The organism is Streptomyces sp. CBMA152, assembly GCF_014596475.1.
Taxonomy (GTDB): domain Bacteria; phylum Actinomycetota; class Actinomycetes; order Streptomycetales; family Streptomycetaceae; genus Streptomyces.
Genome location: NZ_MECJ01000038.1, coordinates 115,344 through 165,540, shown reverse-complemented (window position 1 = coordinate 165,540; position 50,197 = coordinate 115,344). Strand labels below are relative to the sequence as shown.

General features: G+C 71.3%; 43 protein-coding genes and 1 riboswitch (1 of these 44 running past the window's edge). Of the genes, 10 read left to right on the top strand and 33 right to left on the bottom strand.

The window, feature by feature from the left end; genetic code table 11:
- The 4 genes from BG418_RS38080 to BG418_RS38065 all read right to left on the bottom strand — a co-directional run.
- Positions 1–1,540: ATP-binding protein (locus BG418_RS38080; RefSeq protein ID WP_223186015.1), on the bottom strand; the 1,540-nt coding region annotated here is incomplete at its 3' end.
- A 437-nt stretch (positions 1,541–1,977) separates the two neighbouring features.
- Positions 1,978–3,927, bottom strand: coding sequence for an SH3 domain-containing protein (locus tag BG418_RS41045; RefSeq protein WP_188278656.1), 1,950 nt, complete (start codon positions 3,925–3,927; stop codon positions 1,978–1,980).
- A gap of 353 nt (positions 3,928–4,280) precedes the next feature.
- Complete coding sequence (locus BG418_RS38070; protein ID WP_188278655.1) at positions 4,281–5,480, bottom strand: MBL fold metallo-hydrolase; 1,200 nt, start codon at positions 5,478–5,480, stop codon at positions 4,281–4,283.
- A 96-nt stretch (positions 5,481–5,576) separates the two neighbouring features.
- Entirely contained in the window at positions 5,577–6,017 is a 441-nt protein-coding gene (locus BG418_RS38065) for a PPOX class F420-dependent oxidoreductase (RefSeq protein ID WP_188278654.1), read from the bottom strand.
- A gap of 150 nt (positions 6,018–6,167) precedes the next feature.
- Here BG418_RS38065 and BG418_RS38060 point away from each other — a divergent pair, with 150 nt between their 5' ends.
- The 4 genes from BG418_RS38060 to BG418_RS38045 all read left to right on the top strand — a co-directional run bounded on the left by BG418_RS38060 (position 6,168) and on the right by BG418_RS38045 (position 9,411).
- On the top strand, positions 6,168–6,347 hold the full coding sequence (locus BG418_RS38060; protein ID WP_188278653.1) for a hypothetical protein: 180 nt from the start codon (positions 6,168–6,170) through the stop codon (positions 6,345–6,347).
- A 147-nt stretch (positions 6,348–6,494) separates the two neighbouring features.
- A complete protein-coding gene (locus BG418_RS38055; protein ID WP_223186013.1) occupies positions 6,495–7,424 on the top strand; it encodes a pentapeptide repeat-containing protein in 930 nt (309 codons plus the stop codon).
- Between the two features lie 131 nt (positions 7,425–7,555).
- Positions 7,556–8,353 carry a polysaccharide deacetylase family protein gene (locus BG418_RS38050; RefSeq protein WP_188278651.1) on the top strand — a complete coding sequence of 266 codons (798 nt, stop codon included), beginning with the start codon at positions 7,556–7,558 and terminating at the stop codon, positions 8,351–8,353.
- Positions 8,354–8,421: 68 nt separating this feature from the next.
- Complete coding sequence (locus tag BG418_RS38045; RefSeq protein WP_188278650.1) at positions 8,422–9,411, top strand: NAD-dependent epimerase/dehydratase family protein; 990 nt, start codon at positions 8,422–8,424, stop codon at positions 9,409–9,411.
- Between the two features lie 69 nt (positions 9,412–9,480).
- Here the strand turns inward: BG418_RS38045 and BG418_RS38040 are convergent, their stop codons facing one another.
- The 5 genes from BG418_RS38040 to BG418_RS38020 form a co-directional block, all read right to left on the bottom strand.
- Positions 9,481–10,272 (bottom strand): SGNH/GDSL hydrolase family protein, encoded by a 792-nt coding sequence (locus BG418_RS38040; RefSeq protein ID WP_188278649.1) that lies wholly within the window; start codon positions 10,270–10,272, stop codon positions 9,481–9,483.
- 169 nt (positions 10,273–10,441) lie between these two features.
- A complete protein-coding gene (locus BG418_RS38035) occupies positions 10,442–11,329 on the bottom strand; it encodes a LysM peptidoglycan-binding domain-containing M23 family metallopeptidase (RefSeq protein WP_188278648.1) in 888 nt (295 codons plus the stop codon).
- A 4-nt stretch (positions 11,330–11,333) separates the two neighbouring features.
- Positions 11,334–11,502: riboswitch (cyclic di-AMP (ydaO/yuaA leader) on the bottom strand.
- A 332-nt stretch (positions 11,503–11,834) separates the two neighbouring features.
- The gene (locus tag BG418_RS38030; protein ID WP_188278647.1) at positions 11,835–13,655 is read right to left on the bottom strand and encodes a peroxidase family protein; all 1,821 of its coding nucleotides are present in this window, start codon (positions 13,653–13,655) and stop codon (positions 11,835–11,837) included.
- Between the two features lie 82 nt (positions 13,656–13,737).
- Complete coding sequence (locus BG418_RS38025) at positions 13,738–14,775, bottom strand: hypothetical protein (protein WP_188278646.1); 1,038 nt, start codon at positions 14,773–14,775, stop codon at positions 13,738–13,740.
- Positions 14,776–15,005: 230 nt separating this feature from the next.
- Entirely contained in the window at positions 15,006–17,147 is a 2,142-nt protein-coding gene (locus tag BG418_RS38020; RefSeq protein ID WP_188278645.1) for an alpha-galactosidase, read from the bottom strand.
- A 199-nt stretch (positions 17,148–17,346) separates the two neighbouring features.
- On the opposite strand from BG418_RS38020, the gene BG418_RS38015 reads away from it, so the two are divergent.
- Positions 17,347–18,162 carry a tyrosine-protein phosphatase gene (locus BG418_RS38015; RefSeq protein ID WP_317453890.1) on the top strand — a complete coding sequence of 272 codons (816 nt, stop codon included), beginning with the start codon at positions 17,347–17,349 and terminating at the stop codon, positions 18,160–18,162.
- A 10-nt stretch (positions 18,163–18,172) separates the two neighbouring features.
- Here the strand turns inward: BG418_RS38015 and BG418_RS38010 are convergent, their stop codons facing one another.
- The 19 genes from BG418_RS38010 to BG418_RS37920 all read right to left on the bottom strand — a co-directional run bounded on the left by BG418_RS38010 (position 18,173) and on the right by BG418_RS37920 (position 39,306).
- Positions 18,173–18,313: a DUF6126 family protein gene (locus BG418_RS38010; RefSeq protein ID WP_188278643.1), complete on the bottom strand. Its 141-nt coding sequence runs from the start codon at positions 18,311–18,313 to the stop codon at positions 18,173–18,175.
- A 10-nt stretch (positions 18,314–18,323) separates the two neighbouring features.
- Positions 18,324–18,932 carry a helix-turn-helix domain-containing protein gene (locus BG418_RS38005; protein WP_188278642.1) on the bottom strand — a complete coding sequence of 203 codons (609 nt, stop codon included), beginning with the start codon at positions 18,930–18,932 and terminating at the stop codon, positions 18,324–18,326.
- Between the two features lie 65 nt (positions 18,933–18,997).
- Positions 18,998–20,389 carry an aspartate aminotransferase family protein gene (locus BG418_RS38000; RefSeq protein ID WP_188278641.1) on the bottom strand — a complete coding sequence of 464 codons (1,392 nt, stop codon included), beginning with the start codon at positions 20,387–20,389 and terminating at the stop codon, positions 18,998–19,000.
- On the bottom strand, positions 20,386–22,290 hold the full coding sequence (gene dxs / locus BG418_RS37995) for a 1-deoxy-D-xylulose-5-phosphate synthase (protein WP_188278640.1): 1,905 nt from the start codon (positions 22,288–22,290) through the stop codon (positions 20,386–20,388). Before dxs ends, BG418_RS38000 begins: the two co-directional genes overlap by 4 nt.
- 44 nt (positions 22,291–22,334) lie before the next feature.
- Positions 22,335–23,507 carry a flavodoxin-dependent (E)-4-hydroxy-3-methylbut-2-enyl-diphosphate synthase gene (gene ispG, locus BG418_RS37990; RefSeq protein WP_188278639.1) on the bottom strand — a complete coding sequence of 391 codons (1,173 nt, stop codon included), beginning with the start codon at positions 23,505–23,507 and terminating at the stop codon, positions 22,335–22,337.
- Positions 23,508–23,511: 4 nt separating this feature from the next.
- Positions 23,512–24,534 carry an adenosyl-hopene transferase HpnH gene (gene hpnH / locus BG418_RS37985; RefSeq protein ID WP_188278638.1) on the bottom strand — a complete coding sequence of 341 codons (1,023 nt, stop codon included), beginning with the start codon at positions 24,532–24,534 and terminating at the stop codon, positions 23,512–23,514.
- 5 nt (positions 24,535–24,539) lie between these two features.
- Entirely contained in the window at positions 24,540–25,193 is a 654-nt protein-coding gene (locus BG418_RS37980) for a 1-hydroxy-2-methyl-2-butenyl 4-diphosphate reductase (RefSeq protein WP_188278637.1), read from the bottom strand.
- Positions 25,193–27,187 carry a squalene--hopene cyclase gene (gene shc, locus BG418_RS37975; protein WP_188278636.1) on the bottom strand — a complete coding sequence of 665 codons (1,995 nt, stop codon included), beginning with the start codon at positions 27,185–27,187 and terminating at the stop codon, positions 25,193–25,195. The genes BG418_RS37980 and shc overlap by 1 nt, the downstream gene beginning before the upstream one ends.
- Positions 27,188–27,303: 116 nt before the next feature.
- A complete protein-coding gene (locus BG418_RS37970; protein ID WP_223186012.1) occupies positions 27,304–28,407 on the bottom strand; it encodes a polyprenyl synthetase family protein in 1,104 nt (367 codons plus the stop codon).
- Entirely contained in the window at positions 28,404–29,786 is a 1,383-nt protein-coding gene (gene hpnE / locus BG418_RS37965; RefSeq protein ID WP_188278634.1) for a hydroxysqualene dehydroxylase HpnE, read from the bottom strand. The genes BG418_RS37970 and hpnE overlap by 4 nt, the downstream gene beginning before the upstream one ends.
- A 136-nt stretch (positions 29,787–29,922) precedes the next feature.
- On the bottom strand, positions 29,923–30,873 hold the full coding sequence (gene hpnD, locus BG418_RS37960; RefSeq protein ID WP_188278633.1) for a presqualene diphosphate synthase HpnD: 951 nt from the start codon (positions 30,871–30,873) through the stop codon (positions 29,923–29,925).
- Positions 30,870–31,763 carry a squalene synthase HpnC gene (gene hpnC, locus BG418_RS37955; protein ID WP_188278632.1) on the bottom strand — a complete coding sequence of 298 codons (894 nt, stop codon included), beginning with the start codon at positions 31,761–31,763 and terminating at the stop codon, positions 30,870–30,872. The genes hpnD and hpnC overlap by 4 nt, the downstream gene beginning before the upstream one ends.
- 520 nt (positions 31,764–32,283) lie before the next feature.
- Complete coding sequence (locus tag BG418_RS37950) at positions 32,284–33,066, bottom strand: ABC transporter ATP-binding protein (RefSeq protein ID WP_188278666.1); 783 nt, start codon at positions 33,064–33,066, stop codon at positions 32,284–32,286.
- Positions 33,067–33,079: 13 nt separating this feature from the next.
- Positions 33,080–33,961 carry an ABC transporter permease gene (locus BG418_RS37945; RefSeq protein WP_188278631.1) on the bottom strand — a complete coding sequence of 294 codons (882 nt, stop codon included), beginning with the start codon at positions 33,959–33,961 and terminating at the stop codon, positions 33,080–33,082.
- A gap of 97 nt (positions 33,962–34,058) precedes the next feature.
- Positions 34,059–34,943, bottom strand: a complete 885-nt coding sequence (locus tag BG418_RS37940; protein WP_188278630.1) for a glycosyltransferase — start codon at positions 34,941–34,943, stop codon at positions 34,059–34,061.
- Positions 34,940–35,719, bottom strand: a complete 780-nt coding sequence (locus BG418_RS37935; RefSeq protein WP_188278629.1) for a CDP-alcohol phosphatidyltransferase family protein — start codon at positions 35,717–35,719, stop codon at positions 34,940–34,942. Before BG418_RS37935 ends, BG418_RS37940 begins: the two co-directional genes overlap by 4 nt.
- Positions 35,697–36,758, bottom strand: a complete 1,062-nt coding sequence (locus BG418_RS37930) for an iron-containing alcohol dehydrogenase family protein (protein WP_188278628.1) — start codon at positions 36,756–36,758, stop codon at positions 35,697–35,699. Before BG418_RS37930 ends, BG418_RS37935 begins: the two co-directional genes overlap by 23 nt.
- Complete coding sequence (locus BG418_RS37925; RefSeq protein WP_188278627.1) at positions 36,746–37,483, bottom strand: sugar phosphate nucleotidyltransferase; 738 nt, start codon at positions 37,481–37,483, stop codon at positions 36,746–36,748. The genes BG418_RS37930 and BG418_RS37925 overlap by 13 nt, the downstream gene beginning before the upstream one ends.
- The gene (locus tag BG418_RS37920) at positions 37,480–39,306 is read right to left on the bottom strand and encodes a DUF5941 domain-containing protein (protein WP_188278665.1); all 1,827 of its coding nucleotides are present in this window, start codon (positions 39,304–39,306) and stop codon (positions 37,480–37,482) included. The genes BG418_RS37925 and BG418_RS37920 overlap by 4 nt, the downstream gene beginning before the upstream one ends.
- A gap of 433 nt (positions 39,307–39,739) precedes the next feature.
- Between BG418_RS37920 and BG418_RS37915 the strand changes: the two genes are divergently transcribed.
- Both BG418_RS37915 and idi read left to right on the top strand, forming a co-directional pair.
- On the top strand, positions 39,740–40,681 hold the full coding sequence (locus tag BG418_RS37915) for a cation diffusion facilitator family transporter (protein WP_188278626.1): 942 nt from the start codon (positions 39,740–39,742) through the stop codon (positions 40,679–40,681).
- Between the two features lie 217 nt (positions 40,682–40,898).
- Positions 40,899–41,492, top strand: coding sequence for an isopentenyl-diphosphate Delta-isomerase (gene idi, locus BG418_RS37910; RefSeq protein ID WP_188278625.1), 594 nt, complete (start codon positions 40,899–40,901; stop codon positions 41,490–41,492).
- Here idi and BG418_RS37905 read toward each other — a convergent pair.
- Positions 41,467–41,967 carry an ATP-binding protein gene (locus BG418_RS37905; RefSeq protein ID WP_188278624.1) on the bottom strand — a complete coding sequence of 167 codons (501 nt, stop codon included), beginning with the start codon at positions 41,965–41,967 and terminating at the stop codon, positions 41,467–41,469. The genes idi and BG418_RS37905 overlap by 26 nt on opposite strands.
- Positions 41,968–42,099: 132 nt before the next feature.
- Positions 42,100–42,762 carry an HdeD family acid-resistance protein gene (locus BG418_RS37900; RefSeq protein ID WP_188278623.1) on the bottom strand — a complete coding sequence of 221 codons (663 nt, stop codon included), beginning with the start codon at positions 42,760–42,762 and terminating at the stop codon, positions 42,100–42,102.
- A 75-nt stretch (positions 42,763–42,837) separates the two neighbouring features.
- Between BG418_RS37900 and BG418_RS37895 the strand changes: the two genes are divergently transcribed.
- Positions 42,838–43,593, top strand: a complete 756-nt coding sequence (locus BG418_RS37895; RefSeq protein ID WP_188278622.1) for an enoyl-CoA hydratase/isomerase family protein — start codon at positions 42,838–42,840, stop codon at positions 43,591–43,593.
- Positions 43,594–43,601: 8 nt separating this feature from the next.
- On the opposite strand, the gene BG418_RS37890 is transcribed toward BG418_RS37895, so the two are convergent.
- Both BG418_RS37890 and BG418_RS37885 read right to left on the bottom strand, forming a co-directional pair.
- Entirely contained in the window at positions 43,602–44,237 is a 636-nt protein-coding gene (locus BG418_RS37890; RefSeq protein ID WP_188278621.1) for a DJ-1/PfpI family protein, read from the bottom strand.
- A gap of 82 nt (positions 44,238–44,319) precedes the next feature.
- A complete protein-coding gene (locus BG418_RS37885; RefSeq protein WP_188278620.1) occupies positions 44,320–45,285 on the bottom strand; it encodes a GlxA family transcriptional regulator in 966 nt (321 codons plus the stop codon).
- A gap of 146 nt (positions 45,286–45,431) precedes the next feature.
- Between BG418_RS37885 and BG418_RS37880 the strand changes: the two genes are divergently transcribed.
- Positions 45,432–46,295 (top strand): SCO6745 family protein, encoded by an 864-nt coding sequence (locus BG418_RS37880; RefSeq protein WP_188278619.1) that lies wholly within the window; start codon positions 45,432–45,434, stop codon positions 46,293–46,295.
- Between the two features lie 98 nt (positions 46,296–46,393).
- Positions 46,394–48,748 carry a Tex family protein gene (locus BG418_RS37875; RefSeq protein ID WP_188278618.1) on the top strand — a complete coding sequence of 785 codons (2,355 nt, stop codon included), beginning with the start codon at positions 46,394–46,396 and terminating at the stop codon, positions 48,746–48,748.
- Between the two features lie 372 nt (positions 48,749–49,120).
- Here the strand turns inward: BG418_RS37875 and BG418_RS37870 are convergent, their stop codons facing one another.
- A protein-coding gene (locus BG418_RS37870; protein WP_188278617.1) for a glycosyltransferase crosses the window boundary here: on the bottom strand, positions 49,121–50,197 show its 3' portion. Its footprint extends 252 nt past the window's final position; 1,077 of the gene's 1,329 nt are visible here — the last part of the coding sequence; the start codon falls outside the window, past its right edge; the stop codon is at positions 49,121–49,123.

Below are 50,197 nucleotides of genomic sequence, written 5' to 3'. Positions count from 1 at the left end.
AGACACCAGCAGCCGCGTCGACGGCCCGTACCGCGTGTCCAGTTTCTGGCCCGTCGGGGCCTGGAAGACCACGTCCAACTGGAGCTTGCCCGGGGCGACTTCCGTTGCCGCGCGCTGGGTGCGGTGGACGGCGGGAGGGGGGCGGTCCGCCGGGGGGGGCCGGGGGGGGGGCGGGCGCCGGGGCCGCGGGCTGCGGGTGGACCGGGAGCGGGGTGCGCGCGGGCTGCTGCGCGACCGGCGCGGCCGTGTCCCGCTGACCGTCCTTGGCGCTCTCGGTGTCGGCCCCCAACAGGCCCTGCGGCAGCACCAGTACGGCCTGTACGCCGCCGTAGATGTTGGTCTGGAGCCGCACCGCGATGCCATGTCTGCGGGCCAGCGCGGAGACCACGAAGAGGCCGATCCGACCGTCCTGGAGGAGGTGGGCGACATTCACCTGATCGGGGTCGGAGAGCAGCGCGTTCATCTTGTTCTGCTCGGTGACGGGCATACCCAGACCCCGGTCCTCGACCTCGACGGCGAGCCCGGCCGTGACCAGCTGGGCGCGGAGCAGCACCTGGGTGTGGGGGGCGGAGAACAGCGTCGCGTTCTCCACGAGTTCGGCGAGCAGGTGGATGACGTCGGCGACCGCGTGGCCGCGCAGTGTCCCGTCGATCGGGGGTACCAGCTTGACCCGGGGGTACTGCTCGACCTCGGCGATCGAGGAGCGCAGCACCTCGGTCATGGTGACCGGGTGGGACCACTGGCGGCGCGAGATGGCGCCGCCGAGGACGGCCAGGTTCTCCGCGTGCCGACGGATACGGGTGGCGAGGTGGTCGACGTGGAAGAGGCCCTTGAGCAGCTCGGGGTCCTCCACCTCGTTCTCCAGCTCGTCCAGGAGCTGGATCTCGCGGTGCACCAGGGACTGCAGACGGCGGGCGAGGTTGACGAAGACCTCGACCTTCTGCTCGTTGCCGACGCTGCTGGAGAGCTGGGACGCCTGCACCACGGCGGCCACGGCCGCCTCGTGGGAACGGGTCAGCTCATGCGCGAGCAGCTCGAACTCATCGGCGCCGGGCGAGAGTTGGGCCGGACCCCGACGGGTCGGCGGGCCCTCGCCCCGGCGCAGCCCCTCGACGACTGTACGCAGGTCGGCGGCCGAGCGGGCGCTGCCCCGGCGCAGGCTGTTGGCCCGGCCGAGCACGGTTTTCGCGGCCCGGTCGGCGCCCACGGCGGCGGCGGCCACGGACGCGAGCGCGAGCACCGCCACTCCCCCGAGGGCCGCCCAGAGCAGCGGTGAGGGGTGGGCGTGGGTGGAGTGGAGCGTGCCGACGACGGCCGCCGCGCCGCAGAGCACGGCGACCACGGCGGGCAGCACGGCCGTACGCAGCAGCTGCGGCCGTATCCGGGCCTCGGCCGACGGCCGCTGCCCGCTGGGCGGGCGGGCCGCCGGAGCCGGGGTGCCCGTGGGAGCGGCCGGGGGCTGCGGCCGGTGTGCCGTACGTCCGTGCCGCCCGCCCTCACGGCGGTCGGACCGCGCGGCGGGTGCGCGAAGATGAGACATCTGCGTCCTCGGTACGTGGGGTCCCAGAGATCGTGGAGTCGGGCCCAACTCAACCTATATGGACCCGCGTTGATCGTCGACCACTCACGGTAGTGGTCAACCCCTCGGCCTCGGTGCGCAGTTGGAAAACTTGCCCGCACCGCGTCCCGCTCTGGTATGACGCGTCGTACGGATGCGCGGATGCCGCGGAGCGGCAGGGGTTTGGCTGGAAGACGCCGCGTTTCGGCTGCGGACCGTGCGTGGTTGTTCGCGCAGTTCCCCGCGCCCCTTGATGGCGCGCGGAACCGCATCGGGCTGCCACAGCCCCGCTCAGGGCTCAACGGGCGCCGACGGCACGTTTTCCGAGGCGGGTTCGAAGGGCGTACCCGGGATCGGCGGGGCGACGGCGGCAGCCGGCCTGCGCAGGCCGGCTGCTTCGGGCCGTACGCAGGGCGGGGTCAGCAGTCGGGCTCGATCGCGCCGACGTTGTCGGCCCATCCGGCCGCGATCCAGCCACGGCCGTCGGAGAGCTTGTACCAGCGCGGGTTACCCCGGACGGGGTCGGAGTTGACCTTGCACTGGACGTTCACGATCTGTCCCTGCCGCAGGGAGCCGACCGTCTTGTTCGCGAAGCCGGGGCCGGTACGGATGTCGAGGCTGCGGGCGATGATCCGCACGCGGTACCGCCCGACGACCCCACCGCCTGCGTCGCCCTTGTCGCCCTTCTCTCCCTTGTCACCCTTGGGGCCGGTCGGACCGGTGGGGCCGAAGGGGCCGGTGTCGCCCTTCGAACCGACGGGGCCGGTGTCGCCCATCGGCCCGGCGGGGCCGGCGGGCCCGGGGTCGCCCTTCACCCCCGACGGACCGACGGGGCCTTCGGCCCCGGTCTCACCTCTCGGTCCGGCAGGTCCGGCAGGTCCGGCAGGTCCGGCAGGCCCAGTTGCCCCGAGGTCACCCTGCGGGCCGACCGGCCCGATGGGTCCGCCGGGTCCGGGCTCGCCTTGCGACCCGACAGGCCCGACAGGCCCGACAGGCCCGACAGGCCCGACAGGCCCGACAGGCCCAGTCGCCCCGGGGTCACCCTGCGGGCCCACCGGGCCGGGCTCACCGGCGGGACCGGTGTCTCCCGTTTCGCCCTTGGGGCCGCTCGACCCAACGGCTCCAGTCGGTCCGGTTTCACCCTGCGGGCCGACCGGCCCGATGGATCCGGCGGGTCCGGTGGCTCCAGGGTCACCCTTGGGGCCGGTAGATCCAGGGTCGCCCTTGGGCCCGGCGGGACCGGTGACGCCGGGGGCGCCTTGCGGCCCCATCGGGCCGGTCTCGCCCGCCGGGCCCGTGACGCCGTTCTCGCCCTGGGGCCCAGCCGGACCGGTGGCTCCGAGGTCTCCCTTGGGGCCGGTCGGCCCGGGGTCACCCTTCGGACCAGCTGCGCCCGTTTCACCCTTGTCGCCTTGCGGGCCGACGGGCCCGACCGCCCCGACAGGCCCGGCGACTCCGGCATCGCCCTGCGGGCCGACAGGGCCGCTTGCCCCGGTGTCGCCCTGGGGGCCCACCGGACCAACTGGCCCGGCGTCACCCTTGGGACCGGGAACACCAGTTGCTCCGTCATCGCCCTTCGGACCGGCTGCTCCCGTGTCCCCCTTGTCGCCCTTCGGACCGGCCGCGCCCGTGTCTCCCTTGTCGCCTTGCGGACCGGTGGCTCCCACGTCACCCTGCGGACCGGCTGCCCCCGTCTCACCCTTGTCGCCTTGCGGGCCGACGGGCCCGACCGCTCCGACAGGCCCGGTTGCCCCGGCATCGCCCTTCGGCCCGGCCGGGCCGGTGTCGCCCTTGGGTCCCGCGGCACCGGTGGCTCCGGTCTCCCCCTTGGCACCGGTCGGACCGGTGGCGCCGGTCGCCCCCGTCGCCCCCGTCGCCCCCGTTACCGGCGTGGACACCGCGAACAGGCCGGGACTGTTGGTGTAGCCGCCGTTGACCTGCCAGGATCCGCCGTCCAGCGTGACGCCCTCCGGTGCGTTGTCGTCGACCTTGACCATCAGGGAGACGTTCGTACGCGTGTTGGCGGGAAAGATGGGAGAACTGCTGCTGGTGCAGGTCAGACGCTGGTTCCCGTTCGAGAGGGTGCACGCGATGCTGCCCGGGCCGTTGTCCCAGTAATAGCGGGACTCGGTGAACGTCGTCGACTGCGGAGCGGTGAACACGAACGAGTCGATGACTGCGCTGCCGGTGCCGTTGGCCGCGACCACGGTGACCCGGCCGGTCTTGCCGGGCGCGATCGAAGGCACGTAGGGCTGGGCGAACGTGATGTTGCCCTTGTCCGCGTAGGCGAGGGCCACCGGCACCGTACACAGGGCGCCGGTGGCCAGAGCCACAGTGGTGATGGCCCGGCTGCGGGATGTGAGAGACACGGGCGGGGAACTCCTGTCGGAGGGGGGATCACACCCCGGCTGGGGACACCAGCATTTGGCCCCGGCCCACGCCGTACCGATGAGAGGACACGCCTTACATCACACAAAATCACTTACTCGGCAGCGGTCCTCTTGCGCACGCGTCACAACGAAGGCGGGGACGACCGCGCTCAGACATCGGTCCAGCCATCGCCCGACCGACGCGGAGAACGTGGTGCCCGCACCGGCGTACCGATTCACCGACGACCGCTGGTGCACCGGCCAACGCTTCGCCGCCTACCGGTCGTTGCCCGGCGACCGCTTCGACAGCCGAGTGCCGTCGGACGAGTTCGCCGACCCGGACCCTGCCCCGATCAGCGTTCCGCCGCGAGGTCCAGGTCGGTCGGGAGCGGCTTCGGCTCCACCAGCGCCGGCTTCGGGCGGCGCCAGTGGTGCGGGGTCGGCGCCGACACGGCGCGCCACCAGGGGTCGGTCGGGACGGCGCCAGCGGGCTCGAACGGCTCACCCGGGCGCGGGGTGGCGACCGCCTGTCCAGCCTCCTCGCCCGCGTCCACGCTCCACTCGCCCGGCTCCGCCCACGGATGCGGGGCGAGGTTGAACGTGCCCCAGTGGATCGGCAGCATGACGCCGTGCGGGCGGCCGCCCTGGAGGTCGAGATGGGCGCGTACGCCTTCGGCCGGAGTCATATGAATGTCCGGCCAGTACTCGGAGTACGCACCGATCTGGATCATCGTGGCGTCGAACGGGCCGTGCTCGGCGCCGATGTCCTTGAAGCCCTGGAAATAGCCGGTGTCACCGCTGTGGTAGATCCGGTGCTCCGGCCCGGCGACCGCCCAGGATGCCCACAGCGTGTGCTGCTGGTTGCGCAGGCCACGGCCGCAGAAGTGGCGCGCGGGAGTGGCGGTGAGGCTGATCCCGTTGACCTTCGTCGACTCGTTCCAGTCCAGCTCGTGGATACGGTCCGCCGGGACGCCCCACAGCTCCAGGTGGGCGCCGACGCCGAGCGGCACCGCGAAGACCGTCTCCGTACCGGCCAGGGCGCGGATGGTGGGGAGGTCCAAGTGGTCGTAGTGGTCGTGCGAGATGACGATCACGTCGACCGGGCCGAGCGAGGCCAGCGGGAACGGGACCGGGTGCAGGCGCTTGGGCCCGGCGAAGGCGAACGGGGAACAGCGCTCGCCCCAGACCGGGTCGAAGAGCACCCGGCGGCCGTCGATCTCGGCGAGCACGCTGGAGTGCCCCATCCAGGTGAGCCGCAGGCCCGTGGCGGGCGGCTTGGCGAGGTCGGCCAGCGTCGTCGCGTGCACCGGGATGTTGCCGGTCGGCGCACGCAGCGCGCGCTGCTCCTTCTCGAAGTAGATCTTGGCGAACTCCAGCATCGAGCCGGTCGGCCGCGTCCGCGCGCCCTCCGGGTTCTGGAACACCCCGTCCGCGAAGTTGGGCGAGCGGCGGATCCGCTCCAGCCGCTCCCCCGTCGGGTCGGCCCCAAAGGCGTCGGGCCGCAGCTCGCGCAGCCGGGCGCGGAGTGGAAGCAGAGAACCAGCGCCGGTCACGGCACCTCCTGGGGCTCGGGGTCGTTCCATTATGTGCGGCGGGTACGACAACGCGGGAACCGCGGTGTTACGCGGCAGCGACCCACCGGGGACGGCTCAGCCCGCGGGCTGCCCATAAGCGTGTTCGACATGCAGCCGCAGGACGAGACGGCGGTCGCGGACCATGGCCTGCCGGTACTCGTCCCAGTCGGGGTGTTCGCCGTTCAGGTCCCGGTAGAGCGAGACCAGCTCCTCCACCGTGGCGTCGTGCGGGTCGGCGGCCACCGGGGTGAGATCGGCGGTGCCCTCGGCCACGGTCCAGGCCCAGCGGTCGTCGCTGGTCACGTGGTAGCTGGCGCGCGGGTCGCGGCGCAGGTTCTTGGTCTTGGCCCGGTCGTCGGTGAGGGAGACCTTGATCACGCCCTCGTCGGCGTAGTACGCGTGCATCACATTGGAGAGCTGGGGGCGCCCGTCACGCTTGAGGGTGACCAGCACGCCGCCCTTGTACGCGGCGACCAGCTTGAGCAGTGCTTCCTGGTGTGCGTCGAATCCCGTCATGGCCAGGAGAACAGCGCGCGCGTGCCGCCGATTCCCGGAGCTCCTCCACGCGCGCGTGGAGGTGGTGTGAGGGATGACGGACGGTCGTGTGACGGACCTGGCAGTGAAAGTTCGGGGCAGATTGTCGGAGGGTGCGTTTAGGCTGGACGCATGTCCCATTCCGCCCACCACCCTGGTTCCGTACTGCCGGACGCCGACGCCGCGAACGAGGCGATCCGCGATCTGGTCGACAGCGCGGACGCGGACGGCGGCTGGCCCTCGGAGGAGTACGAGCGCCTTCTCACCCTGTGGGCCGCGGCCACCACCGCGGAGCTCGACGAAGCCGCGTAAGCGCGAGGCGACGGCGGCCGGGTCCGACCCGGGCCGCCGTACCGGACCGCCCCCTCCCCGGCGATAGTCTTGACCTGCCCGTACGAGGCCCACACGGGTCCGTCACGGGTTCCGTACCGGGGCCGACAGCGCAGGAGATCACCCACCTTGTCCGAGACATCCGAGCTGCGGGCCGACTGCGCGAACTGCTTCGGCCTGTGCTGCGTCGCGCTGGCGTTCTCCCGCTCGACGGACTTCGCGATCGACAAGGCCGTCGGGGACCCGTGTCCCAACCTCCAGCAGGACTTCCGCTGCGGCATCCACGACAAGCTGCGCCCCACGGGCTTCCAGGGCTGCACGGTGTACGACTGCTTCGGCGCGGGCCAGAAGATCTCGCAGGTCACCTTTGTCGGCCGGAACTGGCGCGAGAGCCCGGACGGCGCCCGGCAGATGTTCGCCGCGCTCCCGGTGATGCGGCAGTTCCACGAGCTGCTCTGGTACCTCTCCGAGGCACTGGCCCGCCCGGCCGCCCGCCCGGTGCACCGCCAGGTGCAGGCGCAGCTGGAGAAGATCGAGCGCCTGACCCTCAGCGACGTGGACACCCTGCTCAACCTCGACGTGGCAGCCCACCGCGCCGAGGTGAACACGCTGCTGCTGCGCACCAGCGAGCTGGTGCGCGCCGAGGTCCGGGGCAAGAAGAAGGACCGCCGGGGCGCCGACCTGTTCGGTGCCCGCCTCAAGGGCGCCGACCTGCACGGGGCCGATCTGCGCGGCGCGTATCTCATCGCCGCCGACCTCAGCGGCGCGGACCTGCGGCTCGCCGATGTCATCGGCGCGGACTTCCGCGACACCAACCTCGCGGGCGCCGACCTCACCGACTGCCTCTTCCTCACCCAGACGCAGGTCAACGCGGCACAGGGCGACGCCGCCACCCTCCTCCCCGACGGCCTCGACCGCCCGTCGCACTGGAGCAAGGACGCCCCGGCCCCGGCCGCCCGCAAGGAAGCCGCACGCGGTGACGCCCCGCGCAAGGGCTCCCAGGGACGCAAGCCCAGCACCCCCGGCCGCAAGCGCTCCTCCGGCTCCCGGAACAAGTAACCGTCACCCCCGGCCCGCAACCGACAGGCGGGCCACAGAGCCGCATAACCCCACCCCACTATGCACCGCGTGTATACACCTCGCGTATAGTCCGGATCATGATTTGGTCCAGTCCGAAGGGGAGTCGCGTCATGCTCAGCAGGGGTAGGGGTACCGGAGTCCGCCGCGCCCGGGGGCGGTCGGCCGCCGCGCTGCTCGCGGTCGCCTCGCTCGGCCTGGCGCTGACCGGCTGCGGCGACAACGCGGTCTCGCCGCGCTCCGCCCGTAACGACGCACTGGACACCAAGGCGATGGCGCAGAGCTCCGGCGCGGCCGGGGTCGACTGCCACAAGGCCAAGTGCATCGCCCTCACCTTCGACGCGGGGCCGGGCAAGCACACGCCCCAACTGCTCGACACGCTCAAGGAGAAGAAGGTGCCCGCCACCTTCTTCCTGCTCGGCAAGAACCATGTCGAGAAGTACCCGGACACCGTGCGCCGCATCGCCGCCGAGGGGCACGAGGTCGCCAACCACACCTGGTCGCACGAGCGGCTGGACAAGCTCAGCGCCGACGAGATACACACCGAGCTCAACAGCACCCAGGAGGCGGTCGCGAAGCTGACGGGCCGCAAGCCCGTGCTGATGCGTCCGCCGCAGGGGCGTACCAACAAGACGGTCACCGAGGTCAGCAAGGAGCTCGGGCTCTCGCAGATCCTGTGGAGCGCGACCGCCAAGGACTACTCCACCAACGACTCGGCCCTCATCGAGAAGCGCATCCTCGACCAGGCCGACCGCGACGGCATCATCCTGCTGCACGACATCTACGACGGGACCGTGCCCGCCGTGCCGGGGATCATCGACACGCTCAAGGAGCGCGGCTTCACCTTCGTGACCGTCCCGCAGCTCCTCGCGCCCGCGCCCCCGAAGCCCGGCCAGCTCTACCGTCCCTAGCGACCCCGGATTTCGCCCTCAGCATGCAACGGTTCTCAGGACCCGTCCGGGCAGGCAGAGTTGCGGACATGAAACTGCTGATTCTGGGTGGCACGGAGTTCGTCGGCCGCGCCGTCGCCGAGGCCGCGCTGGCGCGCGGGCACGAGGTGACGGTCTTTCACCGGGGACGCCACGAGGCGCCCGACGGCGTGAGCGCGCTGCATGGCGACCGCACCGCCGAGGGCGGGCTCGCCGCGCTGACCGACGGGCAGTGGGACGTGGTCGTGGACACCTGGTCCGGCGCGCCCTCGGCGGTCCGGGACGCGGCGCGGCTGCTGGCCGACGGGCGTGCGGCCCGGTATGTGTATGTCTCCAGCAGGTCCGTGTACCCGCATCCGTTGCCGGCCGGGTCCGACGAGACCGCGCCCCTGGTCGACGGCTCGCCGGACGCCGGCGAGGTGGCGTATCCGCAGGCCAAGCGCGGTGGCGAACTGGCCGTGGAGCAGGAGTTCGGCAAGGAGCGCTCGCTGCTCGTACGGGCGGGGCTGATCCTGGGCCCGTGGGAGAACATCGGGCGGCTGCCGTGGTGGCTGGGGCGCATGGCGCGCGGCGGCGAGGTGCTCGCGCCGGGGCCGCGCGATCTGCCGGTGCAGTACATCGACGTCCGGGACCTCGCGGAGTGGATCGTCAGCGCCGCGGACTTCGGGCTCTGCGGCCCGTACAACCTGGTCAGCCCGCCGGACCACACCACGATGGGCGCGCTGCTCGAAGCGTGCGCGCGGGTCACCGGTGGCAGGGCGGTGCTGCGCTGGACCGATCCCGAGCCGATCCTGGCCGCCGGGGTCGAGCCGTGGAGCGACCTGCCGGTGTGGATCCCGCCGGGCGAGCTGCACGCCACGATGCACGCCTCGACCGTATGGAAGGCGGTGCTCGCCGGGCTGCGCTGCCGTCCCGTCGAGGAGACGGTCGCGGACACCTGGGCGTGGCTGGAGTCCATCGGCGGCGAGGCGCCGCAGCGGCCGGACCGCCCCCGGGTCGGACTCGACCCGGAGACGGAGCGGAAGCTGCTGCACGGTTGAACCACCGTGCCGCACCACCGTCTTGACGGTCCGTCAGGACTTGCAAGAGGTACTACGTGAAGGGCGCCGTCAGAGCGGCAGCAGGTCCGGGCGCTTGGGCTCCACATGGTCGCCCGAGCTCTCGCCCCGCAGCCGTCGCCCGATCCACGGCACCAGGTGCTCGCGCGCCCAGTGGATGTCGTCGCGCCGCACCTCAAGGGTGCCGCGCGGCGGCAGCGGGGGCCACATCTGGTCGGGGTCGGCGGGCACCTCAAGGCCCAGCACCTGGGCGGCGCGCAGCGCGACCCGGGTGTGCCCCTCCGGTGACAGATGCAGCCGGTCCTCGTCCCACGCCCGCCGGTCCTGCACGGACTTGAGCGACCACAGGTCCAGCACCGGGCAGTCGTAGCGGTCCGCGATGGCCCGTACGTGCGCGGTGTACGTGGCGACCTTGCCCCGTAGATGCTTGAAGACCGGCACCCCGCGCGTGTCGAACCCGGTGGTCACCATGACCGTCGGGATCGCGCTCTTCAGGTCGGCCACCGCGCGCTCGAAGCGCTCGGCGACGTCGTCCGGGTCGGTGCCCGGCCGGATGATGTCGTTCCCGCCCCCGCAGAAGGTCACCAGGTCGGGCGCGAGCTCCTTGGCCCGCGGCACCTGCTCCTCGACGATCTGGTCGAGAAGCCTGCCCCGGACCGCGAGATTGGCATAGCGAAAGGCCCCCTCCGGTCGCTGATCAGCCAGTAGCACGGCGAACCTGTCCGCCCAGCCGACGAACACCCCGTCCGGGCCGGGATCGCCGACGCCTTCCGTGAAGCTGTCGCCGATCGCCGTGTACGACCCGAACGTACCGCTGTTGAATGATCTCGAATCGTCTGCCACGGGACCATATCTTTCCCTTACGGATGTGACCTACGCGACCGTAAGGAGGGGTTGACGGTGGGTGATATAGACCACCCGGTCAGTTTGGCCCCAACGGGAATACGCCAAAGAAGGCGCGGCCCGGCACGATTTCACGTACCGGGCCGCGCTATTGAGAGCCGTCGAACTGTCAGAGGCTCGCGCCCTGCTGGCGCAGATACGCGAGCGGGTCGACGTCCGAGCCGTAGTCCGGGGTCGTCCGGATCTCGAAGTGCAGATGCGGGCCGGTGACGTTGCCGGTCGCGCCGGAGAGGCCGATCTCCTGGCCCTCGGTCACGGTCTGCCCGGCCGAGACGGAGAGCTGCGAGAGATGGGCGTACTGGGAGTACATGCCGTCGGCGTGCCGGATGACGACCTGGTTGCCGTAGGCGCCGCCCCAGCCCGCCGTGACGACCGTGCCCGCGCCGACGGCCTTCACCGTGGTGCCGGTCTGCGCCTCGAAGTCGACACCGGTGTGGTAGCCGCTGGACCACATGGATCCGGCCATGCGGTACGGGGTGCCGATGCTCACGCTGTCCAGCGGCGCGCGGAAGCCGGAGGCGGAACCCTGGCTCACCTTGGCGGCCGAAGTCGTGGTGGCGGGGGCCGCGCTGGATGCATGCGAGGTGGCGGTCGACGTGTGCGAGGCCGTGGCGTGGGACTTCGCCCCGATCGTCAGCTTCATCCCGGGCCGGATCAGCGCCGGGTCGTCGCCGACAACCGAGCGGTTGTCCTGGTACAGCTTCTTCCAGCCGTCGAGCCGGTGGTCCTCGGCGATCTTCGAAAGGCAGTCGCCGGACTTCACCTTGTACGTGGTGGGCGCGGCCTGGGGCGCGGCGGTCGGGGCGGCGACGAACGCGGCGGCGGCCCGGGCCGCCTGCTGCGGCGCGACGGCCGGAGCGGCGCTCTTGACCGCCGCGTGCGCGCCGGTGGCGCCGAGCAGCGGGATGGCGAGCGCGGCGCCGCCGGTGCCGGCGGCGACCATGCCTCGCGATATCGGGCTGGACTTGGGGCGGCGGTGCTTACCCTTCGCGGGCATGGCGGATTCCTCTCCGGCGCCTGCGAGGTGAGCTGTCGGGTTCGGGTTGGAGCTGCCCGGCCGGGCGCACCGGAACTCGGTGCGTCGGCTTCACCCCGAGCCGTGCCGGAATTCCGGACGGCGCCTACCTGGGTCCCCCGCTCCTGCCACACGTGGATGGGTGCGGATTCCGAGCGGTGGCAGGATTCGGCGGTCCACCCGGATTGCGGTGACCGTAAACGAGCATTGCGGGCCGCGACAAGTACCCATTCGTCATTCGATTTCGCGGCCGGGAATTCAGCGGGGAATTGCGGTCACCCTGCGTCGACGGTGAATCCCAACAGGCCCCGGCGGCAGGGGGATTCGACGCGGCCCACCGCCACGGACCGTCACCGGTATGACGCTGCTCACGGACGACTCACGGAAAAACCCTCCCTTCCCGTGGGGGAAATGGAGGGTTTTCCGTATAGCGCCCAATTCGGACGAAAGTGCCTATCAATGCATCTTTACGTCCGAACGCCTCGCCTCAGTCCTGGCCCGCGATGTTCCACGGGGCGAACGCGTTCTTCTTGCCCGCGAGCGCGGTGCGCAGCTCCGGGTAGTGGCGCAGCAGCACGCTGATCATGCTGTTGCCGTCGATCCACTCAAGACCGGCCTTGGAGTACACCTCGGGGGTGTAGTACTCGGTGAAGAACCGGTCGCTGTTCAGTCGGCGCGAGGCCATGAGGATGAAGATCCGGAATGCCGTGTCGCTGAAGGCGAAGCCCTTCGGGAGTTTCTCGGCGAACATTCCGACCTCCAGGTCGACCTTCTCGATGTCACCGCCGTACACCCGCTTGATCTCTTTCGCCCACACCGGATTGTCCGTCAGGTCCTCGAATTCCTTGGCGGGCTTGAGGCGCAGCAGTCGGCGGAATTCGTTGTAGCGCGGGACGCCGAGTTCGCGGGTGCGCAGGATGTCGGTGGCGGCGAGGTCCTGGAGGTGGCCGTCGGGACGCTCGTACTCCTGGAGGAACTTCGGGAAGTTGTGCAGGGTGACGAGCCCGGGGTGCAGCGTGCCGAAGCTGTAGAGCAGGTCGATCGTGGGGATCGAGCCGAGCACCTTCAGCGCCTCCGGGCCCGCGATCTCCCGGAACGTGGCCTCGCGCAGTACGGAGTTGTCGCTGGCGGCCCGCAGCTCCCAGTCGTCGCGGATCAGCGGATGCATCCGGTAGACGGCGACGAACTCCTCGGTGAGCGCGTACGGAACGCCGTAGTGGTCGGTCTCGCCGCCCGGGATGCCGCTGATGACCTCGGACTTGCTGATCCGCCCGAACAGGTCGTGCACCCGCTCCCCCGCCAGGCCCCACCAGTTGGCGCGCAGCGCGGTGACGGTGGTCGGGTGGCTGATGACTGCCGGGGTCCACTCCACGGTGTGGATCTTGGCGATCAGTGCGGCGTTGACCAGCCGGGCCCGCTCGAAGATCTCCTCGTCGTCCCAGCCCGGGTACGCGGTGTGCAGCTGGTCGCAGATCGCGTTGTGCTCACGGGTGAACACGTCGTGCATCAGGGCGAGTCCGAGCCAGAAGCCCGGGATACGGGAGGGGTCCTTGGCCGGGTCGGAAGGGAACGGCAGCCGCTCGTCGTCCCACAGGTGCAGCTTGCCGTTCTCGCCGGTGCGCAGGGCGCGCAGCTCGTCCTCGCTGTTCCCGTAGATCTGCGAGGCGTCCCACCAGTGCGAGAAGACGTTGACCCGGGTGTCGGGCGTCCCGGCGGGCGCGTGCGGGTCGCGGGTCGGGTCGTCCGGGGTCCGCATGACCTTCATGGGGCGCTCGGGCCACGGGTCGTCGTCGACCAGGTCGACCGTCCAGGGCCGGTCCTCGGGGCTGGTGCCGTGGCTGAACCAGTCGCGGATCATGAACTGGAGCCAGGCGGCGACCAGCGAGTTGACGGTTTCGGCGGGGACGAAGGTGTCGCGCGTGAGCAGTTCACGGCTCACCTTGCGCGGATTCGGCTCGGCCAGCACATCGGCGGGGGTCGCGGGCGCGATCTTGTCGAGCGGGATGTTGCGGCCGAAGCGGGACCCGGCCATCCCCATCCGGGGCTCGTCGAGGTCGTTGTAGCTGCCGTCCGGGGTCCGGTTGACCCTGACCTTCGACGGGTCCTTGGGCGGCGTCGGCTCGGGCACATTGGCGGACGGCAGCTGGTTGGTGTCGTGCAGGTTCTCCTGGCGCAGCCGGATACGCAGCCCGAGCAGGGTGCCCAGGCCCAGCGGCAGCGGCAGTTTGTCCCAGCCGATCCTGCTGTCCAGGAACTCGGCGGCAGTGGTGACCAGGCGCCACGGCAGCGAGGTGCGGTACGAGTTCATCGGATTCCCCCTCGGGGCGGTCCATACGGAGGGTTCTCGTTCTCGGTGGATACACGATCGGTCTCGGTCGCGGCCGGGCCGTTCACTCCTGGCCGAGCCGCCGGGCGCTGCTCGCGCCGTACACGGCCTCGCGCGACCGGTTGAGGTTGCCGAGCGGACGGAATGTCTCGGTTGTACGCCAGGGGGTGAAGGACAGCTGCTCGACGCGCCGGGCGGTGGCCAGGGCCTCGGTCGAGTCGATGTCCTGGCGCGGGATCGTGAGCAGGCCGACCGCCACCGGCGGCGACACGGTCTCCGGCCACTCGGCCGAGGCGTCCTCGACGGGTGTGCGCGTCTCGTCGGCGAAGCGCTGGAGGCACAGCTCGAACACCACGTCCCGCGCCCGCAGCCGCCGGGCGAGCTCGGCGCGCAGATAGCCGGGGTCGGCCCGCGCGACCCGGTCGGGGCGCGCGGCGGGCGGCCCGGAGGGACCCGGCCGCAGCTGGTAGCGGACCGGTCCGGCGTCGCCCCACAGGATGGGCGCCCGGCTCCAGTACCGCTCCTCGGCGAGACTGGCGACCTTGCGTGCGACCGTCTGGTTCAGCGTGCGGCGCATCCGCGCGGCGGTGGGCCGGCCGACAACACGCGGCAGCCGTACGAGCAGCCGCCAGGCGATCGCCGCCGTGCTGCCGGCACCGGCCATCACCTCGGCGAAGTCCACGAACTCCCGGGCGTTGGCGGCGTGCGAGACCGGCGCGTTGGTCATCAGCAGATCGTGCCGCTCGTCGTCGGAGACCAGGACGCTCACGGCGATGCCCCGCAGATCGGGCACGGCGTCGGGGCGCGGGATGCCCGAGGCGTTCGAGAGCCGCACCAGCGCCCGGTACTCGGCGCCGGGCTGGGCGTATCCCTCGCGCAGGCCCAGCGGCAGATCCGGGTGGAACCGCAGCCGGGCGTTGTCGACGCCGAGCGACGCCTTGGCGTGGAACGCCCGCTCGGGGCCCGACAGCCGCCCCTTGTCCTGGTTGACCCGCTGGACGCGGACGATCCGCTCGGCGAGCTCCGCGAACACCAGCCGCTCGGCCTGCGGGCTGCCACCTTCGTACTGCTCGTACTTCTCGTGCTGCCGGGGATCGGACATGGGTCCGCCTCCTCACCAACCGCGGCAGGGGGCAGCGACGCTACTCGGCGGCACACGCGGGTGAAATGCCAGATTCGGACCACTTTCCACGGTCGTATACGAGTCGGCTCGGCGGCTGACCCGAGGCGCCCTGGCCGGGGGCGACGTGGGCGGCACGGGCCCGGTCCGTACCACCCGGACCCGCCCCAGGGCTGTCGCCCAGTCTCAACAACCCCATATAGAAAGGGAGTTCATGGCCGGGTCCGGTCAGCGTGGGGGGCGTGCGCCGGGAGCGGATGGATGCGCCGGAGCCGGAACACGGCCGCGTCCAGATCGCCGCGCAGCCCCGTGTCGAGCCCCCGGTGCAGCAACAGGGCTCCACGATGTACGGCTCCGGTGTCCAGGCAGCGGTAGACAGCGGCCGGGTCGAGGCCGCGCAGCCGTACCGCGGGCGGTCGTTCACCGTGGTGCTGGGCCTGGAGGTACGCGAGCACCACCGTGTCGTCGCCTCGGGTGTACTGGACCGCGCTGAGCCCGCCGCGCGGGGGCCGCAGCCGGTATTGGGCGCCGAGCTGCACCACCGGCCGGATCTCCTTGTAGAGCTCCACCCAGTCACGCGCCTCGGCCAGTTCCGTCTCGCTCCAGCGAGTGAGGTCGCCGCCGATGCCCAGCACCCCGGCCATCGCGCTCACGAAGCGGAAGCGCAGACTGCTGATCCGTCCGTTCAGCTGGGTGTTGGGGCTGTCGGTGACCCACGCCGCCATCACCCGGGCCGGGTGCAGCTGGCTGAAGCCGTGCTGGATGGCGAGCCGGTCCAGCGGATCGGTGTTGTCGGAGGTCCACACCTGGTCCGTACGGGACAGGATGCCGAGGTCTATGCGACCGCCGCCGCCCGAGCAGGACTCGAAGGCGACGTCCGGGTGCGCGGCCCGCAGCCGGTCCAACAGGCCGTAGAGCGACTGCACATGCTCGATCCAGAGCTTCTGCGGATACTCCTCGCCGGGCCAGCCCGCGTCGGTGAAGCAGCGGTTGAAGTCCCACTTCACATAGTCGATCGGCGCGCTCGCCAGGAGCGCGTCCAGCTGCTCCCAGAGGTATTCACTGACGTCCGGGCGGGCGAGGTTGAGAACGAGCTGGTTGCGGAACTCGGTACGGCGGCGGCCCACTTGGTGCTGCACCCACTCCGGATGCGCCCGGTAGAGGTCGCTGTCCGGGTTGACCATCTCGGGCTCGATCCAGATCCCGAACTTCATCCCGAGCGCGTGCACCTCGTCGGCCAGGGGCTTCAGTCCACCGGGGAACCGCTCGGGGTGGGGCGTCCAGTCCCCGAGGCCCGCCGCGTCGCCGGTGCGGGCGCCGAACCAGCCGTCGTCGACGACGAACAGCTCGACGCCCATCGCGGCCGCGCGCTGGGCGAGCGCGCGCTGCTGGGGTGCGGAGATGGCGAAGCCGGTGGCCTCCCAGGAGTTGAAGAGCACCGGCCGCACCCGCTCGGCGTCCGGGATCACCCGGGCGAGCTGCCAGGCGTGCCACTCCCGACTGGCCCCGCCGAAGCCGCCGGGGCTCCACAGCCCGGCGAAGACCGGGGTGCTGTAGCTGTCGCCGGGGGCGAGCAGCAGCAAACCGGAGTCGTCGTACCCGGCGCCGCCGTTGATCTGCACCCGACCGTCCGGGAGGTGCTGGACGGCGGTGCGCCAGGACCCGGACCAGCCGAGCGCGCACGTGTACACCTCGCCGCTCTCCTCGGTGGCGTCGCCCTCGTCCAGGGCGACCCAGGGCAGATGCTGATGGCCGGTGTGGCCCCGGCGGCTGCCGAGGACGCGCTCGCCCGGGGTGAGCTCGGAACGTACGAGCCGGGACTCGGCGGCCCAGCGGCCGTGCAGTTGGCTCACGCGCCAGCCGTCACGCAGCGGCAGCGTCCACACGGCGGCATCCGCGCGGAGCAGTTCGAGGTCCGGGTCCCCGGCCGCGCCTTCGTGGGCGACCGTGGCCCAGCGCTCGATCACGTCCGAGTCGTCGCGCATCCGGTAGGACAGAGTCAGCCCGAGCCGGTGCACGGCGTCGGTGAAGCGCAGCCGCAGCTCGTCCCCGTCGACGGCGGCCCCCTCGAAAGTCCACTCGGTGCCGCGCACTTCCCTCGTACGGATGGAGAGCGCGGGGCGCACGAATCGGGGCCCGCCCTCGACGGTGTACTCCTCCCGGCCATCCAGTGGTGACTCGAAGGGCCAGGGGGACGGCTGGGGCTCGGCGGACAGGGCTTCGGCGTCGGCGAGGGTCAGCCGGGGTCCCCAGTGCAGATGCAGGAGTTCCGCGCGGTCTGTGAGGTGCAGCGCATAGCCACTGGTGCGGCCGGAGAGCAGCCACAGCCGTCCCTTGTCACCGGTCTCGATCATCGCAACCCCTCAGTTCCGCACAGGTACGCACAGGCACGAACACCAGGGACAGGATCGGGGTGCGGGGCCCGTCAGGGCAACGGTCGCGCGGGGCTCGCCTTCGGCCATGGTCGAACGAGATGATTGCCCCAGGAATCCATGTCGTATCGTCGCATTGCGCCACCGTGAGCGATTTCCGACACCCACATCAGGAGCCAACGTGACCCAGCAGACTCCGCAGGCCCCCTCGACCGAACCCGAGCTCTCCGGGGTACGCAACTTCCGTGATGTGGGCGGACTGCCGACCGTGGACGGCCGTGTACTGCGGCACGGCCGGCTCTTCCGCAGCGGCCATCTCGCCCATGCGACGGAGCAGGACGCGGCCTTCCTCTCCGCCCTCGGGCTGCACACGATCTTCGACTTCCGCAACGCGGCCGACCAGCGGCTCGAAGGCCCCGACGTCGATCTCCCGGGCGTGCGCAATGTCAACATCCCGCTGACCGACCCGGCCGACGGGGCCGAGTTCTGGAAGATGGTCCGCGACGGCGACATCAACCAGCTGCGCTCGGTCCTGGCCGACGGCAAGGGCGCGGACCGGATGGCCGCCTCGTACCGGACGATCATCCGCCAGCGCACCGCCGAGCACAGCCGGGTGCTGCACGCGCTGGCCGAGGACAGCGTCCCGGCGCTGATGCACTGCGCCGCGGGCAAGGACCGCGCGGGCCTGTCGATCGCGGTGTCGCTGCTCGCAGTGGGCGTCGAGCGCGAGGCGATCGAGGCGGACTACCTCAAGTCCAACGACCCGCACCGCCGCTACAAGATGCACCGCAGCGACGACTCGCCGAACGGGCTGAATGCCGAGGTCGTCGAGCTCCTCACCCCCCTCTTCGACGCCCGCGCCGGCTATCTGCGCGCGGCCTTCGACACCATCGAGGAGACCTGGGGCACCACCGAGCGCTATCTGGCGGAAGGGCTGAAACTCGCGCCCGAGACCCGCGAGCGACTGCGCGACCGGCTGGTCGGCGACGCCGCGTAACTCATGGGCCTCACTTGCCGACGGTGAACAGGAGGTAGAGGAAGGCCGCGAAGATGTGGCCCGCGATCAGATAGGCGAAGAGCCGGATCACCAGACCACGGGGGAACTTGGTCTCGTGGGTGTCGGCGCCGGATCCCTGGTTCTGCGACATGTCGTACCTCTCAGCCGTGCGGATGGTGCGGATGCGGATCGGGGCTCTGCAGCAGGGTGTGGACGAACAGGAACTCGGCCCCGCCGTGCGACACGGCCGAGATCCGGTGCGGCGTGAGCGAGTCGAAGTGCGCGCTGTCGCCGGGGTCGAGTTCGTGCACGGCGTCACCGAGGCTCAGCCGCAGCCGCCCGTCCAGGACGTACAGCCACTCCTCGCCGGGGTGGACCCGGACCAGCTCGCGCTGGGTGCCGTACGGGATCTCCACGCGCAGGGCCTGCATGGCGCGGCCGGAGTGGCCGGCCCGGTGGTACGTCCAGCCGTCGGCCTCGGCGGGCCCGGCACGGCCGGCCCGGATGACGGGCTCGCGCTCGGGCGGCATCTCGCCCAGCAGCTCGGAGACCGTCGTACCGTAGGTACGGGCGAGCGCGAGCAGCATCGGCAGCGAGGGCTGGCGGGCGCCCGTCTCAAGCCGCGAGAGATGAGCGGGCGAGAGACCGGCGCGCGGGGCGGCGGCCTCCAGGGTGAGACCGCGGCGGCGCCGCAGATCACGCAGACGCGGGGCGACATCGGGGAGCGCCGGACCGGACGACTCCCCGGCGCCTTCGGCGGGAGTGCTCATGCACCCCATTCACGCAAGGCATTGCCTCCGAGGCAAATTTTTTGCCTCGGAGGCAAAAACAGCACCTACCGGTTCCCCACCGCCTGCTTCACCAGCGTCCGCCCGAAGTCCCACATCAGGCCGCCCCCGCCGTGCGCGTCGTCCATCACGGCGGTGAACGCGTCGACGAAGCGGTCCACCTCGCGTTCACCGATCGTCAGTGGCGGGATCAGCTTGATGACCTCCAGGTGGTCGCCGGAGACCTGGGTGAGGATGCGGTGCTTCTGGAGCAGCGGCACCACGACCATCTGCGCGAAGAGCCCCTTGCGGGCCGCCTGGAGCATCGTCCAGCGCCCGCGCAGCCGCATCGAGGACGGCTTGCCGAACTCGATGCCGATCATCAGCCCGCGCCCGCGCACATCGTGCAGCAGCTCGTACCGGTCGACCAGCGCGGCGAGCCGGGATCTGAGCAGTTCGCCGGTCACGCGCGCGTTGGCGACGACGCCCTCGTCCTCCATCACCGAAAGCACGGCGAGCCCGGCCGCCATCGCCTGCGCGTTGGAGCCGAAGCTCGCCGAGTGGACCAGGACCCGGTCCATCGACGAGTACACCTTCTTGAAGATCCACTCCTTGCCGAGGGTCGCCCCGACCGGCACATAGCCGCCGGAGAGCGCCTTGGCCACACACACCAGGTCCGGCTCGACGCCCTTCTCGTGCTGGTACGCATAGAAGTCGCCGGTCCTGCCGAGGCCGGTCTGCACCTCGTCGGCGATCAGGAGCGCCTTGTGCCGGTGCAGGAGCTCCTGGGCCGCGAGCAGATAGCCGGGCGGCGCTTCGAGGACGCCCTTGCCCTGGATCGGCTCGACGATCAGCGCGGCCACGTCCCCGCGCTTCAACTCCCGCTCCAGTACGGCGAGATCGCCCAGCGGGACCGCCGTGTCCGGCAGCAGCGGGGCGAAGCCGTCGCGGAAGCCCGACTCGCCGTTGACCGAGAGCGAGCCGGTGGTCAGCCCATGGAAGGCGTGCGAGCAGTACAGGACCCTGGGCTTCCCGGTGGCGTACCGGGCGAACTTCAGCGCGGTCTCCACCGCCTCCGTACCGCTGTTGCCGAAGAACACGCGGTCCAGGTGCGGGCTGTGGGCCAGCAGCTTCTCGGCGAGCAGGCCGGGCAACGGCTGGCAGTCGAAGCGGGTGAGGTCCGCAAGAGAGGCGTCGAGCACGTCGTGCAGCGCCTTGCGCACGACGGGGTGGTGGCGGCCCAGGCCCATCACGCCGAAGCCGGCGAGCATGTCGAGGTAGTCCTGGCCCTCCGCGTCCCAGAAGTACGCGCCCTCGGCCCGCTCGTAGACCTTGTCGAAGCCGATGGTGTGGAGCATGCGCGGCAGCTGGTGATTCAGGTACTTCGTGTGCAGCTCATAGCGCTCGCCGCCGCGCTCGGCGAGGAGTCTGCCCAGGTCGAAGCCTTTGGGCTCGGTCATCCGTCGTTCTCCTTCTCCCGCACCACAGCCTCGTCCTTCGCCGCGAGCGCGGCGCTGATCCGTCCCGCGATCTCCACGGGGGTGAGCCCGATGTCGGCCAGGACCTCGCCGCGCTTGGCGTGGGCGAGGAACTGCTCGGGGATGCCGAAGGTGCGCAGGGGTGTGTCGACCCCGGCGTCCCGCAGCGCCTGCCCGACGGCCCAACCGACGCCTCCCGTACGACTGTTGTCCTCCGCGACCGCGACCAGCCGGTGCCGCTCGGCCAGCGGCGCGAGCTGGTCGTCGACGGGCTTGACCCAGCGGGGGTCCACCACCGTGCACCGGATGCCGCGCCCGGCGAGCAGGTCGGCGGCCTGGAGGCAGACCGGGGCGAGCACCCCGACGGCCACGATCAGCACATCGGCGTCCTCGTCGCGGCGCAGCACGTCCATGCCGCCGACCCGGTCGATGGCGGGGATGTCGGGGCCCACCGACTCCTTGGGGAAGCGCAGCACGGTCGGCGCGTCGCCGACCTCCACGGCCTCGCGCAGCTCGGCCCGCAGCCGCGCGGCGTCGCGCGGCGCGGCGATCCGCAGCCCGGGCACCACCTGAAGGATCGACAGGTCCCACATACCGTTGTGTGACGCCCCGTCAACTCCGGTGACCCCGGCCCGGTCCAGGACGAACGTCACCCCGCACCGGTGCAGCGCCACATCCATCAGAACCTGGTCGAAGGCCCGGTTGAGGAAGGTGGCGTAGACGGCGACCACCGGGTGCAGCCCGCCCGTGGCGAGCCCGGCCGCCGAGACCGCCGCGTGCTGCTCGGCGATCCCCACGTCCCACACCCGGTCCGGGAAGCGCTCGGCGAACTCGGTCAGGCCGGTCGGGTGCAGCATCGCCGCCGTGATCGCCACGATGTCCCGCCGCTCCCCGCCGAGCCGGGCCAGCTCCGCGCCGAACACCGAGGTCCAGGAAGGGCCGTTGGAGGGGGTGAGCGGTACACAGGTGAGCGGGTCCATCGCGTTGACGGCGTGGAAGCGGTCGGCCTCGTCGTCCAGGGCCGGCTGGTAGCCGCGCCCCTTCTCGGTGAGGCAGTGCACGAGCACCGGGCCGTGGAAGCGCTTGGCTCGACGCAGCGCCGACTCGACGGTCGCGATGTCGTGCCCGTCGATCGGCCCGACGTATTTGAGGCCCAGGTCCTCGAACATGCCCTGGGGCGCGAAGGCGTCCTTGAACCCCTTCTTGGCGCCGTGCAGCGACTCGTACAGCGGCTGCCCGATCACGGGCGTCTGCTGGAGCACCTGTTTGCCCCAGGCGAGGAAGCGCTCGTAGCCGTCGGTGGTGCGCAGCGTGGCGAGGTGGTTGGCGAGGCCGCCGATGGTGGGGCTGTACGAGCGCTCGTTGTCGTTGACGACGATGATCAGCGGGCGGTCCCGGGCGGCGGCGATGTTGTTCAGCGCCTCCCAGGCCATGCCGCCGGTGAGCGCGCCGTCGCCGATGACCGCGACGACATGGCCGGAGCGGCCGCGTACCTGGTTGGCCTTGGCGAGGCCGTCGGCCCAGCCGAGCACGGTGGAGGCGTGCGAGTTCTCGATGACGTCGTGCTCGGACTCGGCGCGCGAGGGATAGCCGGAGAGACCGCCCTTGGAGCGCAGCTTCGAGAAGTCCTGCCGCCCGGTGAGCAGTTTGTGTACGTAGCTCTGGTGGCCGGTGTCCCACAGGATGCGGTCGACCGGCGAGTCGAAGGCCCGGTGCAGGGCGATGGAGAGCTCCACCACCCCCAGATTGGGCCCGAGATGGCCCCCGGTCCGCGCCACCGCGTGGATCAGGAAGTCCCTGATCTCCTGGGACAGATCGGCGAGTTCGGCGCCGTCCAGCGCCTGTAGGTCGTGCGGCCCCCGAATATTCTCCAAGATCGTCACGCTGGAGCCCCCTTCGGATCCTCTTCAGCTCACGGTGGTGTCGGTCAGCCCAGCGCGGTGACCCGCGGGGCACCGGAGGCGGTGCCCTCCTTCTCCATCTGCTCGGCGATCTTCATCGCCTCCTCGATCAACGTCTCCACGATCTTCGACTCCGGGACGGTCTTGATGACCTCACCCTTCACGAAGATCTGCCCCTTGCCATTGCCCGAGGCCACACCCAGGTCGGCCTCACGGGCCTCACCCGGACCGTTCACGACACAGCCCATGACCGCGACCCGCAGCGGGACCTCCATGCCCTCCAGGCCCGCCGTGACCTCCTCGGCCAGCTTGTACACATCCACCTGCGCCCGACCACAGGACGGGCAGGAGACGATCTCCAGGCGGCGCTGGCGCAGGTTCAGCGACTCCAGGATCTGGATCCCGACCTTGATCTCCTCCGCCGGAGGCGCGGACAAGGAGACGCGGATGGTGTCGCCGATGCCCTCACTGAGCAGCGCGCCGAACGCGACGGCCGACTTGATCGTGCCCTGGAAGGCAGGGCCCGCCTCGGTCACGCCCAGGTGCAGCGGGTAGTCGCACTGCGCGGCCAGCTGACGGTAGGCGTTCACCATCACGACCGGGTCGTTGTGCTTCACCGAGATCTTGATGTCCCGGAAGTCATGCTCCTCGAAGAGGGAGGCCTCCCACAGCGCGGACTCCACCAGCGCCTCGGGCGTCGCCTTCCCGTACTTCTTCAGCAGACGCGCGTCCAGCGAGCCCGCGTTCACACCGATACGGATCGGCGTCCCCGCGTCCTTCGCCGCCCGGGCGATCTCCTTGACCTTGTCGTCGAACTGCTTGATGTTGCCCGGGTTCACCCGCACCGCCGCACAGCCCGCATCGATCGCCGCGAACACGTACTTCGGCTGGAAATGAATATCCGCGATCACCGGGATCTGCGACTTCCGCGCGATGGTCGCCAACGCGTCCGCATCGTCCTGCGTGGGGCACGCCACGCGCACGATCTGGCAGCCCGAGGCCGTCAGCTCCGCGATCTGCTGCAAGGTCGCGCCGATGTCCGACGTACGCGTCGTCGTCATCGACTGCACCGAGACAGGGGCATCCCCGCCGACCGCCACCGACCCGACCTGGATGCGCCGCGAGGCGCGACGCATCGCCAGCGGCCGGGCCGGCGGCGTGGGGAGCCCCAGTGAGACTGGTTCTCCGTGCCTGCTCATCACGTCACCCGCGGTTTCCCTGCACGGTCTCGCGGACCGCGCGCAGCGACTCCTTGAGCGAGCCCATGGTCGCCAGGACGGCGGTCGGCTCGTAGCCGCAGTGCGCCATGCAGTTGGCGCACCGCTCGTCCTTGCCGCGGCCGTACTTGCTCCAGTCGGTCTCCTCGACCAGCTGCCGGTACGTCGGCACGTACCCGTCGCTCATCAGATAGCAGGGCCGCTGCCAGCCGAAGAGCGAGTAGTTGGGGATCGCCCACGCCGTGCACGGGAAGTCCGCCTTGCCCTCCAGGAAGTCCAGGAAGAGCGGGGAGTGGTTGAGCCGCCAGCGGCGCCGGTTGCCTCCGGAGAACGCCTTCTTGAAGAGCTCGCGGGTCTGCTCGACGCCCAGGAAGTGCTCCTGGTCGGGCGCCTTCTCGTAGGCGTACGCGGGCGAGATCATCATCTCGTCGACCTGGAGGTCGTCGTTGAGGAAGTTGAGCACCTCGATGATGGTCTGCGGGGTGTCGGTGTTGAAGAAGGTGGAGTTGGTGGTGACCCGGAAGCCCGCCTTCTTGGCCGCCTTGATCGCCTCGACCGCCTCGTCGAAGACGCCTTCCTTGGCCACCGACTCGTCGTGCCGTTCGCGCAGTCCGTCGATGTGCACCGCGAACGCGAAGTACGGGGACGGGGTGAACTTCTCCAGCTTCTTGCGCAGCAGCAGCGCGTTGGTGCACAGGAAGACGTACTTCCGCTTTGCCACCAACTGCCGCACGATCTCGTCGATCTGAGGGTGCATCAGCGGCTCGCCGCCCGCGATGGACACCATGGGGGCGCCCGACTCCAGGACCGCTCCCACCGCCTGCGCCACCGGCATGCGCTGCTTCAGGATCCCGGCCGGATGCTGGATCTTCCCGCAGCCCTCGCACTTCAGATTGCAGGCGAAGAGCGGCTCCAGCTCGACGATGAGCGGGAACTTCTCACGCTTGCGGAGCTTCTGTTCAAAAAGATAGGTCCCGACCCTGATGGACTGACGAAGCGGCATGGCCATCTGGCTCACCTCCTGGGGAGCGGCAAAGAACGGTGCCATTCAAAGAAAGCGGGAAGGACGGCACGAAGAACGCGGAAGGCTGATATTCCCCCGCGTACCGTGCCGATCCGGACGAGTTCATGTTCCGGAGCGTCCACGACCACTCGTACGGCCGCAACCGGACGCTCTCCGGCCCCGACGGCGCTCCACAGCGTCGCCGCGGACTCCATGTCCACGGCGATCGCCCCGGTCGCGCGCAGCTCGGCCCGTTCGTGGCCACGCACCACGTGGTCGGAGCCGATGAGCGGACCGGTGTGCACGGTGCGGCCGGGCAGCGCCGCGCTCAGCGCCTTGGCCAGCACCTCCGTACCCACGCAGGCGGTGGTGCCGCGTGGGTCGCGGGTCTCTTCGGCGACGACCAGGTCCCCGGGGTGCATTCCGGGGGCCAGGCCCGCGCAGAACCCGGAGGCGATCACGGCCGCCTCCCGGTTCGCCGCCGTGCCCAGGCCGCGCAGCACGGCCCGCTCGGCGGCCCTGGGCCCCATGCCGCTGCGCAGCACGGTCACCACCTGGCCGGGGGTGCGGCCGCGGCCGCCGCTGCGCAGCGCCAGTTCCTCGATGGTGAGCGCACAGGCGACGAGCAGCGGTACGGGTTCCGGGAGGGCGGGGCGTACGTCCATCACTTCCCCTTGGGGCCGCTGGGGGAGAACGGTTCTCCATGGACGTAACGGCCGAGTGCGGTGAGCGGGAACACCTGGCGGTAGAGGTGGTAGTTGATCGAGAAGTCCCAGGGGAAACCGGTCCCGGTGAAGTACGGCTCGTCCCAGGAGCCGTCCTCGCGCTGGGTGGCGACGAGATGCGCGATCCCCCGCTGGACCGCCGCGCTCTCCCGCTCCCCCGCCGCGAGCAGCGCGAGCAGCGCCCAGGCGGTCTGGGAGGCGGTCGAGGCGCCGTGCCCGATCCACTTCTCCTCGCGGTAGGAGCGCAGGTCCTCGCCCCAGCCGCCGTCGTCGTTCTGCACCGACTCCAGCCAGGCGACGGCCCGGCGGATGGCGGGGTGCGAGCCGGGAAGTCCCGCCGCCGTCAGGGCCGGTACCACCGAGCCCGTTCCGTAGACGTAGTTGACGCCCCAGCGGCCGAACCAGGCGCCGCTCGCCTCCTGTTCGGCGAGCAGCCACTCGATGCCGCGCCTCGTGCGCGGGTCGTGTGCCTTGCCCTCGACCGCCAGCATCTCCACCACATGCGCGGTGACGTCGGCCGACGGCGGGTCGATGACCTCGCCGAAGTCGCAGAACGGCAGCCGGTTGGGGAACGGGCTGGTGTTGTCGGCGTCGAAGGCGGCCCACGCCCCGTTCTTCGACTGCATACCGAGCGTCCAGCGCGCGGCGCGGCGGATCGCGCCCTCGACCCGCTCGGGGTCGGGGTGGCGCACCCGGCGCAGCGCGAGGATCACCTCGGCGGTGTCGTCGATGTCCGGGTAGTTGTCGTTGTGGAACTCGAACGCCCAGCCGCCGGGCGACAGTCGGGGCTTGCGCACGGCCCAGTCGCCGGGCCGGACGATCTCCTCGCCGAGCATCCAGTCGACGGCCTTCACCAGGGCCGGATGATCGGCGGGCAGCCCCGCGTCGGCGAGCGCGATGGTGGCGAGGCACGTGTCCCAGACCGGCGACTGGCACGCCTCGATCATCCGGGCGCCGTCCTCGCGCCACACCGCGAACCGGTCCAGGGATTCGAGGCCCGCCCGCATCACGGGGTGCTGGAGGTCGTAGCCGAGCAGATGCAGGGCGATCACCGAGTACACGGCGGGCGGCTGGATCCCGCCCCAGCAGCCGTCGTTCTCCTGGCGTTCGACGATCCAGCGGGCGGCCATGTTCATCGCGGTACGGCGCAGGGCGCGCGGGGCGAGGCGGTGGTAGACGTGCAGCGCCTTGTCGAGCCGCTGGAAGGCGCCGTCCCAACTCGCCATGGGAGCAAGGCTCTTGGCCGGGTTGGGGTCGCGCGCGTCGGTGTGCAGCTCGTCGAGCGCGAAGGGCGCGGGCCGTACCGGCCGCTTGGCGGAGACCACCGTGAGCGGCACGATCGTCTGCCGGGCCCAGCAGCCGAAGTCGTAGATGTTCAGCGGGAACCACTTGGGCAGGAACAGCAGCTCTGGCGGGAGTTCCGGCAGGTCGTCCCACTTCCACCAGCCGAACAGCGCGAGCCAGATCCGGGTGAAGACCCGGCAGGCGGCGATCCCGCCCTGCTCGCGGATCCACGCCGAGGCCCGCACCATGTGCGGATCGTCCGGCCGGTCCCCGGCGAGCCGCAGCGCCACATACGCCTCGACGGTGGCGGAGAGCTCGGGCGGGCCGCCGTGGAAGGTGGCCCAGGTGCCGTCGTCGCGCTGCTCGCCCCGGATGAAGAGCGCGGACGCGTGCACGGTCTTCTCGTCCTGGATACCGAGGAACTGACGCAGCAGCAGATCCTCGGCGTCCATGGTGACGTTGGTCTCCAGGTCGCCCTTCCACCAGCCCAGGGCGTCCTGGCGGCCGAGCAGATGCTCGGCCCCGCGTTCCGTCGCCCGCCGGGCGGCGTCCCGTACCCCGTCCGCGCCAAAGGGTGGTTCGGTCGGTTCGCTGGCCGCGGCGGCCCGAGGCTGGAGGGCCTCGGCGCTTCCGTCGGTCGTCGCTGTCATGGCTTCCCCTTAATGCAAGTGCAGGTGCTGACTTCTGCTGTGCTGGGGTCTCCGTCGGATCGCGGCCCGTTCTGGCGGGCCCGATCCGGCGACGCTGCGTCATATGGGAATGGTGATCATCTCTTTCGTACGACGACGAAGTCGGCCAGCGCGGTGAGCTGGGCCCGTACCTGCTCCGGCATGTCCACCCGGCTCAGCGCCTCGATCGCCACGGTGTGCTGGCGGCGGGCCTCCTGCGAGGTCCACTCACGGCCGCCCGCCTCCTCGATGAGGGCGGCCCGGGTGGCGAACTCCTCCTCGGAGAACGTGTCGAAGTCGTTGCTCTTGGCGTCGGCGGCCAGCAGTTCGCCGAGACGCTCGGAGGCCGGGCCGCCGGCGGCGAGCGCGGCCACCACCGGCAGGGACTTCTTGCGCTGGCGCAGATCGCTCCAGGTCTGCTTGCCGGTCGCGTCGGGGTCGCCCCAGATGCCGAGCAGGTCGTCGACGGCCTGGAAGGCGAGGCCGAGGTGGTAGCCGTACGCCTCCAGGGTGTCGGCCGTCTCGTCGTCGGCGCCGCCGAGCACCGCGCCGATGGAGCAGGCGCAGGCGAGCAGCGCGCCCGTCTTGTTGCCCTCCATCTCCAGGCACTCCTCGACGGTGACCCGCTCGCGGTGCTCGTAGGAGATGTCCTGGGCCTGGCCGTCGATGAGCTTGCGGCTCGCGGTGGTCAGGCGGCGTGTCGCCCGCCCGGCCTCGACCGTGCCGAGCTCCAGCAGCACCTCGTTGGCCAGCGCGAACAGCGCGTCGCCGACGAGGATCGCCTGCGCCGGGCCGTGCACCTTCCACACCGTGTCGCGGTGGCGGCGCTGCTCGTCGCCGTCCATCAGGTCGTCGTGGAGCAGCGAGAAGTTGTGCACGAGCTCGACCGCGACCGCGCCCGGGATCCCCACCTCGGGCTTCGCCCCGGCCGCCTCGGCGGAGAGCAGCGCGAGCGCGGGCCGCACGGCCTTGCCGCCGTCGCCGTCCGCCGGGTTGCCCTGGGCGTCGATCCACCCGAAGTGGTAGGCGGCGACGGTGTCCATGGGAGCCGCGAGCCGGTCCACGGCCGTGCGCAGCACCGGGGTGGACAGCGCCCTGCCGCGTTCCAGAAGCGCGGCGACGTCCACGGTGTCGACAGCCGATTTCGCCGAAGGCACAGTCGGCACGGTCTCTCCTCTTGTTCCAGTGCTGCTAACGGTCATGCCGCCTCCTGAAGCGGATGGGCGTGGGAGCGCCCGAGCACGGCGAGAGCCGCGCCGGCGGCGCTGAATCCGCTGCGTACGGCGCCCTCCATCGTCGCGGGCCAGCCGGTGGCGGTCCACGCGCCGGCCAGGTAGAGACCGGGGGCGTTGGTACGCGCCGTCGGCCGCAGCCGTCCGACGCCGGGGGTGGGGGCGAACGTCGCTGTCCGCTCCCGGGTCACGAAGAAGTCCCGTACGCCCGCGCCGCGCGCGGCGGGCAGCAGCCGTTCGAGCTCGGGGAGGTACTTGGCGCGCAGCGCGGCGACCGGCTCGTCGATCTCGTCCCCGGCGGCCGACTGGGAGACCGCCAGATACTGGCCGCCGCCCGTGAGCCCGGAGGACTCGGTGCGGTCGAAGACCCACTGCACGGGGCTGCCGAGCGCGGCGAAGAACGGCTGGCGCAGCACCTTGCGGTCGTAGACGACGTGCAGGTTGAGGATCGGCGCGGTGCCGATGTCGAGGAGCTTGCCCGGGTCGTCGAGCGCGCCGTAGGGCAGCAGGTCATGGGCCTCGCGCTGCGGCACGGCGAGGACGACGGCCTCGGCGTCCAGCGTCTCGGCGCCGGTGCGCACCTGCCAGACGCCGCTCTCCGTACGGGAGACGGAGTCGGCCTTCGTACGGGTCTCGACGCGGACCCCGGCCGCCGCGAGCGCCTTGCGCGCCAGCGTGTCGTGGAGCTCACCGAGCGGCACGTGGGCCCAGCCGATGTCGGCGGCGCCCGGCTCGGAGAGCAGCCCGGTCTTGAAGACCATCGCGGCGAGGCCGAGGGAGGCGTGCGGCGCCGTCGCGTTCAGGGTCGCGACCCCGACCAGGTCCCACAGGGCCTCGATGGCGCGGGGCGACTGGCCGTGGCGGCCGAGCCAGGTGGCGAAGTCCACGCCGTCGAGCGCCGGGTCGGCCGGGTCCAGGCCCTTGAGCGCGAGTGCGGCGCGCCCGACGGAGGCCCGCTCGGCCAGCGAGAGGTGCGGATAGGTGGCGAGGCTGCTCGCCAGGTGCAGCGGCACGGGCAGCGCCGTGCGGCGCAGCCTGCCCAGGCGCGGCCCGCCCGGGCGCGCCACATCGAGGACCGGCACGTCCAGGCGGCGCTGCAGGGGTGCGAGCCCGGCGCCGCCGACCCGGTCGAGGAACCAGCCGTACGCCGTGCAGCAGCGCAGGTACACATGCTGACCGTTGTCGACGGTGAGCTCGCCGCGCCGGAACGAGAAGGCGAGGCCGCCCAGGCGCGGGCGGCCCTCGACGAGGGTCACGCCGAGTCCGGCGTCGGCCAGTTCGAGCGCGGCGGTGATGCCGGCGAGTCCTCCGCCGACGACCACCGCGCGGTCGGGCTGCGGGGCTGTCATACGCCCTCCCCTCCGGTCGTGCTGCTGTCGTGCGCGCGGCCGGCCGTTGCTCTCAGGGACGCGGTGGGATAGCGGAGGGTTCCGCACCTTCTGCGCGTAATGCTCCTCGGCCGCACGTCCAGGTGCCGATGGGCCATCAGGCGCGCCTCCTGGCGGTCTGCCGGGAGACGGTACGGGTGTCGAGCCCGGACAGTCCGCGTACCGCGACGTACGCCTTCTCGCGGCCCGGCAGCGAGACCCGGCCGCGCAGCACGGCCTCCGGGTCGCGCTCGATGCGGTCGAGCAGGCGCCGGTAGATCCCCGCCATCGCGGCCACGCAGGCACCGCTGCGCCGGTCGAGCATCGGCAGCAGCCGGTAGCCCTCGGCGAACAGGGCCCGGGCGCGCCGCACTTCGAAGTGGACGAGCCCGGCGAAGTCGGATCCGGCCGGCGGCACCGGGGTGTGGAAGCCCGCGGCGCAGCCGAACTTGGCCAGGTCGTCGGCGGGCAGATAGGTGCGCCCGTTGCCCGCGTCCTCGCGAACGTCTCTGAGGATGTTGGTGAGTTGGAGCGCGAGCCCCAGCGTGTCGGCGTACTCGGCGGCGCGTTCGGCGCCCGGTGCGCCCGGTTGTGTACCGAACACGCCCAGGGAGAGCCGGCCGATGGCACCGGCGACACACCGGCAGTAGACCTTCAGGTCGTCCCAGGTCTCATAGGTCTCGCCGCGCACGTCCATCAGGACGCCGTCGATGAGCTCGTCGAGGCCGCCGAGCGGGATCGGGAAGCGGCGCGCCGCGTCGGCGAGCGCCACCGCCACCGGGTCGGTGTCGTCCTCCTCGACCGCGCCCTCGGCGATCTTGCCGAGCAGTGCCCGGGTCTCCTCCAGGCGCTGGTTCTTGGCGTCGGCGGGCAGCGTGCCGTCGCCGATGTCGTCGACCCGCCGCGAGAACGCGTAGAGGGCCGACATCGCCTGCCGCTTGTCGGTCGGCAGCAGCCTGATGCCGTACGCGAAATTGCGCGCCTGCTGCCCGGTCACGGCCTCGCAGTAGCTGTACGCGGCCTGTACCGGCGGGGACACGTGTGCGTGTGGATCCACGGTCCGGCTCACCCCTCTCTACGCGCTCTACGCAACACGGCTCCCACTTCGCGCAGCAGACTGGACTTGGTGGGCTTGGGCGGTCCAGGGAGTACGTCGTGGCCGGCGGCAGCGACCGCGTCGAGCGCGGCGCGTCCCCCGGCCACGAATCCGGCCAGCAGCAGCTTGAGTCTGCCGTGGACGCTACCCACCAGGGAGGTGCCTTCATTCAGCAACTGTCCGGCGCGTTCCGCTTCGAACGCGACCAGGGCGCGCACCGACGCGCTCCCGTGCGCCGCGGCCAGATCGGCCTCGGCCACATGGAAGCGCCGCATGTCCTCGGCGGGCAGATAGATACGGTCCCGGCCCAGGTCCTCGGAGACGTCCTGGAGGTGCTCGACGATCTGCAGCGCGGTGCAGACGGCGTCGGAGCGGCGCACGCGCTCGGGGCTCTCGGTGCCGGTGATCGCGAGGACCAGGCGGCCCACCGGATTGGCCGAGAGTTCGCAGTACGCGACCAGGTCCTCGTATGTCTCGTACCGCTTGACCTGCTGGTCCTGGCGGTTCGCGGCGACGAGGCCGAGGAACGGCTCGGGGCTCAGCGAGCGGCGGCGGACGGTCGGCTGGAGGGCGAGCAGCAGCGGGTGGTGCGGCGTGGCGTCGAAGACGCGCCGCAGGTCGGTCTCGAAGGCGTCGAGCATGACGAGCCGGTCGTCCGCGTCGGCCGGGGACACGCCGAGCGCGCGGGCGTCCGCGCCGCCGGGCGCGAGGTCGCCGTCGCCGATGTCGTCGACCAGGCGGGCGAAGCCGTACACGGCCATCAGGTCGTCACGCCAGGCGCGCGGCAGAAAGAAGGGGGCCACCGGGAAGTTCTCCTCCGTGGCCTTGTCGAGCGTGGTGCGCGAGGGGGAGTCGGTGCGCACGTCCCGGACACCTGTCACCGGGGACCGCCCGGTACGGGAACGGCGGAGGTCTCTCGTCGTTGGAGATTTCCCGTAGCCATTGCCGTCATATCTCCCGTTCTACACCGCCGACCCAAAATACCCCATTTCGGACACGCCGCCGAACCTCCCCAGTGGAGGACGGCTCCCGCGAGGGGCGCCCGGTGCGGTCCCGCCCTTCCGTCACGATCAACACCGGTACAGCTTACGTTGTACAACGCCTGACAACACGTCGGGGTGTTGCGCGCATTACAAGAACACTTCAATCCACGCCAACCTTCCCCCGACGCAGGCGACTTGACGCAGCCTTGACATGGACGGCCCGCCTCCGGACCACCCCCAGGGACGCGAAGACCCCCGCCGGGGTTGATCGACGGGGGCTTTCAAGGGGATGCGGTAGTGGCCAGGGCCTAGCGGCACCGGTACACCACCAAGGGGCGCGGGGAACTGCGCGACCAGCCACAGACGACCCGCAGCCGAAGTGACCGGTAAGCCGCGCGCCCTAGCGCCCCGTCTCCTTCTGGTAGGCCTTGACCACCTCGTCCGTGGGGCCGTCCATCAGGAGCTCGCCCCGCTCCAGCCACAGCACCCGGTCGCAGGTGTCGCGGATGGAGCCGATGCTGTGGCTGACCAGGAAGACCGTGCCCGCGTGCTTGCGCAGCTCGCGGATGCGCTCCTCGGAGCGGATCTGGAACTTGCGGTCACCGGTGGCCAGCGCCTCGTCGATCATCAGGACGTCGTGGTCCTTGGCGGCGGCAATGGAGAACCGCAGGCGGGCCGCCATGCCCGAGGAGTACGTCCGCATCGGCAGGGTGATGAAGTCGCCCTTCTCGTTGATGCCGGAGAAGTCGACGATCTCCTCGTAGCGCTCCTTGATCTCCTCGCGCGACATGCCCATGGCCAGGCCGCCGAGGATCACGTTGCGCTCACCGGTCAGCTCGTTCATCAGCGCCGCGTTGACGCCGAGCAGCGAGGGCTGGCCGTTGGTGTACACCTTGCCCTTGGCGGGCGGCAGCAGCCCCGCGATGGCCCGCAGCAGGGTCGACTTGCCCGAGCCGTTGGTGCCGATCAGGCCGATCGCCTCGCCCCGGTACGCCGTGAAGGAGACACCGCGTACGGCGTGCACCTTCCGCATGCCCCGGGACTCGCCCTTGTCGCGCCCGACGATCCGGCTCAGCGCGGCGGTGGCGCTGCCTCGGCCGCCGCCCGCGCCGTTGACGGTGTACACGATGTGCACGTCGTCGGCGATGACGGTGGGGATGCGCGCGCCGCTGTCGTCGGCGATCCGGTTGTTGTCCTCAGCCACGGCCGTACTGCTCCTCTGCCTTCCAGAAGTACACGAAGCCCACGACGCCGACGGCCAGCGCCCAGCCGACCGCCGCCACCCACACGTGCGGCGGCAGGTTGTGGCGGCCGTATCCGTCGATCATGGCGAACCGGGCCAGGTCCATGTAGACCGCGGCCGGGTTCACCTGGAGCACCTGGGCGAGCCAGTGCGGCTTGCCCTGGAGGACCACCTTGATGCTGAACATGACACCGGACGCGTACATCCAGGTGCGCAGGATGAACGGCATCAGCTGGGCCAGGTCCGGGGTCTTGCTGCCGAGCCGGGCCATGATCAGCGCGAGGCCCGTGTTGAACACGAACTGCAGCCCGAGCACCGGCACCATCAGGAGCCACGACACCATCGGCTTGGTGCCGGAGGCCACCACCACGAGCACCAGGACGATCATCGAGAACAGCAGCTGCTGGAGCTGCTGGAGCGCGAAGGAGACCGGCAGCGAGGCGCGCGGGAAGTGCAGCGCGCGCACCAGGCCCAGGTTGCCGGAGATCGCCCGCACGCCCGCCATCACCGAGTTCTGGGTGAAGGTGAACACGAACACGCCCGTCACCAGGAACGGGATGTACACGTCGGACGCGATACCCCGCTTGGCGTTCATCAGGATGCCGAAGATGAAGTAGTAGACCAGCGCGTTGAGCAGCGGGGTGGCCACCTGCCAGATCTGGCCGAGCTTGGCCTGGCTGTACTGGGCGGTCAGCTTCGCCTGCGAGAAGGACAGGATGAAGTGGCGCCGGCCCCAGAGCTGGCTGCAGTACTCGAACAGCCCCGGCCGGGCGCCGCTCACCGACAGTCCGTGCTTGGCGGCGAGTTCCGCCGGGGACAGAGTTGTGTCACTCACAAGTGGAAACTTTCGCTTTCAATGAAGTACGCGCGACGACCCGGTGCGCCCGGGCCCTGCAGGGCCCGGGCCGGTTGTGCTCTCGGCTTCGAGACTGTCAGATCACCGGCGGACGGCCCAGCCGGGTCAGCCGCCAGACCGTGCGCCACCGCATGGGGCGACGCGGTCCGCACGGCGTGGTCCAGCCCTCCTTGAAGCCGCCGAACCACGCCTTGAGCGCGGGCCCGGAGGGCTTCCTGGCGAGCGTGAGGAGCATCCACACGCCGAGGTAGACGGGCACCAGGAGGGCCGGCAGGTTGCGCCGGGCCAGCCAGACCCGGTTGCGGGCCACCATCCGGTGGTAGACCGCGTGCCGGGACGGCGCCGTCGTCGGGTGGTGGAGCACCATGTCCGCGCGGTAGTCGATCATCCAGCCGGCATCCAGCGCCCGCCAGGCCAGATCGGTCTCCTCGTGCGCGTAGAAGAACTCGTCCGGCAGCCCGCCGACCTCGGCGAGGACCTTTGTCCGTACGGCGTTGGCGCCGCCGAGGAAGGTCGTCACGCGCGAGGAGCGCATCGGGTCGGAGGCGCGCAGCCTCGGGACATGGCGGCGCTGGGTGACCCCGGTCTCCGGGTCGGCGATGCGGAAGCTGATGATGCCGAGCTCCGGGTCCGCCGCGAAGGCCTGGCGGCACAGCTCGGCGGTGTCGGTGTTCGGCAGCAGGCCGTCGTCGTCGAGGAAGAGCAGGATGTCGACCTCGGCGCCGGACGGGCCGAACGCCTCGATGCCGACGTTGCGCCCGCCCGGGATGCCCAGGTTCTCGGGCAGCTCCACGGTCCGTACACCCGCCGGGACGTCCGGCACCGGGGCGCCGTTGCCGACCACGACGACCTCGACCTGGTCGCCGTCCTGCTTGGCGACCGAGTCGAGCAGCGCGCGCAGCTCCTCGGGGCGGTTGCCCATGGTGATGACGACCGCGCCGACCTTCGCGGGGGCGCTCACTTGAGCCTGCTGGAGGCGAGGATGGACACCAGGTGCAGCACGCTCTGCAGCAGCGCGATGCCCGCGAGCACCGCGACGCCGAGCCGGGAGAAGTACAGGTCGCCGCGGACGTGGTCCACGATCGCAAGGACCAGGATCAGCAGGGTCGCCTCGATGCCCATGACCAGCCGGTGGAACTTGAGCGCGCCGGCGGCCCGGCGGGCCAGCGCCATGCCGGACGAGCGCGGCTCGGACGCCGTCTCCTTGACCGGCGGCATGCCCTGCTGGTGCCGGGCCACGCCCACCAGGTCGGTCTCCGACTTGATCAGGACCGCGCCGAGGGCGGCCAGGGTGCCCAGGAAGGCCCACAGCCAGTCGATGCGGCCTGTGCCCCAGATGTCGGCGGCGCGCAGGCCGAAGCCGACAAGGACCGCGGCGTCGAGCACATAGGCCGCGACCCGGTCCACGTAGACGCCGACCATCGAGTACTGCTTCTTCCAGCGGGCGACCTCGCCGTCGACGCAGTCGAGGAGCAGATAGACCTGGGCCATCACCACGCCGAGCACGGCGCCCCAGATCCCGGGCACCAGCAGGGCCGGGGCCGCGAAGGCCGCGGCGACGGTCATCACATAGGTCAGCTGGTTGGGCGTGACCCGCGTGTTCACCAGGTGCCGGTCGACGCGCAGGGAGACCTCGCGCATGTAGAGCCGGCCTCCCCAGTGCTCGCCGCTCCGCCGGTCCTTGACGCCCGGAGGGTGCACGACCGGGCGGAGTTCAGCTACCGATGGCTTTTGCATAGTCGGCGTATGCGTCCTTGATCTGGTCTGCGGAAAGGTTGAGGTGTTCCAGGATCGTGAAGCGCCCGGGACGGGTCTGCGGGGCGTACTCGACCGCGCGGACGAACTCCAGGGCGGTGAAGCCGATGTCCTCGGGGCGTACGGGCAGGTTGTGCCGCCGCAGCACCTCGATGAAGAGACCGGCCTGCTCGGTGGCGCCGCGCAGATGCATCGCGAAGGCGGCGCCGAGGCCGACCTGCTCGCCGTGGAGCGCGGAGCGCTTGGGGTAGAGCAGGTCGAAGGCGTGGCTGATCTCGTGGCAGGCGCCGGACGAGGGGCGGGTGTCCCCGCTGATCGACATGGCGATGCCGGACAGGACCAGCGCCTCGGACAGGACGGTGAGGAACTCGTCGTCGCCGGTGGTGCCCGGGTGGCGCAGCACCGACTCGCCGGCGGTGCGCGCCATGGCGGCGGCGAGGCCGTCCACCGGCTCGCCGGTGACCTGGCGCGACAGCTCCCAGTCGGCGATCGCCGAGATGTTGGAGATCGCGTCGCCGATGCCGGAGCGGACGAACCGGTCCGGGGCCTCCCGGATGACGTCGAGGTCGATGACCATGGCGATCGGCGTGGGCACACCGTAGGAGCCGCGGCCGTTGTCGTTGTCGAGGATGGAGACCGGCGAGCAGATGCCGTCGTGCGACAGGTTGGTGGCGACGGCCACCATGGGCAGCCCGACCCGCGCCGCGGCGTACTTCGCCACGTCGATGATCTTGCCGCCGCCCAGGCCCACGACCGCGTCGTAGCGCTTGCCCTTGATGTCGTCGCCGAGCTGCACGGCCGAGTCGATGGTGCCGTCCGCGACCGGGTACCAGTCGGCGCCCGGCAGCACCGGCGCCAGCTTCTCGCTCAGCGCCTGGCCCGAGCCGCCGCTGACCGCGATCGCCAGCTTGCCGGAGGCCGAGATCCGCTGGTCGGCGAGGAGACCGGCCAGGTCGTCCAGGGCACCCCGGCTGATGTCGACGACGACCGGCGACGGAATGAGCCGGGTCAGTACCGGCATGCGATCTCACGGCCCTTCGCGAGGTCGTCGTGGTTGTCGATCTCGACCCACGAGACCTCGCCGATGGGCGCCACGTCGACGGTGAAGCCGCGGTTCACGAGCTCCTGGTAGCCGTCCTCGTAGTAGAGGTCGGGGTCGCGCTCGAAGGTGGTCTTCAGCGCGTCCGCCAGCTCCTCGGCGGCCTCGGGCTCGATCAGCGTGACGCCGATGTACTCGCCGGTCGCGGTGGCCGGGTCCATCAGCTTGGTGATGCGTCGCACACCCTCGCCCTCGGCGGTGATCACCTTCATCTCCTCGTCGGCGAGGTGCTTCACCGTGTCGAGGGCGAGGATGATCTTCTGGCCCTGGCCGCGGGCGGCCAGCAGGGTCTTCTCGACGGAGACCGGGTGCACGGTGTCGCCGTTGGCGAGGATGACGCCCTGCTTCAGGACGTCACGGGCGCACCACAGGGAGTAGGCGTTGTTCCACTCCTCGGCCTTGTCGTTGTCGATCAGCGTGAGCGTGACGCCGTACTTCGCCTCAAGGGCTTCCTTACGGGCGTACACCGCTTCCTTGCGGTAGCCGACGACGATCGCGACCTCGGTCAGACCCACCTCGGCGAAGTTGCCGAGCGTGAGGTCGAGCACGGTGGTGTCGCCGTCGACGGGCACGAGGGCCTTCGGGAGCGTGTCGGTGTAGGGGCGCAGACGCCGTCCTGCACCGGCTGCGAGTACGAGGCCGATCATGCCGTTTCTCCTTCGTCATGTACTGCGGGTGCTCCGGAGGACACCCAGAAGCGGATGGACTCCACGACCACCAGGAGCGCGATGCCTACCGCGAGGGCGGTGAGCGCCAGGGTGAAGTCCGTGCCGCGGGTGGCCAGCGTCGCGGCGAGCACCGCGACCAGCAGCGTCCGCCCCTCGTGGCCGCCGCTCAGGCGCACCAGCCAGCGCGGCGGCGCGCCGGAACCGCCCTTGATGCGGTAGACCGTGTCGTAGTGATGGTAGGCGACCGCCGCCACCAGTCCGAAGGCCGCGGGCAAGGCCCCGTTCACCTCGGAGCGGGCGGCGAGGGCCAGGACCGTGCCGTATTCGGCGGCCCGGAAGAACGGCGGGACGAGCCAGTCGAGGGCGCCCTTGAGGGGGCTGCTCACGGCGGCGCCCGCGAGGATCGCGTAGACGGCCGCGCCGACGATCACGTACGGGCCGTCGAGGTCCACGGTGAGCGCGGGGACGACCACCGCGGCCGCGCCGAGCAGGGCGAGGACCGGCGAGGTCCACGCGCCCCGGGCCCGGACGACCTTGGCGAACAGCTCGGCGAGCGGCCCGTTGTCCGCGAGCTCCACGAGGGCCTGCGCGGCCCGGTCGGTACGGGTCGCGCGGCGGGTCAGCGAGCGCAGCACGCGCCCGGCCGTGGTGTAGCAGGCCGCGAACGCGCACCCGATGAGCAGCACGTAGAAGACGGTGCGGGGTGTGGTGACGGCGGTCAGGACCGCGATCATCGCCCAGCGCTCGCCGATCGGCAGCACGATCATCCGGCGCACCCAGACCGTCCAGCCGACCGAGTCGAGCTTGTCGGAGAGGGCGGCGGTGGGGCTGGTGTTGGCGGTGGCGTCGTGGTTGGACTCGTTGAAGGAGAAGTCCACGACATGGCGGCAGGTCTGGAGCACCATCGCGCCGAGCGCGAGCGCCCATACGTCGTCGCCGCCCCGGGCCGCGCCGAGCGCCAGGCCCGCGTAGTACGCGTACTCCTTGGCCCGGTCGAAGGTGGCGTCCAGCCAGGCGCCGAGCGTCGAGTACTGCAGGGAGTAGCGGGCGAGCTGCCCGTCGGTGCAGTCCAGGACGAAGGAGAAGATCAGCAGCAGACCGGCCGCCACATAGCCGCCCCGGGTGCCCGTCGCCGCGCAACCGGCCGCGATCAGCGCGGTGAGCAGCGAGGCGGTGGTGACCTGGTTGGGCGTGAGGCCCCGGCGGGCGCACCAGCGGGCGAGGTAGCGCGAGTACGGGCTGATGCAGAAGGTGGTGAAGAACCCGTCGCGGGACTTCACGGCGTTGCGCAGCCGCACGGCCTCGTCGTCGACGGCGTCGACGGCCTTGCGGGCGGCGAAGGCGGCCTCGGGCCCCTCCGGCACGGTCGCCACCAGCGAGCCGAGCTCGGGGCGGTGCACGGCGACGCCCCGGTCCTCCAGAGCGGTGGCGACCCTGTCGGTGAGGACACCGGTGGCCGGGGCGTTCACGGCGACCGAGCCGTTGGCGGCGGGCTCCGGGTGCCCGGCGAGGTCCGCGAGCGCCCGCGTGAGCACGGGGCGGGCCTCCGCCTGGACCGTCATGGCCCCGTCGACCGCCGCCGCCGGGAACCGGGGGTCGGTCAGCGCGAGGCGCAGGGCGTGCGTATGGCCCACGAAGCGCGGGTCGACCAGGGCGACCCGCTCACCGGGCGGGACCTCGGCGAGCAGGCCGGGCAGGTCCTCGGGGCGGTGGGCCGACCGGATGTCGAAGCCCAGCGAGCGCAACTCGGTTCCGAGCTGCGACCCGGGGACCAGCAGTCCGGTCAGGATGGCGGTCGACAGACGAACTCACTCCTTGGAACTGGCATGGCTGGCTGGCACGGCTGATGTCCGGCGGCCAGGCCCGGCACAAGCGGCGGGCGGCACGTCGGCAGAGGCTATCCGGAGGCTATCGGATGCGGGGAACCGGGAGTTCATCGCCTGTTTACGCCCCGAACGGGCCCTGCGGCCGGGGCCGGCCGCGTGGATCATCATCGTCGATCAAGAGCGCGCCTCACAAACCGCCCCCCCTCGTCACGACGACCGTCGGGCCGACACGCCCGGGCCCGGTCCGACACGCTGACCTGCGGCGCCTCGATGCCCTCCCCACACACAACGTTTCCGCAGGTCAGAGCAGATGACAACGGTGTTCACTGCCGTGTTGCCCCATACCCCCCGCCCGTAGTTCACTGACCCCTCGTACGCAGATGTCACGCGGATCCGAGAGGTGGCCTCCATGGGGGCTGGGCACGACCACGGACATGCGCACGGCGGGCCCGCGCCCACCGGGACGGCCGCCGCGGCCTACAAGGGGCGGCTGCGGATAGCGCTGTGCATCACGCTGGGCGTGATGGTGGTCGAGATCGTCGGCGGGCTCATGGCCGACTCGCTGGCGCTCGTCGCGGACGCCGCGCACATGGCGACGGATGCCCTGGGACTCGCGATGGCGCTGCTCGCGATCCACTTCGCCAACCGCCCGGCCGGTCACAACCGGACATTCGGGTACGCCCGCGCCGAGATCCTGGCGGCGCTCGCCAACTGTCTGCTGCTGCTCGGCGTGGGGGGATACGTCCTGTACGAGGCGGTTCAGCGGTTCGTCGAGCCGGCCGACACCTCGGCGCCCACGACCATCGTTTTCGGCCTGATCGGTCTGGTCGCCAACATGGTCTCGCTCTCGCTCCTGATCCGCGGCCAGCAGGACAGCCTGAACGTCCGCGGGGCCTTCCTGGAGGTCCTGGCGGACGCGCTCGGCTCGGTCGCCGTGCTGGTCGCGGCCGTGATCATCATGTCGACCGGCTGGCAGGCCGCCGACCCGATCGCCTCGATCGTGATCGGCCTGATGATCGTCCCCCGTACGGTGAGGCTGCTGCGCGAGACGCTGAACGTGCTGCTCGAAGCCGCGCCCAAGGGGGTCGACATGACCGAGGTGCGGGCGCACATCGTGGCGCTCGACGGCGTCGAGGACGTCCATGACCTGCACGCCTGGACGATCACCTCGGGGATGCCGGTGCTCTCGGCGCATGTGGTGGTCAGCCAGGAGGCGCTGGACACGGTCGGTCACGAGAAGCTGCTGCACGATCTCCAGGGCTGCCTGGGTGATCACTTCGATGTGGAGCACTGCACGTTCCAGCTGGAGCCGGACGGCCACGCGGCCCACGAGGTGGGGCTCTGCCATTGAGCGGTGCGGGGCGCCCGTACCCCCCGGGCGGGTGTTCGATGATTCCGCTTCGGTCCTGCTGGGCACGATTCATTCTTCGACGCGGTGGCGCGCTCGTGACGCATGGCGCGTTGTTCTTATGCACGACGCATTACGGACATGCGGTGCCCGTCGAAGTGCGAAGACGCCGCTTTTGTACGGCAGACTTGGCAGCCGAGGACCGAAGCGAAGGATGGTTATGCCGACCACACCAGCCACTACGGCGAACAGCTCGTCGAACGGGACCGCCGAAGAGATCATGCTCGAACTGGTCGACGAGAGCGGCAATACCATCGGCACCGCGGAGAAGCTCTCCGCCCATCAGGCCCCCGGCCGGCTGCACCGCGCGTTCTCCGTGTTCCTCTTCGACCCGACGGGCAAGCTGCTGCTCCAGCGCCGCGCGCTCGGCAAGTACCACTCCCCCGGCGTGTGGTCGAACACCTGCTGCGGACACCCCTACCCCGGCGAGTCCCCGTTCGCCGCGGCCGCCCGGCGCACCCACGAGGAGCTGGGCGTCTCGCCCTCGCTGCTCGCCGAGGCGGGCACCGTCCGCTACAACCACCCGGACCCGGACTCGGGCCTGGTGGAGCAGGAGTACAACCACCTCTTCGTGGGCCTCGTGCAGTCGCCGGTGCGCCCGGACCCCGAGGAGGTCTACGAGACCGCCTTCGTCTCGCCGCAGGAGCTGACCGCGCTGCACGAGCGGGCCACGTTCTCCGCGTGGTTCATGACGGTCCTGGACGCGGCCCGGCCCGCCGTCCGCGAGCTCACAGGGCCTGCCGCGGGCTGGTGACCCCGTCGGCCACCGGGCCCAGCGGCAGCGCCACCCAGATGATCTTTCCGCCGTTCGCGGTCTGCTCGACGTCGCAGGACCCGCCCGCCTCATAGGTGATCTCGCGCACCAGGAGCAGCCCGCGCCCGCCGGTCTGCGCGTAGTCGGTCTCCAGCGCCTTGGGGCGGTACGGGTGGTTGTCCTCCACCGAGACCCGGATCCACTCCGCGCCGATCGCGACCTCGACGGCGACCTGCGGGGAGAGCAGGGCCGCGTGCTTCACCGCGTTGGTGACCAGCTCGGAGACGATCAGCAGCAGCCCCTGCACCAGATCGTCGTGGATCGGCACGCCCTGGCGGTGGAGCAGATCGCGCACGGCATGGCGGGCCTGCGGGACCGAGGCGTCGACCGCGGGTGCCGTGAAGCGCCAGACGCCCTCGTACGGGAGCGGCCTGGCCGGCACGGTGTCGGGTGGCACGCTCCCGCGGATCTCCATGTTCCGGCACCACCCTCGCACTCGGCTGTCAGGCTCTTGGTACCGAGTGTTGGGAGTGTGATGGTCCGGACCGGGCGACTGAACTGAAGTCAGCGTCTATCGACGTCATCTGATCGCCATCGACCGCGGATGTCACTTCTCAAAGCCACTCTGATCGCCGTCTGACGGCTTTGCCATGGCTTGCGGGGGTGTTTGCGGCACGGAATCCGGAGCGTCCGCGTCCGCGCCGGAGCGCGCCGGAGCGACGAGGCCCACGATCCGGCGTCCGGTGAGACCGAGCGCGATCAGCCCCAGACCGTCGAAGAACAGGGCGAGCGAGAAGAAGCAGCCGATCACATAGCGGCTGCTGCTCGGCCAGCTGCCGAGCACCAGGATCCCCAGGAGCACGCCGAACGCGCCCTGCACCAGCGTCCAGCCCATCTGCGGCCCGCGCACCACCACACTGCCCGCGAGCCGGAAGACGCCGCCGGTCAGGAAGAGCAGCGCGGCGAACATCGTCAGCGCCTCGGCGCTGCCCTCGGGACGGCGGATGACCACCACGCCCGCCGCGATGTTCAGGGCCGCGACCACCACACCGAGCCAGAAGTAGTTCGCGCCGCGCGACTGGATCGCATGCAGCAGCCCGACCACACCGCCGACCAGCAGCAGCCAGCCGAAGAGCAGCATGGAGGTGAGAGTCGCGACCCCGGTGTAGATGAGGCCGATGAGGCCCGCGACGACCAGGATCGCGCCGAGGACGGTCAGCCGTCCGAAACTGCGGCTGAGCTTTCTGCTCTCTCGTGTGGGCACGGCCATCAGCGTCTCCTCACGGCTTCACCGGGCAGCCCCCTCTTGATCATAGGAGCGGTACGGCCGGATAGCATCCGGCGCATGGAGCCGCAGCTGGAGCACACCGTGGCGGGCGGCGTGGCCACCGTCGTCATCAGCAACCCCGCCAAGCGCAACGCCATGACGTCCGCGATGTGGCGGGCGCTGCCGCCGCTGCTCGACACCCTGGCCGCCGACCCGGCCGTACGGGCCCTTGTGCTGACCGGCGCCGGAGCCACGTTCTGCGCGGGCGCCGACATCTCCTCGCTGCGCGCGCCCGAGCCCGGCGACGACCCCCAGTCGCTCGCGGTACGGGCCGAGGAGGCGCTGGCCGCGTTCCCCAAGCCGACGCTGGCGGCCGTGCGCGGCTACTGCGTGGGCGGCGGCTGTCAGCTGGCGGCCGCCTGCGACCTGCGGTTCGCGGAGGAGGGTGCCTCGTTCGGGATCACGCCCGCGAAGCTCGGCATCGTGTACGCGTCGTCGTCGACCCGGCGCCTGGCCGCGCTGGTGGGTCCGTCGACCGCCAAGTACCTGCTGTTCTCGGCCGAGTTGATCGACGCGGAGCGGGCGCTGCGGACGGGTCTGGTGGACGAGGTGCTGCCGACCGGTGAACTCGACAAGCGCGTCGCCGAGTTCACCCGGATCCTCACCACACGTTCCCAGCTCACCCAGGCGGCGGCCAAGGAGTTCGCGAACGGCCGGACCGACCGGGACGCGTACTGGTCGGAGCAGGCGCTCGGCAGCGGCGACACCGCCGAGGGTGTCGCCGCCTTCCTGGAGCGCAGGTCCCCGCGCTTCGAGTGGACCGCTTCGGGCTGAGCCCGTCCCTACTTCAGGATGAGGTGGCTCCCGGCCCGCAGCTTCTCCACCAGCTCGGCCGGGGCCTTCTCGGGCGAGCCCGCGTCATAGGGCGGCTGCGGGTCGTACTCGGTCAGCAGCTGCACGGCCTGCGCGAACTCGTCGCCCGCGATACGGCCGACCAGGGTGAGCCCCATGTCGATGCCGGAGGAGACCCCGGCCGCGGTGACGTACTTGCCGTCGATGACCACGCGCTCGCCGGTCGGCTCGGCGCCGAGCGCAGCCAGGTCGTCGTAGGTGAGCCAGTGGGTGGTGGCCCGGCGGCCGGTCAGGAGCCCGGCCGCCGCGAGCAGCAGCGAGCCGGTGCACACCGACGTCGTCCAGGTCGTGGTCGCGTCGACCGCGCGCAGCCAGCCGGTCAGGGCCTCGTTGTCGACGAGCTCCCGGGTGCCGGGGCCGCCCGGGACCACCACGATGTCGGGGCGGTCCACCTCGGCCAGGGTCTTCTCGGCGACCAGGTGGAGGCTGCCCTTGTCGTTGACGACCGGGCCCGCCTGCTCGGCGACGAAGACGACCTCGGCGTCGGGGAGGCGGCAGAGCGTCTCGTACGGGCCGATGGCGTCCAGGGCGGTGAAGCGGTCGTAGAGCAGTACGGCGATCTGCATGGGGTTCCTTTCGACGGAACGGTGGTCGCAGCTGACGGCGGATCGAGCCGCAGGGCCGGGACCGGCCGGGCGACGGGTCGGGTCAGAGGGCGGGATGGAAGCGGCGCCGGTATTCGGCGGGCGCGGTTCCGAGGGTCTTCACGAAGGCGCGGCGCATCGCCTCCGGGGTGCCGTAGCCGGACGCGCGGGAGATCTCGCGCACCCCGTCGGCGGTGTCCTCCAGGAGGCGCCGGGCATGTTCGACGCGGACGCGCTCCACGTACCGGCCGGGCGTCGTGCCCGTCTCGGCCTGGAAGGCGCGGGCGAAGTGGCGGGGCGAGAGGCGGGCGCGGGCGGCCAGGGCGTCGACGGTGAGGTCGGCGTCGGGGTGCTCGCTGATCCACTGCTGCACCTCGCGCAACGGCTCGCGCTGTGCGGTCTGGGCGGCGAGCTGGGCGCTGAACTGGGCCTGGTTTCCCGGGCGTCGCAGGAACACCACAAGGCGCCGCGCGACGGTGAGCGCGGCCTCGCGGCCCAGGTCCTCCTCGACGAGGGCGAGGGCGAGGTCGATGCCCGCGGTGACACCCGCCGAGGTGGAGACGTTTCCGTCGCGTACGTAGATGGGGTCCCGCTCGACGGTGACTTCCGGGTGCTTGCGCGCGAGGGTGTCGCAGTACGCCCAGTGCGTGGTCGCCCGGCGCCCGTCGAGCAGCCCCGCCTCCGCGAGCAGTTCGGCGCCGGTGCAGACGGAGACGAGCCGTTCGGCGCGGGGCCCGTGCTCGCGCAGCCAGGCGATCAGGCGGGGGTCCGGGGCGCGGGTGCCCTGTCCGCCGGGCACCAGCAGGGTGTGCGGCACCTCCGCGTCGGCCAGGGAGCCGTCGGGGACGAGGGTGAGCCCGCTGGAGGCGCGGACCGGGGCGCCGTCCAGGGAGGCGGTACGGATCGCATACGCGCCGCCGGGCTCTTCGGCGACGTATCGGTCGGCCCCGGAGAAGACCTCCACCGGGCCGGAGACATCGAGGCTCTGGACGTCCTCGAAGAGGACGACGAGCACGGTTCGCTGCGCCATGCCCATGATTCTTCGGGGTGCCCGCCATGTCTGCAATGACGAGCATCCCACCTTTCCTGCCATGGAATGCGTGGAGGTTCATGCCGTACGGACTGGAGGTCCGACCGGGGGTTCACGACGTACCGACCAGTCGGTAACCTGCGGGCATGACGTCTCTCCCGCCGCGCGCCGGCCGCCGCTGCCACAACTCCATCAACCCGCTGCACTCGACGGTCTACTTCTCCCCCGACTACGACAAGGAGCTCGCGGGGATCGGTATCGAGGACCCGCGCGCCGCCTACTTCGCGGGCCGCGCCGCCGCGCTCGGCGCGGTCGGCCCCAGCACGATCACCGCCACCTTCTACAACTTCAACCACGAGCTCGTCGCCCGGCACGTACCGGCGGTGTGGGACATCGCGTCCCCCGAGGACGTGCTCGCCGCCCGGCTGCGGGCCACCGACAGCACGCTGCGGCGCCTCCTCGGCGAGGAGACGGTGGCCTCGGACGAGATGGCCGAGGCGGCGCAGCTCGCGCTGCGGGCCACCGAGGGCTGCACGCGGCACGCCCGGCCGCTGTACGCCGCCCACGCCGACCTGCCGGTGCCCGAGGAGCCGCACCTGGCGTACTGGCACGCGGCGACGCTGCTGCGCGAGCACCGGGGCGACGGCCACCTGATGGCGCTGCTCGACGCGGAGCTCGACCCGCTGGAGGCACTGGTCAGCCACACCGCCACCGGCAAGGGCATGGCCCCGCGCTGGATCATCGGCACGCGCGGCTGGCGGCGCGCGGACTGGGACGCGGCGGCCGCCCGGCTGCGCGAGCGCGGACTCCTGGACGCCGACGGCGAGTTGACCGCGGCGGGCACGGCGCTGCGGGAGGCAGTCGAGGACCGCACGGACCGACTCGACCTCGCCCCGTACGCACTGCTCGGCGAGGCGGACGTGGCCCGGCTGACCGAGCTCGCCCGGGGTTTCCTGATGACGGCCCTGGCGGCGGGCGCGTTCCCGGCGGACCTGACCGGCAAGGGATGACCCTGTCCGGGGACCGACCCGGCAAGGGCTGATCGGCGATTGTCGGTGCCGCCTGCCACAATGGCGCCTCAAGCTCATCGAGAAGGCGGTACGGGATCGTGACGACGTCCATCGAAGGCAGGATCGCCGAGGAACTCGGCGTACGGGAGCGGCAGGTGAAGGCCGCCGTCGAGCTGCTCGACGGCGGGTCGACCGTGCCGTTCATCGCGCGCTACCGCAAGGAAGCGACCGAGATGCTCGACGACGCCCAGCTGCGCACCCTGGAGGAGCGGCTGCGGTATCTGCGCGAGCTGGAGGAGCGCCGGGCGTCCGTCCTCGATTCCGTACGGGAGCAGGGCAAGCTCACCGAGGAGTTGGAGCGGCAGATCCTGGCCGCCGACACCAAGGCCCGCCTGGAGGACATCTATCTGCCCTTCAAGCCCAAGCGGCGCACCAAGGCGCAGATCGCGCGCGAGGCGGGCCTTGAGCCGCTGGCCGAGGGGCTGCTCGGCGACCCGTCGGTCGAACCGCTCGCGGCGGCGGCCGCGTTCGTCGACGCCGACAAGGGCGTCGCCGACCCGGCGGCCGCCCTGGAGGGCGCCCGCGCCATCCTCACCGAGCGCTTCTCCGAGGACGCCGACCTGATCGGCGAGGTGCGCGAGCGGATGTGGACCAAGGGCCGGCTCGCGGCGAAGGTGCGCGCCGGCAAGGAGGAGGCGGGCGCCAAGTTCGCCGACTACTTCGACTTCGCCGAGCCCTTCACCGCACTGCCCTCGCATCGTGTCCTCGCCATGCTGCGCGGCGAGAAGGAGGAGGTCCTGGACCTCGTCCTGGAGCCCGAGGAGCCGTCCGACACGCCCGGGCCCTCCGCGTACGAGAACATGGTGGCGCGCCGCTTCGGCATCGCCGACCGGGGCCGCCCGGGCGACAAGTGGCTGGCGGACACGGTCCGTTGGGCCTGGCGCACCCGGATCCTGGTCCACCTCGGCATCGACCTGCGGCTGCGGCTGCGGACGGCCGCCGAGGACGAGGCGGTACGGGTCTTCGCGTCCAACCTGCGCGACCTGCTGCTGGCCGCCCCGGCCGGTACGCGCGCGACGCTGGGCCTGGACCCCGGGTTCCGTACGGGCGTGAAGGTGGCCGTCGTCGACGCGACCGGCAAGGTCGTGGCGACGGACGTGATCCATCCGCACGTCCCGGCGAACCGGTGGGACGAGGCGATCGCCAAGCTGGCGCGGCTCGCCAAGGAGCACGCGGTCGAGCTCGTCGCCATCGGCAACGGCACGGCGTCCCGCGAGACGGACAAGCTCGCGGGTGAACTGATCACCAAGCACCCGGAGTTGAAGCTCACCAAGGTGATGGTCTCCGAGGCGGGCGCTTCGGTGTACTCGGCCTCGGCGTTCGCCTCCCAGGAGCTGCCGGACATGGACGTGTCGCTGCGCGGCGCGGTCTCCATCGCGCGCCGCCTCCAGGACCCGCTCGCCGAACTGGTGAAGATCGACCCCAAGTCGATCGGCGTCGGCCAGTACCAGCACGACCTGTCCGAGGTGAAGCTCTCCCGCTCGCTCGACGCGGTCGTGGAGGACTGTGTGAACGGCGTCGGGGTGGACGTCAACACCGCGTCCGCGCCGCTGCTCTCGCGGGTCTCCGGCATCGGCGCCGGGCTCGCCGAGAACATCGTGGCGCACCGCGACGCCAACGGCCCGTTCCGCTCCCGCAGGGCGCTCAAGGACGTGGCGCGCCTGGGCCCCAAGGCGTACGAGCAGTGCGCGGGCTTCCTGCGCATCCGGGGCGGCGACGACCCGCTGGACGCCTCCAGCGTGCACCCCGAGGCGTACCCGGTGGTGCGGCGGATGGTGAAGACCTCGGGCAGCGAGGTCGCGGCGCTGATCGGCAACACGGCGGTGCTGCGGTCGCTGCGGCCGGACTCGTTCGTCGACGAGACCTTCGGTCTGCCGACGGTCACCGACATCCTGCGCGAGCTGGAGAAGCCGGGCCGCGACCCCCGCCCCGCCTTCAAGACCGCCTCCTTCAAGGAGGGCGTCGAGAAGATCGGCGACCTGGAGCCCGGGATGGTCCTGGAGGGCGTGGTGACGAACGTGGCGGCGTTCGGCGCGTTCATCGACATCGGCGTGCACCAGGACGGCCTCGCGCATGTCTCGGCCCTCTCGAACAAGTTCGTGAAGGACCCTCGCGAGGTCGTGAAGCCGGGCGACATCGTCAAGGTGAAGGTCATGGACGTCGATGTCCCACGGAAGCGGATCTCGCTGACGCTGCGGCTGGACGACGACGCGAACGCCTCGGGCGGCGAGCAGAAGCGGGAGCAGCGTGGTGGGCGACCTCCGCAGCAGCGCCAGCAGCGGCGGGGTGGCGGTGGCGGCGACCGCAGTCGCCAGACGCCCCCGCCCGCGAACGGCGCAATGGCAGACGCCCTCCGCAAGGCGGGGTTGCTGGACCCGAAGGGTCGCCGCTAAGCGGCACGCCGCCGCTGTGGCTGCCGCCGCCCTCTGTTGCCGCCGCTGTGGGCGTGCGTGCCGCTAGGGGCGGCACGGGCGGGCACAGCGGCACCCCGTCCCGGGCCACCGTTCCTCCTATCCGCGCCCCGTTCGCGGGCAAGCGCTCGGCTGCGGACCGTGCGGGGCTGGTCGCGCAGTTCCCCGCGCCCCTGAAACTGCGCCCCTTCGGGTCGCAGCCCAGCGGCGGGCGGAACGGACGACAGTCCGCCGAGGCGGGGGGCGGCAGCAACCGGGGTGGGCGATGGCCCGGCACAAGCCGGAGTGGGCGGCGGCCCGGCGCCAGTCGTAGCGGACGGCGACTCGGCGCCAGCCGTACGCGGCGCCCGGCGGCTACGCCTCCAGGGCCACCGGTCCCGACGTCGCCCGCTCCGCGTTGCGGCGGGTCTTGGCCCAGCCGTTGCGGCCCCGGGCCATGCGGACGAAGGCGCGGGCCGAGACGATGAACAGGTGGTACGCGTACAGCCACAGGGCAACGCCCCACAACAGCGCGGTCAGGCGGGACGCGTCCGGGGCGTGGTCGCGGCGGTAGACCGGGCCCCACAGCACGAACGGGCCGATCGCCAGCGCCGCCAGGATCAGCGTGAGCGGCCACAGCACCAGCGAACCGAGACCGCCGAGCACCAGCATCGCCACGCTCAGCGCGAGCGTGAGCAGATGCGCGACCGGCTGGCAGAACGTGTACAGCGTCTCCAGCACACCGCGCCCGCTGTAGTGGCGCGACGAGATGATGCGCGGGGCGTAGCGCACGCACTGGAAGTTGCCCTGCGCCCAGCGCGTCCGCTGCGTCAGCAGCCGGCGTGCGTGCGGCAGGCCCTCCTGGGAGACCCAGGTGTCGGCGATGTGCGTGATCCGGAAGCCCGCGAGGATCATGTGCAGGCCGAGTTCGTAGTCCTCCAGGAGCGCACCGCGCTGCCACGGGCGCCGCTCGGCGTCCGCGATCCGGTCGAGCGCGGAGAGCCGGGTGAACTGGCCGTTCCCGCCGAGCCCCACGGAACCCGTACGGCGACGCAGCAGCTGCATGCCCGCGTTGGAGACCGCGAACTCCATGTCCTGGACGCGCACGAGCAGCCGGGCGAACGCGTTCCGGACGCGTCCCCGCTCCGGCAGCGGCCGAGGGTCGTCGACGTTGCGCATCCGCACCCCGACCTGCACCCCGCCGATCTCCGGGTCCCCGAACGCCTCCGGTCCCGAGACGAGTTCGAGGGCACGCGGGTCGAGCCGCCCGTCGGCGTCCACGACGCACACGACGACCCTGCCCCGGTCGACCCCCTCCGGCAGGAACTCACCGAGCTGGTCGTACGCCGCGTTGAGCGCGTCCCCCTTGCCCGTACGGGCCTCCGGACGCACCCGGCGTACGAGATGAACCCGCCGGTCGTCCTCCGCGAGCGCGGCGACGATCAGACCGGT

Excerpts from the sequence above, each read along its gene's own strand:
- BG418_RS37895 (WP_188278622.1), top strand. The coding sequence starts at position 42,838 with ATGGAGCCGCAGCTGGAGCACACCGTGGCGGGCGGCGTGGCCACCGTC.
- BG418_RS38020 (WP_188278645.1), bottom strand. The coding sequence starts at position 17,147 with ATGATCGAGACCGGTGACAAGGGACGGCTGTGGCTGCTCTCCGGCCGC.
- BG418_RS38065 (WP_188278654.1), bottom strand. The coding sequence starts at position 6,017 with ATGACGGGATTCGACGCACACCAGGAAGCACTGCTCAAGCTGGTCGCC.
- ispG (WP_188278639.1), bottom strand. The coding sequence starts at position 23,507 with ATGAGCAGGCACGGAGAACCAGTCTCACTGGGGCTCCCCACGCCGCCG.
- BG418_RS37970 (WP_223186012.1), bottom strand. The coding sequence starts at position 28,407 with ATGACCGTTAGCAGCACTGGAACAAGAGGAGAGACCGTGCCGACTGTG.
- BG418_RS37925 (WP_188278627.1), bottom strand. The coding sequence starts at position 37,483 with ATGATCGGCCTCGTACTCGCAGCCGGTGCAGGACGGCGTCTGCGCCCC.
- BG418_RS37885 (WP_188278620.1), bottom strand. The coding sequence starts at position 45,285 with ATGGCGCAGCGAACCGTGCTCGTCGTCCTCTTCGAGGACGTCCAGAGC.
- hpnE (WP_188278634.1), bottom strand. The coding sequence starts at position 29,786 with ATGACAGCCCCGCAGCCCGACCGCGCGGTGGTCGTCGGCGGAGGACTC.
- BG418_RS38025 (WP_188278646.1), bottom strand. The coding sequence starts at position 14,775 with ATGTCCGATCCCCGGCAGCACGAGAAGTACGAGCAGTACGAAGGTGGC.
- BG418_RS37890 (WP_188278621.1), bottom strand. The coding sequence starts at position 44,237 with ATGCAGATCGCCGTACTGCTCTACGACCGCTTCACCGCCCTGGACGCC.
- BG418_RS37900 (WP_188278623.1), bottom strand. The coding sequence starts at position 42,762 with ATGGCCGTGCCCACACGAGAGAGCAGAAAGCTCAGCCGCAGTTTCGGA.
- BG418_RS38035 (WP_188278648.1), bottom strand. The coding sequence starts at position 11,329 with ATGCCCGCGAAGGGTAAGCACCGCCGCCCCAAGTCCAGCCCGATATCG.
- shc (WP_188278636.1), bottom strand. The coding sequence starts at position 27,187 with ATGACAGCGACGACCGACGGAAGCGCCGAGGCCCTCCAGCCTCGGGCC.
- BG418_RS38045 (WP_188278650.1), top strand. The coding sequence starts at position 8,422 with ATGAAACTGCTGATTCTGGGTGGCACGGAGTTCGTCGGCCGCGCCGTC.
- idi (WP_188278625.1), top strand. The coding sequence starts at position 40,899 with ATGCCGACCACACCAGCCACTACGGCGAACAGCTCGTCGAACGGGACC.
- BG418_RS37905 (WP_188278624.1), bottom strand. The coding sequence starts at position 41,967 with ATGGAGATCCGCGGGAGCGTGCCACCCGACACCGTGCCGGCCAGGCCG.
- BG418_RS38010 (WP_188278643.1), bottom strand. The coding sequence starts at position 18,313 with ATGTCGCAGAACCAGGGATCCGGCGCCGACACCCACGAGACCAAGTTC.
- BG418_RS37930 (WP_188278628.1), bottom strand. The coding sequence starts at position 36,758 with ATGCCGGTACTGACCCGGCTCATTCCGTCGCCGGTCGTCGTCGACATC.
- BG418_RS37880 (WP_188278619.1), top strand. The coding sequence starts at position 45,432 with ATGACGTCTCTCCCGCCGCGCGCCGGCCGCCGCTGCCACAACTCCATC.
- BG418_RS37915 (WP_188278626.1), top strand. The coding sequence starts at position 39,740 with ATGGGGGCTGGGCACGACCACGGACATGCGCACGGCGGGCCCGCGCCC.
- BG418_RS38030 (WP_188278647.1), bottom strand. The coding sequence starts at position 13,655 with ATGAACTCGTACCGCACCTCGCTGCCGTGGCGCCTGGTCACCACTGCC.
- hpnH (WP_188278638.1), bottom strand. The coding sequence starts at position 24,534 with ATGGCCATGCCGCTTCGTCAGTCCATCAGGGTCGGGACCTATCTTTTT.
- BG418_RS37935 (WP_188278629.1), bottom strand. The coding sequence starts at position 35,719 with ATGCAAAAGCCATCGGTAGCTGAACTCCGCCCGGTCGTGCACCCTCCG.
- BG418_RS38050 (WP_188278651.1), top strand. The coding sequence starts at position 7,556 with ATGCTCAGCAGGGGTAGGGGTACCGGAGTCCGCCGCGCCCGGGGGCGG.
- BG418_RS38060 (WP_188278653.1), top strand. The coding sequence starts at position 6,168 with ATGTCCCATTCCGCCCACCACCCTGGTTCCGTACTGCCGGACGCCGAC.
- BG418_RS37980 (WP_188278637.1), bottom strand. The coding sequence starts at position 25,193 with ATGGACGTACGCCCCGCCCTCCCGGAACCCGTACCGCTGCTCGTCGCC.
- BG418_RS38000 (WP_188278641.1), bottom strand. The coding sequence starts at position 20,389 with ATGACCGAGCCCAAAGGCTTCGACCTGGGCAGACTCCTCGCCGAGCGC.
- BG418_RS38005 (WP_188278642.1), bottom strand. The coding sequence starts at position 18,932 with ATGAGCACTCCCGCCGAAGGCGCCGGGGAGTCGTCCGGTCCGGCGCTC.